Below are 54938 nucleotides of genomic sequence, written 5' to 3'. Positions count from 1 at the left end.
GCCGGGCGACCCGGGACATGCCGATGCCCTTCGCCGCGTCGACCAGCGTGGGGTCCACCCCGCGCAGGCCGACGACGGCGTTCCGGACGATCGGCAGCAGTCCGTAGAGGGTGAGGGCGACGACCGTGGGCGCGACGCCCAGGCCGACGATGGGGATGAGCAGGCCGATCATGGCGAGTGAGGGGATGGTCAGGATCGTGGCCGTCGTGGCGGTGGCGAGGTTGCCGACCCACTCGCTGCGATAGGTGAGCACGCCGACGAGCACCCCGATGAGGGTGGCGAGAACCATGCATTGGAACACCGCGCTGGCGTGCTGATACGTATCGATCAGCAGCTGGGTGTGCCGGCCTGCGACGTACTCCCAGAAGCTCACTCGGGGTCTCCTCGGTCAGTCCCCCGACGCCTGTTGCACCAGGGGGATGATGCGCAGGCGAACCGGATTCTCCATGACAATCGCAGTTGAAGCCCGCATAATGCCATCAAAGCCGACAACCCGGTCGATGACACGTTGCAGATCGGCGTTGGAACGTGCAACCAATCTGCAGAGCATGTCCCCATGTCCCGTCGTTGTATGCAGCTCAAGCACCTCAGGGACGGTTGCCAAATGATTACGAACGTCGGCGCCTTGACCCTGTTTGATCTCGAGCGTGGCAAAAGCGGTCACCGGGTAGCCCAGCGCCGCCGGATCCACATCGGGCCCGAATCCCCGGATCACTCCATTCGACTGAAGCCGGTCCAGCCGCGCCTGCACCGTGCCGCGCGCGACGCCCAGCCGGCGGGACGCCTCCAGCACGCCGATGCGCGGCTCCGCCGCGAGCAGTTCGATGAGCCGCCCGTCCAGCCGGTCGATCGCCATGTGCCGCCTTTCTTTGGGGGTGACGGTGGTCAGGATGTACAGATCGCCCGACGATACCGGTGAGTCGCCGGTCATGTTGTCCAGTCGAATCGCAAACTATTGCGCACCTTGTGGATCGGAGAGAGCCTGCCGCCATGACTGAGACCGTCGATCATTCACCCGGTACGGCAGCGCAGGCGGACCCCTTCCCGGTGAAGGGGATGGACGCCGTCGTCTTCGCCGTCGGCAACGCCAAGCAGGCCGCGCACTACTACGCCACCGCCTTCGGCATGAAGCGGGTCGCCTACTCGGGCCCGGAGAACGGCAGTCGCGAGACCGCCTCCTACGTCCTGGAGTCCGGCGGCGCCCGCTTCGTCTTCACCTCCGTCATCAAGCCGTCGACCGAGTGGGGCCGCTTCCTCGCCGACCACGTCGCGGCCCACGGTGACGGCGTGATCGACCTGGCCATCGAGGTCCCCGACGCCCGCGCGGCCTACGCGTACGCGGTCGAGCACGGTGCGCGGGGCATCGAGGAGCCGTACGAGGCCAAGGACGAGCACGGCACGGTCGTGCGCGCGGTCATCGCGACGTACGGCAAGACCCGGCACACCCTGGTCGAGCGGTCCGGTTACGACGGCCCGTACCTGCCGGGCTTCGTTGCGGCCGACCCGATCGTCGAGCCCCCGGCGAAACGGTTCTTCCAGGCCATCGACCACTGCGTCGGCAACGTCGAACTCGGCAAGATGAACGAGTGGGTGGCCTTCTACAACAAGGTCATGGGCTTCACCAACATGAAGGAGTTCGTCGGCGACGACATCGCCACCGAGTACTCCGCGCTGATGTCCAAGGTCGTCGCCGACGGCACCCGCAAGGTGAAGTTCCCGATCAACGAGCCCGCGATCGCGAAGAAGAAGTCGCAGATCGACGAGTACCTGGAGTTCTACGGCGGCGCCGGCGTCCAGCACATCGCGCTCGCCACCAACGACATCGTCGCCACGGTGCGCTCGATGCGCGCGGCCGGCGTGGAGTTCCTGGACACCCCCGACTCCTACTACGACACGCTCGGCGACTGGGCGGGCGAGACCCGGGTCCCGGTGGAGACGCTGCGCGAGCTGAAGATCCTCGTCGACCGGGACGAGGACGGCTACCTGCTGCAGATCTTCACCAAGCCGGTCCAGGACCGCCCGACCGTCTTCTTCGAGATGATCGAGCGGCACGGCTCGCTGGGCTTCGGCAAGGGCAACTTCAAGGCCCTCTTCGAGGCGATCGAGCGCGAGCAGGAGAAGCGCGGAAACCTGTGAGCGCGGCGCCGGGCCCGGGCGTCCTGCCCGGGCCCGGAACGGCCCCCCGGGTCGCAAGCGGAAACTCTCTTCCGCAATCTTCCGTGTAGGCCGCACGGATGCCAAGGTGTCGCCATGGACCTCATCGCACAGCTGCGCAGCGGACTCCCCGAAGAGGCGGTCCTCACGGATCCCGACGTCACCGGTTCCTACGCCAACGACATGGCCAGCTTCTGCGAAGCGGGCACCCCAGCGGCCGTCGTCCTGCCGCGCACCGTCGAGCAGGTCCAGCACGTCATGCGCACCGCCACCGCGCTGCGCGTCCCCGTCGTCCCCCAGGGCTCCCGCACCGGCCTCTCGGGCGCCGCCAACGCCTCCGACGGCTGCATCGTCCTGTCCCTCACCAAGATGGACCGGATCCTGGAGATCAACCCCGTCGACCGGATCGCGGTCGTCGAGCCCGGCGTCATCAACGCCACCCTCTCCCGGGCCGTGAACGAGCACGGCCTGTACTACCCGCCGGACCCCTCCAGCTGGGAGATGTGCTCCATCGGCGGCAACATCGGCACCGCGTCCGGCGGCCTGTGCTGCGTCAAGTACGGCGTCACCGCCGAGTACGTGCTCGGCCTGGACGTCGTGCTCGCCGACGGCCGGCTGCTGCAGACCGGCCGCCGTACCGCCAAGGGCGTCGCCGGCTACGACCTGACCCGCCTCTTCGTCGGCTCCGAGGGCAGCCTCGGCATCGTCGTGCGAGCCGTCCTCGCGCTCAAGCCCGAGCCGCCCCAGCAGCTCGCGCTGGCCGCGGAGTTCCCCTCCACCGACGCCGCGTGCGCCGCGGTCTGCGAGATCATGGCCCGCGGCCACGCGCCCTCGCTGCTGGAGCTGATGGACCGTACGAGCATCCGCGCGGTCAACGCGATGGCGAAGATGGGCCTCCCGGACTCCACCGAGGCGCTGCTCCTCGCCGCCTTCGACACCCCGGACCCGTCCGCCGACCTGGCCGCCGTCGGCGCGCTCTGCCAGGAGGCGGGCGCCACCGAGGTCGTCCCCGCCGAGACCGCCGCCGAGTCCGACATGCTGCTGCAGGCCCGGCGGCTCACCCTCACCGCACTCGAAGCGGTGAAGACGGCCACGATGATCGACGACGTGTGCGTACCCCGCTCCAAGCTCGCCGACCTGCTCAACGGCTGCGCCGCCATCGCCGAGAAGTACGACCTCACCATCGGCGTCTGCGCGCACGCGGGTGACGGCAACACCCACCCCACCGTCTGCTTCGACGCGGCCGACCCCGACGAGTCCCGGCGGGCCCGTGAGTCCTTCGACGAGATCATGGGGCTCGGCCTGGAGCTGGGCGGCACGATCACCGGCGAACACGGCGTCGGCATACTGAAGAAGGAGTGGCTGGCCCGCGAACTGGGCCCGGTCTCCCTGGAGATGCACCGCGGCATCAAGCAGGTCTTCGACCCGCACGGCCTGTTGAACCCGGGCAAGGTCTTCTGAGCCGTCGCCCCGGCCGCGGATCGGGCGTTGTCGGTGGCAGGCCGTACAGTCCTGCCATGGACAACGCATTGATGGGAGCGACGCTGGTCATCCTCGTGCTCCTGCTGCTCAACAGCTTCGCGGGCAGCCGCACCAGACGGCTGGAGCGCCGCCTGCGGGAGACCGAGCGCCGCCTGGACCTCCTCCTGGCGCACCACGGCATCGCCGACGACCGCCCCGAGCTGGCCGAGATCGACGACCTGATCCGCCGCGACCGCAAGATCGAGGCGATCAAGCGGTACCGGGAGCTGACGGGCGCCGGCCTGGCCGAGGCCAAGGAAGCGGTCGAGGCCCGCATACGCTGACCGGCCCGGCCCGGCCCGCCGGCCGGGCCAGGCCGGATCGTGTCGCCGCCCTGTGGCCCCCGCGGGCCCGCTGCCGGAGGATGGGCGCGAGACCGTCCACCGCCGGAACAGCCGGACGCAGGGAGCGAGAGCCCGATGGCACAGACCGCAGAACCCGCAGCGCAGAGCCGTGAGTACGACGTCGTGGTGCTGGGCGCGGGCCCGGTCGGCGAGAACGTCGCCGACCGCGCGCACGCCCTCGGCCTGAGCGCCGTCATCGTGGAGAGCGAACTGGTCGGCGGTGAGTGCTCGTACTGGGCGTGCATGCCGTCCAAGGCGCTGCTGCGCCCGGTCGCCGCGCGCGCCGACGCCCGCCGGGTCCCCGGGCTGCCCGAGGCCGCGGGCGGACCGCTCGACGCCCGTGCCGTGTTCGCCCGCCGCGACGCCTTCACCTCGCACTGGAAGGACGACGGCCAGGTCGACTGGCTGGACTCGGCCGGCATCGACTTCGTACGGGGCAAGGGCCGGCTGGCGGGCCCCAAGCGGGTGACCGTCGACGGCGGCCCCGAGCTGATCGCCCGGCACGCCGTCGCGGTCTGTACGGGCAGCAGCGCGGCGCTCCCGGACCTGCCGGGTCTGGCCACCGCGCGCCCGTGGACCAGCCGCGAGGCGACCAGCGCGCAGACGGTGCCGGGCCGGCTCGCGGTGGTCGGCGGCGGTGTGGTCGCCGTGGAGATGGCGACCGCCTTCCAGGCGCTCGGCTCCCGCGTCACGATGCTCGTACGGGGCTCCTCGCTGCTGGCCCGCATGGAGCCGTTCGCCGGCGAACTGGTCGCCGAGTCCCTGGCCGAGGGCGGCGCCGACCTCCGCTGGAACACCTCCGTCGAAGAGGTGCGCCGCGCCGACCCGGACGGCCCGGTCACCCTCACCCTGGGCGGCGGCGAGCGGATCGAGGCCGACGAGGTGCTCTTCGCCACCGGACGCGCGCCGCGCACGGACGACCTGGGCCTGGAGACCGTGGGCCTGGAGCCGGGCAGCTGGCTGGAGGTCGACGACAGCTGCCTGGTGACGGCGGTCGAGGGGGGCTGGCTGTACGCGGTCGGCGACGTCAACCACCGGGCCCTCCTCACCCACCAGGGCAAGTACCAGGCCCGGATCGCGGGCGCCGCCATCGCGGCCCGCGCCCGGGGCGCGTCGAAGCTCGACACCGGCCGCTGGGGCGCGCACGCCGCGACGGCCGACACCGCCGCCGTCCCGCAGGTCGTCTTCACCGACCCCGAGGCGGCCTCGGCCGGGCTGACCACCGAGGAGGCCGAGCGCGCGGGGTACCGCGTCCGCAGCGTCGACGTCGACCTGGGCGGCGTGGCGGGCGCGAGCCTGTACGCCGACGGCTACCGCGGCCGGGCGCGGATGGTCGTCGACCTGGACCGCGAGGTGGTGCTCGGCGCGACGTTCGTCGGCCCCGGCATCGGTGAGCTGCTGCATTCGGCGACCGTCGCGGTGGCCGCCGAGGTGCCGCTGTCCCGGCTGTGGCACGCGGTGCCCGCATACCCGACGATCAGCGAGGTGTGGCTGCGGCTGCTGGAGGCCTATCGAGGCTGAGGCCCTGCTCAGCAGGTTGTACGGCGCCCGTGGGCTGGGCCGCCTGAGCGACGACAACGAGGATCCCGGCGACTCCGGCGGCTACGGCCGGGGCGCGGCCGTAGGGGGGCCGGGTGGCCCCCACGGCTCAGATGGAATCCGCTTCGCCGGTCATGGCGGCGGCGATCCGCAGGTAGCGGGTGGCCTCCTCGGCGCGCCCCTGGCGCTGGAGGGTGCGGCCCAGCATCAGCTGGGCGTAGCTCTCGACCGGGTCCCGCTCCAGGACCGCGCGCAGCTCCGTCTCCGCGCGCCACAGCTGCGCGGAGTGGTAGTAGGCGCGGGCCAGCAGCAGCCGCGGCGCGACCTGCTCGGGGACCTCGTCGACGAGCCCTTCGAGGATGTGCGCCGCGGTGATGTAGTCCTTGGCGTCGAAGAAGAGTCCCGCACGGTCCCAGCGCTCGGCGGGGCTGCCGTGCGTGTAGTACGTCTCGGTCATGGTCGCGGCAACGCCCCGAGGCGGGTGAACATTCCATCGACATCGGGGTGCGGCCTGCGGGTCAATACACCTAGGCGCCGTTCTCCGGCGACTCGTCCGACGGCCACGCGTCACCCAGCCACAGCTCGTCCCGCGCGGCCGGCGCCAGCAGCTCCCTCAGCCCTTTGTCGATGCCGAGGTGCTCCTCCTCGGTGCCCGGCGGCACCAGCCGCAGGGTCCGCTCCAGCCAGGCCGACACCGCGGTGGCCGGCGCCTCCAGCAGCGCGTCCCCGTCCGGCGAACTGAGCGCCATGCAGACCAGGCTGCGGCCCTCGACCTTGGTCGGCCACACCCGCACGTCGCCGTGCCCGCACGGCCGGAACACCCCCTCCACCAGCAACTCGCGGGCGAACGTCCAGTTGACGGGGGAGTCGGATCCGATGTGGAAGGCGACGTGTACGGCGTAGGGGTCGTCGGTCCGGTAGGTGAGCCGGGCGGGCACCGCGACGCTGCGCTCCGGCGACAGCACCAGACCCAGTTCCAGCTCTCGTTCCACCACGGTGTGCATGAGTCACGCCTCTCTATGTTCCGGTGCGGGCACCCCGTGAGCAACTGCCCGCACAGGGATAGAGGCCGTAGCTCCCGGACCATTACGCGACTTCGTACAACTTTTTTCGGACCCCCCTTCCGAGGGGTGCGGAGCCGGGACATACCCGGCGACCACCCCCCGTCTGATAGATGTGGACGCTGCGTTGCGGCAGACTGCACTAGCCCCACCCGCCCCCAGCAGGCCGAGCACAGATACGGGATTTTGGACATGAGCGCGCCTTCGTCAGGATCCGCCGGCGGCAGCCCCACCCCCGGCTACTACCCGGATCCGTCCATCCCCGGCTACATCCGGTACTGGAACGGCGCCTCCTGGGTGCCCGGCACCAGCCGACCGGCACCCGCCGAGGGTGAGGCGATGCCGGCCCCGCCGCCGGGCGCCGCCTCCGCCCCGTCCACCGCGCAGCCCTCCGCCGCCGAGGAGACCGGCCCGGTCTTCTTCGACGAGGAGGAGAACTCCGGGCAGGTCGACGGAGAGGCCGAGAGCGACGCCCTCGCCGTGCGCGAGCGCGGCGAGGTGGACGTGGCGACCGCGGACCGGGACGGCCCGAGCCGGCTGCACGGCAACAGCCCCGGCTCGGCCGCCGCGTGGCAGGCCGACACCGCCCACCAGGAGGGCTTCGGCGGCGAGCAGGACCGCCGGGTCTCCTGGGGCTCGGTCCCCCCGCAGCGCGAGGGCGCGGCGCCGGGTTCTCCCGCCGAAGCCCAGCCCTGGGGCGACGGCGCGCCGGCCGGAGCGGAGCAGGAAGGTTCCGAGGCCACCCCCGCCGGGACCGAGCGGCCGGCCGCGCACACCGCGCAGCCCGCCGTCCCGGCCGACGGCACCATGGCCATCCGCGCGATGGGCACCGGCGGGACCGCGGGGGAGCAGTCGGGCACGGCGGCGCCCGACACGGGCCGGGCCGACGGCACGATGGCGATCCGCCTGGACCGCGGCGAGCCCCGCCCGGCGACCGGCTCCCCGGCCGCCCAGCCCCCCGCCACGCAGGGTCCCGCCGACCGGGCCCAGCCCTCGGCGCCCTCCTACGGCTATCCGCAGCAGGGCGCCCCCGGCGTCCCCGGCCAGGGCGGTTACGGCTATCCGCAGCAGGCCGGCCCCGCGACACCGGGTCCGCAGCAGAGTGGTTACGGCTATCCGCAGGCCGGCCCCGCCGCGCAGCAGGGTGGTTACGGCTACCCGCAGCCCGGCCCCGCCGCGCAGCAGAGCGGCTACGGCTACCCGCAGCAGTCCGGCCCGTCGGCCGCGCAGCAGGGTGCCGCAGCCGAAGGCGTCATCCCCTGGAAGCCGCCGGCCGACAACCCCTTCGCGCAGTCCGCACAGGAAGGGCGGCCCGCCTCGCTCGGCCGCCGGATCGCCGCCCGGCTGATCGACACGGTCGTGCTGTGCGCGCTGCTCGCCGGGGTCGCCGTACCGCTGTGGGGCATGGCGGCCGACCACATCGACGGCAAGGTCGAGGCCGCCAAGCAGTCCGGCGTGCAGACCACCGTCTACCTCCTCGACGGCACGACCGGCGGCTACCTCGCCATCGTGATCGCCGTGCTGCTGGTCGTCGGCCTGCTCTACGAGGCGCTGCCCACCGCCAAGTGGGGGCACACGCTGGGCAAGAAGCTCTGCGGCCTGCGGGTGCTGGACATCGAGGCGCACGACACCCCGGAGTTCGCCTCGGCGATCAAGCGCTGGCTGGTGTACGGCGTGCTCGGCGTGCTGGCCGTCGGCGTGGTCAACGTCCTGTGGTGCCTGGTCGACCGGCCGTGGCGGCAGTGCTGGCACGACAAGGCCGCCCGGACGTTCGTGGCCGAAGGCTGAGCTGCCCCGAGGACTGAGCCTTTCCCGAGGAGCTGAGCTTCCCCGAGGACGGCGCCCCTCCCGAGGGCTGAGCTCTCGGAACGGCGGCGCGTGGGCGTGCGCCCCGGAGCGTCGGAGCGCGCCCGCGCACTCCGTACGCACCTTCCGGGCGCGCCGCACTTCCCCCGAACGGCGCACGCCGGATGCGGCGCCCGGTGGTACGCGGTCGACTCGGGCCATGAGTACCGACCAGCCGAGGCCCGGATCCGGCGAGCCGCCGGAAGACGACCCGTTCCTCAAGAAGCCGCAGCACCCCCAGGAGCCGCCGGCGGACAGCGGCGACCCGTACGGCGGCGCACCCCGGGGCCCCGCCGCGGGCGGTCCTTACGGCGGCGGCCCGCCGCCCGGAGGCGGCCCCTACGGTCCGCCCGGTGGCGGACCGTACGGCGGTCCGCCCGGTGGTGGCCCGTACGGCGGTGGTCCGTACGGCGGCGCTCCGTACGGCGGTGGTGACCCCTACGGTGCCGCCGATCCGCTTGCCGGGATGCCGCCGCTCGCGGGCCGCGGCCGGCGGCTGGTGGCGCGGATCATCGACGCCGTCCTCATCGGTGTGCCGGTCGGCCTGATCATGTGGTTCATCGTGGGCGGGGTGGACTACACCGCGACGAACGAGAGCGGCAGGCAGAGCGTGGTCTCCGGCGTCACGATGCTGGCCTACCTGATCTACGAGGGAATCATGCTCACCACCCGCGGCCAGACCGTCGGGAAGATGGCCATGAAGATCAGGGTGGCGATGCTGGAGAACGGGGCGATCCCCACGGCCCAGGCGGGCTGGGTGCGGGCCGCCGTCTACACGCTGCCCGAGGTCATCCCCTGCTGCGGCACGATCTTCTGGCTGCTCAACGTCCTGTGGTGCACCTGGGACAAGCCGTACCAGCAGTGCCTGCACGACAAGGCGGCGCGCACGGTGGTGGTCTCGACCGCCTGACCGTCCCCGCGCGTCACCGGGAGTGTTCGCCGACCCGTGCCTCGGCAGGCCGGGTCGGCGACGTACGCCGTCCCACGAACCCTTCGGGCCGCAGCTGCGCGGCGGCGACGCGCGCCCGGCGGGCCCGTGCCGCGCGCGGCAGCGGCGCCGTGACCGCGACGAGGAGCCCGAGCCCCAGCCCGGCGATGGCGATGACCGCGGCCCCGATGCCCGTCCGGGTCTGCGAGAGCAGCAGCATGGCGAGGGTGGAGAGCACGACGGTGGCCGAACCGTAGGCGAGCTGTGCGGCAGTCGGTCGAGGCATGGCGGGTCCGTCCTCGGAAGCATCAGGGGTGTGAGTCGACTTGGCGCGCCGTCAAAAGACTCTACGGTCCTTACTGCCCGAGCGGAACGTCCGGTAAGCGTGAGTTGACGCACGGTTCCGATGCACGGGGGGCGCACCGAGTCATGATCTCCGTCAACTGTTCGGAATGGCGCGCCCGTTGAGGCGCCCCCCGATGGGTGTCGAGCGTCCGATACCCGTACGCGATGAGCCGAGTAACGTACTTTGCTGACGTGCTCAAATCAAGGTCTGTCTTTTCTCCCGGCGTTCCGGTCAAATGCCCTCAACGACCGTTCATTCATGGGGAGGACAGCGCACCGTGAGATCCCAGAGATTGCTGTTCAGATCGGCCGCCCTGGCCACGGCAACCGCCGCGATCGGGGCGGCCGTTTTCACGTCCGGGGCCGCACAGGCCGACGGCCGTACCGCGGGCGCGAGCGCGCCGAATGATCCGGCACCCGCCGAACGGACGGTGGACCACGACCTGAAGGGCCCGTTCAGCGAACGGCAGGAGGCCCAGCGCGAGGAGGCGCTCCGTCAGGTCATATCCGGCGACGCCAAGGCCACGAAGCGCGGCGGCTCGCAGGTCGTGAAGCTGGACAAGAACAAGTACGTCGAGCTGGCCCGGGAGAAGACCGACAAGATCTTCACCATCCTGGTGGAGTTCGGCGGCAAGGTCGACAACACCACGATGTACGACCCGGACGGCGACGGCCCCAAGCCGCCGGTGAAGAAGTACGGCGGCGAGGCCGGCCCCGCGCACAACGAGATAGCCGAGCCGGACCGTGCGACGGACAACAGCACGGACTGGCAGCCCGACTTCAACCAGCAGCACTACCAGGACCTTTACTTCTCGCACGAGAAGAAGAAGGAGTCCCTGGCGAAGTACTACGAGAAGCAGTCCTCGGGCCGCTACTCGGTCCAGGGCGAGGTCTCCGACTGGGTCAAGGTCGACTGGAACGAGGCCCGTTACGGGTCCAACTACTGCGGCCAGACCAACTGCTCCAACGCCTGGGACCTGATCCGCGACGGCGTGAACCAGTGGGCGAAGGACCAGAAGGCGGCCGGCCGCACCGACGCGCAGATCAAGGCGGACCTGGCGCAGTACGACCAGTGGGACCGCTACGACTACGACGGCGACGGCAACTTCAACGAGCCCGACGGCTACATCGACCACTTCCAGATCGTGCACGCCGGCGAGGACGAGTCCGCGGGCGGCGGCGTCCAGGGCACCAACGCCATCTGGGCGCACCGCTGGTACGCGTACGGCACGGACGCCGGCAAGACCGGGCCGGGCGAGAACCGCGCCGGCGGCACGCAGATCGGCTCCACCGGCATCTGGGTCGGCGACTACACCATGCAGCCGGAGAACGGCGGCCTCGGCGTCTTCGCCCACGAGTACGGCCACGACCTGGGCCTGCCGGACGAGTACGACACCGGCGGCACCGGCGAGTCCTCCGTCGACTTCTGGTCCCTGATGTCCGCCGGCTCCTGGCTCGGCAGGGGCAAGGACGCCATCGGCGACCTGCCCGGCGACATGAGCGCCTGGGACAAGCTGCAGCTGGGCTGGCTCAACTACGACACCGCGCGCGCCGCGACGGAGTCCTGGCACAAGCTGGGCGTCGCCGAGTACAACACCAGGCACAAGCAGGCGCTCGTCGTCGAGCTGCCGAAGAAGGCCGTCACCACCTCGATCGTGAAGCCCGCCGAGGGCTCCAAGCAGTGGTGGAGCGGCATGGGCGACGACCTGAAGAACACCCTCACCCGGTCCGTCGACCTCACCGGCAAGGCCAAGGCCTCCCTGAACCTCAAGGGCTGGTGGGACATCGAGGCGGAGTACGACTACCTGTACGCCGAGGTCTCCACGGACGGCGGCGCGAACTGGACCCCGCTGGACGGCACCGCCAACGGCCGGGCCATCCCGCGCGACGCCGGTGACAAGCCCGCGCTGACCGGCACCGTCGACGCCTACCAGGACCTCGTCTACCCGCTGGACGCGTACGCGGGCAAGAAGATCGACCTGCGGTTCCGCTACCAGACCGACGGCGGCGTGGCCCAGAAGGGCTTCGCGGCCGACGCCCTGAACATCGTGGCCGACGGCAAGCCGCTCTTCACCGACGGCGCCGAGGGCGACGACGCGGGCTGGTCCGCCAAGGGCTTCTCCCGCATCGGCGAGTCCTTCACCAGGGACTACCCGCAGTACTACCTCGCGGAGAACCGCCAGTACGTCTCGTACGACAAGACCCTGCAGACCGGCCCGTACAACTTCGGCTTCGCCTCCACCCGGCCGAACTGGGTCGAGCACTTCCCCTTCCAGAACGGCGTGCTGATCTGGCTGTGGGACACCTCGCAGGCGGACAACAACGTCGGTGAGCACCCGGGCGCCGGCCAGATCCTCCCGGTCGACGCGCACCCGAAGGCCCTCAAGTGGGCGGACGGCAAGCTCATGCGGAACCGCTTCCAGACCTACGACTCGACCTTCACCGCGGCCCGCACCGACGCGCTCACCCTGCACAAGGACGGCAAGCTGGTGCGGATCCCGTCCCAGAAGGGCGTCACGGTCTTCGACGACCGTTACGGGATCTACTACGACAAGCTGAACCCGACCGGTGGTGTGATCGTTCCTGACACCAACACCCGGATCAAGATCTCCAAGGAGGCCAAGGACGGCTCCACGGTGATCGTCGAGGTCGGGCGCTCGGCGAAGAAGTAAGTAAAACCGCAGGTCAAAAGCGTATCGGCCGCCGCCCCCTAGCGGGCGGCGGCCGATCGCGTTTAGATGCCTTCTGCGGCCTTCTTGCTGACACGCAGTCTCACGAGGGGATCCCGACGCATGCCCTGACCCGGCCCGCGCCGGCCGCACGACCATGCACCGACCGCTGCACCGACCATGCACGGGGGAGACATGACCCTGACCGGCTCCGGCTTCATCAGGCTTCCGGGTGGAAGCGTGGTGGTGGCCCTCTCGCTGCCCAGACCGGGCGGCAGCGGCCACCGCGTACGCGTCCTCGTCCACGCCGCGAACCGCCCGCGCGCCCTGACCAGGCTGCGCAACCTCGGCCTGCGCGCCGTCTACCTGCGCGGCAACACCGAGCCGCCCACGCCGGACGAGGTCACCGCCGTTCTGCACCACCCCGACGGCCTGGTCTGGCGGGGTGCCCCGGAGGACGACACGGAGTCCTGGCACCCGATACGGGCGCTGCTCCGCCCGTACGTCCCGGAGCCGCTCAGCCCCCGCTGACCACCGGCTTGCCGGTCAGCTCGGCGCCGGCCTCCCGCAGCTCCGCCACCGCCGCCTCCGTCGTGTGCGGGGCCACGCCCGCCGTCAGGTCCAGCAGGACCCGGGTGCGGAACCCCTCGCGCACGGCGTCCAGGGCCGTGGCCCGCACGCAGTGGTCCGTGGCGATGCCGACCACGTCCACCTCGGTCACGTCGTGCGCGCGCAGCCACTCCGCCGTCGAGGTGCCGTTCTCGTCCACCCCCTCGAAGCCGCTGTACGCCGCGGCGTACTCACCCTTGGAGAAGACCGCGTCGATCGCGCCGGAGACGATCGCGGGCGCGAAGTTCGGGTGGAAGCCGCTGCCCTCCGTGCCGGCGACGCAGTGCACCGGCCAGCTGTGCTCGTAGTCCGGCCGGGTGGAGAAGTGGTCCCCCGGGTCGATGTGGTGGTCACGGGTGGCCACCACGTACTGGTAGCCGCCGCCCGCGGTCTCGCCGACCAGATCGGTGATGGCGGCGGCGATGTCCGAACCGCCCGCCACCGCGAGGCTGCCGCCCTCACAGAAATCGTTCTGTACGTCCACGACGATCAATGCCCGGTGCATGGTGCGGCCTTCCGGATGGGAAATGGGGGACGGGTGGCGGCTGGGAATGCTGTGGCGGCTGTGGGAACTGTGGGGGCTACGACACGCGCCGATGTGACCGAGGGTAGCCACTCACCCGGCGTTCCGGGAGTGGGCGCTGCACGGCGGTTCGCGACACACCGGCAGGCCAGAGGCGCAGGGCGGGGCCACGATGCGCCCCGTCGCGCCCCGCCCACAGGTCGCCTCAGTGGGGTACCTACGTACCGAGGCGCCCCAGGGCGCCGCCTCAGACGTGCTCCGTCGGCAGCACGGCCTCACCGCGCGACAGCTGCATCGCCGACATCGGCAGGCCGGCGCGGGCCGCGATGTGCCGGTCGCGTGCGGCGTCCAGCGGCTCGCGGGCGACCACCTCGCCGCCGCGCACCAGCGGCACCTGCAGCTGCCGGTCGGCCAGCTCGGCGGGCACCGGCCCGGTGCCGACGACCTCGGCCTCGGCCACGCCGTGCTCGTCCCGGCGCCGCGCGGACCACTTCCGGCCCCCCTGGGACGCCTTGCCGCCCATGGACTTCTTCGCGACCGGCCGCAGCGGCGCGTCGGCGCCGTCGCTGTCGGCGCGCGCGACCAGCTTGTAGACCATCGAGCAGGTGGGGTGCCCGCTGCCGGTGACCAGCTGGGTGCCGACGCCGTACGCGTCCACGGGGGCCGCGGCCAGCGAGGCGATGGCGTACTCGTCCAGGTCGCTGGTGACCACGATCCTGGTCTCCGTCGCGCCCAGCTCGTCCAGCTGCTGGCGCACCCGGTGCGCGAGCAGCAGCAGGTCGCCGGAGTCGATGCGGACGGCGCCGAGGCCCGGCCCGGCCACCTCGACGGCGGTACGGACCGCCTCGGCGACGTCGTACGTGTCCACCAGCAGAGTCGTTCCTGCACCGAGGCTGTCGATCTGCGCGGTGAACGCGTCCCGCTCGTTGTCGTGCAGCAGGGTGAAGGCGTGGGCGCTGGTCCCGGCCGTCGGGATGTTGTACCGGAAGCCGGCCGCGAGGTCGGAGGTGGTGTGGAAGCCGCCCACGTACGCGGCGCGGGAGGCGGCCACCGCCGCCAGCTCGTGGGTGCGCCGGGCGCCCATCTCGATGAGCGGGCGGTCGCCGGCCGCCACCGACATCCGGGACGCGGCGGCGGCCACCGCCGAGTCGTGGTTGAGGATCGAGAGGATCACCGTCTCCAGCAGCACCGCCTCGGCGAAGGTGCCCTCGACGCGCAGGATCGGCGAGCCGGGGAAGTAGACCTCGCCCTCGGGGTAGCCCCAGATGTCGCCGCGGAAGCGGTAGTCGGCGAGCCACTGGCGGGTCTGCTCGTCGAGGATCCCCCGGTCGGCGAGGAAGTCCAGGATGGTGGCGTCGAAGCGGAAGTTCTCCACGGCGTCCAGCACCCGGCCGGTGCCGGCCACGACGCCGTACCGGCGGCCCTCGGGCAGCCGCCGGGTGAAGACCTCGAAGACCGAGCGGCGGTCGGCGGTCCCGGACCGCAGCGCGGCCTGCAGCATGGTGAGTTCGTACTGGTCGGTGAAGAGCGCAGTCGACGGCACGGCCACCGGCAGCCCCAGGTCTGCTGTGTTCATACGCTGATGCTACCTCCCTTACTCGTCAGATTGACGATTTCCCTGGGTCATTTGTGCGCGCGCCCTCCCCGGGTGGCAGCATGGGACCCGTGAGTGTCGCACCGACGGAGATCGAACGTCCCGAAACGACCGAAGCACCTTCCGAGGTGACGGAACCCGATGTGCCCTGGGTGACCGTCGTTCACAATGACCCCGTCAACCTCATGAGTTACGTGACCTACGTGTTCCAGGCGTACTTCGGGTACTCCAAGGAGAAGGCACGCAAACTCATGCTCGACGTCCACCGGAAGGGCCGCGCGATCGTGTCCAGCGGCACCCGCGAAGAAATGGAGCGCGACGTGCAGGCGATGCACGGCTACGGCCTCTGGGCGACCCTCACGCAGGACCGCTGATGGCCGGCCACTTCGAAGCCCTGCCCGGCGGGGGAGCGGCGGCCGCCTTCGACGAGGTCGAGATCTCCATCCTGCGCAGCCTGGCCGTCCAGCTGATGGAGCTGGTGGGCCCCGGCGACGAGCCCGCCGAGGGCGCGGACCCGCTGGACGCGCTGTTCGCCGAGGGGCCCAGCGAGCCGCCGTCCGACCCGGCGCTGGCCCGGCTCTTCCCCGACGCGTACGGCGGCCCCGACCAGGTGCCGGACGACGACGCGCGGGCCGCCTCGGCGGAGTTCCGCCGCTTCACCGAGAACGACCTGCGGGCCCGCAAGCGCGAGGACGCCCTGGCGCTCGTCCGCTCCTTGGACGCGCTGTCCGCCGAGGGAGACAAGAAGACCGAGGGCGCCGTGCTGCGGCTGAAGCCCGACGAGTCGCAGCAGTGGCTGGGTGCGCTGAACGATCTCCGGCTGGCGATCGGCACCCGCCTGGAGGTCAGCGACGAGGACGACGGCAGCGAGCTGATCGGCCTGCCGGACGACGATCCGCGCAAGCCGATGGCGATGGCGTACCTCTGGCTGGGCGGGCTGCAGGAGACCTTGATCGAGACGCTGATGCCCTGACCGGCCCTTTCGTCACCGGTACGGCACGTCCGACTACGCACCGGAGGCCGTTCGCTCAGCGGATGCTCAAATCCGGATAACGATCGCATTACTGCGGAGCACGACCATCCTGCACCTTTTGAATTTTGTCCTACTTTCCCTGTTGTGCCCCGCGGTGTCCCGGTAGTACATCCTCGGTGGTCGTGGTAAAAATCCTCGACCTGCCGCCGGTGACGCCACCCCTGTTGCCGCGGGAGCGCTTCGCCGGCCGACCGTCGGCGTGCAGGACTCCATCCGGGGGGATCGGGACCCGATCCGGACAGACCGGGTCGGAATGGAGAAAGGCGCACCACACATGACCTCAGCGCAGGTCGACAATCAGCACGGCGTCACCGACGCCGAAGGGTCTGCCCCCGAAGAGGGCTATCAGCGCGGACTGGGAAACCGGCAGATCCAGATGATCGCCATTGGTGGCGCCATCGGAACGGGCCTGTTCCTCGGGGCGGGCAAGGCGATCTCGAAGGCCGGGCCGAGCATCATCCTCGCCTACGCCATCGTCGGACTCGTCATCTTCTTCATCATGCGGGCCCTGGGCGAGCTCCTCATGTACCGCCCCGTCTCGGGCTCCTTCTCCGAGTACGCGCGCGAGTTCCTCGGGCCCTTCATGGGCTTCGTGACCGGCTGGACGTACTGGCTCTTCTGGGTCGTCACGGGCATCACCGAGGTCACCGCGGCAGCCACCTACGTGCAGTACTGGACGGACGGCATCCCGCAATGGGTGGCCGCCCTGGTCTTCACCGTCGCGCTCTTCGGCATCAACCTGATCTCCGTCAAGCTCTTCGGTGAGCTGGAGTTCTGGTTCTCCATGGTCAAGGTCACCGCCATCATCGGCATGATCCTGATCGGCCTCGGCGTGATCACCCTCGGCTTCTCCGACGCCGGCGACACCGCGTCCTTCAGCCTCCTGTGGTCCGACGGCGGCTTCTTCCCCAAGGGCATCGGCGGCACGCTGATGACCCTGCAGATCGTGATGTTCGCCTTCCTCGCCGTCGAGCTCGTCGGCGTCACCGCGGGCGAGGCCACCAACCCGAAGAAGGTCCTGCCCAAGGCCATCAACACCGTGCCGTGGCGGATCGGCCTCTTCTACATCGGCTCGCTGATCATCATCCTGTCGGTCGTCAGCTGGACCGCGTTCACGCCGAACGTGAGCCCCTTCGTCGCGGCCTTCGCCAAGATCGGCCTGCCGGCCGGCGCCGGCATCGTGAACTTCGTCGTGCTCACCGCGGCGCTGTCCTCGGCCAACTCCGGCATGTACTCCACCGGCCGCATGCTGCGTGACCTGGCCCGCAACGGCCAGGGACCGAAGATCTTCACGTACCTCAGCAAGAACGGCCTGCCCACCCGCGGCACCGCGGTCTCCGTCGCGATGATGCTGGTCGGCGTCTGGATCAACTACCAGTGGCCGGGCGAGGCCTTCAACTACGTCGTGTCCTTCGCCACCATCTCCGGCATGTGGGCCTGGATCGTCATCCTGCTCTCGCAGCTGCGCTACCGGGCCAAGGCCAACCGCGGCGAGCTGCCGCAGTCGGAGTTCAAGGCCCCCGGCGCCCCGTACACCTCGGTCTTCGCGCTGGCCTTCATCTTCATGGTCATCGTGATGATGGGCATCGACCCGGACACCCGGATCTCGCTCTACGCGGCGCCGGTCTGGGCCGCGATCATGGGCATCGGCTACCTGGCCATCAAGCGCCGGGACCCGAACGTGTTCGCGAACAACGGCCCCGCCGACACCACGAAGAAGGGCTGACCCGACCGGGTTCACCTGCCCGCTGTCCAGCATCCGGGCCCGTACGTATCACCAGATGGTACGTACGGGCCCGCCCGCCCGTCGCCCACCACCACCCTTCGTAGGAGCGCTGCGCGCGCCCCTTCTTATGCTGGTCACCATGCTGACCATCACCCGGGCCCTCTACGACCAGATCGTCGAGCACGCCCGCAAGGACCACCCCGACGAGGCGTGCGGGGTCCTGGCCGGCCCGACGCCGGCGCCCGCCGACGGCCGTCCCGAGCGGTTCATCCCGATGCTGAACGCGGCGCGGTCGCCCACGTTCTACGAGTTCGACTCCACCGACCTGCTCAAGCTCTACCGCGAGCTGGACGACCGGGACGAGGAGCCCGTCGTCATCTACCACTCGCACACCGCGACCGAGGCCTACCCGTCCCGCACGGACGTCTCGTACGCGAACGAGCCGAACGCGCACTATGTCCTGGTCTCCACCGCGGACACCGACGACGCCGGCCCGTTCCAGTTCCGCTCCTACCGGATCGTGGCCGGCGAGATCACCGAGGAGGAGGTCGAGGTCGTCGACGCGTACAAGTGACGCGTGACGCCCGTCACCTCCCGCACGGGATCGGCCCCGGCGGCGCACGGCCCGCCGGGGCGTCCCGAATGGGCGCATCCCACATGGTGTCACCGTCCGTCCGCATCCCGAGACCGGGTTCCAAAAGCCGGACCGGGAATCGATACGATGACCGCATGGTTGACCACGACGTGAGCGAAAAGACGCCGAGCTTGCTGCTCGTGGCGCGGCTGCACGTCGACCTGTGCCGCCTCGCCAGCGCGATCTGTCCGCGCCGCGCAGCCGGCTGACCGGTTCCGCCTGCCCGGAGGCAGGCGCCCGGCCGAGACGGCCGGCGGGCCCTGAACGTACGCCCCGCCCGCGTCCCAGGACGCTTTCGCCCGACGCGCCGCAGCGGCGCACTCCAGACTCGCTCTCCGGCCCCTCCGGGAAGCGCCCCAGCCAGCCGACACCAGGAGCATCCTCATGGCCATCGAGGTCCGAATCCCGACCATCCTGCGCACCTACACCGACGGCCAGAAGGCCGTGGAGGGCAGCGGCGACACCCTCGGCGCGCTCTTCGACGACCTGGAGAGCCGGCACGCCGGCATCAAGGAGCGCCTGGTCGAGGGCGAGCAGCTGCGCCGCTTCGTCAACGTCTACCTCAACGACGAGGACGTCCGCTTCCTCGACGGCATCACCACCAAGGTCGCCGACGGCGACAGCGTGACAATCCTTCCGGCGGTCGCCGGCGGCGCTCGCTGATGCGGTACGACAGCCCGCTCGCCGCGGTAGGCAACACCCCCCTGGTGCGCCTGCCGCGGCTGTCGCCCTCCGACGACGTACGGATCTGGGCCAAGCTGGAGGACCGCAACCCCACCGGCTCCGTCAAGGACCGCCCCGCGCTGCACATGATCGAGCAGGCGGAGAAGGACGGCCGGCTCACCCCCGGCTGCACCATCCTGGAGCCCACCAGCGGCAACACCGGCATCTCGCTCGCCATGGCGGCCAAGCTCAAGGGCTACCGCATCGTGTGCGTCATGCCGGAGAACACCTCCAGCGAGCGCCGCGAGCTGCTCGCCATGTGGGGCGCGGAGATCATCTCCAGCCCCGCCGCCGGCGGCTCCAACACCGCCGTCCGGGTCGCCAAGGAACTCTCGGCCGAGCACCCCGACTGGGTGATGCTCTACCAGTACGGCAACCCCGACAACGCGGGCGCGCACTACGCCACCACCGGCCCCGAGATCCTCGCCGACCTGCCCTCCGTCACCCACTTCGTGGCGGGCCTGGGCACCACCGGCACCCTCATGGGCGTCGGCCGCTACCTGCGCGAGCACGTACCCGGCGTCAACATCGTGGCCGCCGAGCCGCGCTACGACGACGTGGTCTACGGCCTGCGCAACCTCGACGAGGGCTTCATCCCGGAGCTCTACGACGAGTCCGTGCTGACCACCCGTTACTCGGTCGGCTCGGCGGACGCGGTACGCCGCACCCGCGAACTCCTCGCCGAGGAAGGCATCTTCGCGGGCGTCTCCACCGGCGCGGCCCTGCACGCCGCCATCGGCGTCGCGAAGAAGGCCGTCAAGGCGGGGGACAACGCCGACGTGGTGTTCGTCGTCGCCGACGGCGGCTGGAAGTACCTCTCCACCGGCGTCTACACCGCCGAGAGCACCGAAGCGGCCATCGAGACGCTGCACGGCCAGCTCTGGGCGTGACAGCGGCACCCTGAAGCCTGCTCTTCCCGAAGGCGCCCGGCCTCGCGGCCGGGCGCCTTCGCGCGCTCCGGGCAGCTAACGGGCCAGGTGCCTGACCCGCCTCCACAGCTGCGGATCGGCGGCGCCCGCGCGGCGCCGGAAGTCGGCCACCGCCACCTCGCGCAACTCGTCCGTCTCCAGGAAGCTCGGCCGGTTCCGCGCGTCGCCCACCGTGCCGGGTGGCAGCGCGATCACGCCGGGCCGCTCGGCGTGGTACCGCGTGGTGATCTTGGCGACCAGCGCGGAGCCGTCCCGCACGGCCAGCACCAGACACGGCCGGTCCTTCGCGGCGGCCGAGTCCTCGAACGGCACCATCGCCCACCAGATCTCACCCGGCTCCGGCAGCACGCGCAGGTCCTTGCCGGGGCGCGTACGGACCGGCCGGTCACCCGGGCGCCGCGAACCGGGCCGGACAGTGGGGCGGCCGTCCCGCGCCGGGCCGCGGCCCGGCCGCCGCCGCTTCGGGCCCCGGTCCGACCGCGCCCGCCCGTCCACGATCGCCGCCACCAGCGCCAGTACGACCACGGCCAGCACCGCCGGCCACCACCATGAGGTGCCCACGCCCGCCTCCTCACTCGCCGCCGCGTACCGCCGTGTGCCGTCGCCCGCAACCGCGGTGGCTCTCTTCGTCAGGTGACCGTACCGACCGGCCCCCGCCCCTCCCGGCACAAAGGCCCACCCGGACTGGTGATTCCGCCCACAGCTCGCCCCGCTGGAGGAGCCACCGGCCCTTTCGCGACTTACCCTCGTGGGCACTGCAACGACTGGTACGGACCGGCCGAGCACGGCCCAAGCCCCGCATGGACCCGCCGCACCGCCCCCCGCCCACGGAGGTTCACGCCCCTATGAAGCTCACTGTCGTCGGATGCTCGGGGTCGTTCCCTTCGACGGAATCGGCCTGTTCGAGCTACCTCCTGGAGGCCGACGGCTTCAGGCTGCTCATCGACATGGGCAACGGTGCCCTCGGCGAGCTGCAGCGCCACTGCGGTCTCTACGACCTCGACGCGGTACTCCTCTCCCACCTGCACGCCGACCACTGCATCGACCTCTGCGGGTACTTCGTGGTGCGCTACTACCGCCCCGACGGCGGCCGCTGCGCCCCGATGCCGGTCTACGGGCCGGCCGGCACCGAACGCCGCCTCACCGCGGCGCACGCCGACCTGCCCACGGACCACGCCATGAGCGAGGTCTTCGACTTCCGCACCCTGACGCCCGGCACCTTCACCGTCGGCCCGTTCACCATCCGTACGGAAGCGGTCAGCCACCCGGTGGAGGCGTACGGCTTCCGCATCGAGCACGGCGGCCGGTCGCTCACGTACTCCGGGGACACCGGCGTCTGCGAGTCGCTGCACTCGCTCGCCGAGGACACCGACTTCTTCCTCTGCGAAGCGTCCTTCACGCACGGCAAGGAGGACATCCCCGACCTGCACCTCAACGGCCGCGAGGCCGGCGAACACGCCGCCCGCGCCCGCGCCGGCCGCCTGGTCCTCACCCACATCCCGCCGTGGACCGACCCCGGCATCAACCTCCGCGACGCCCAGGACGTCTTCAACGGCCCGGTCGAGGTCGCCAAGGCGGGCGCGGTGTACGAGATCTGACCCCGCATACGCCGAAGGCCCCCGAAACCGTGCGGTTCCGGGGGCCTACTGCCGTACGGGCGGGAGCTACTTGGTGAGCTCGGCCTCGGCGGCCGCCGATTCCTCCTCGTCCTCGCGCCCCGGAGTCTTGATGTTGAACTTCGAGATCGCGAAGCGGAAGACGAAGTAGTACACCGCTCCGAAGGCCAGGCCGATGGGGATGATCATCCATGGCTTGGTCGCGAGGTTCCAGTTGAGGATGTAGTCGAAGAGACCGGCGGAGAAGCCGAACCCGTCGTGCACACCCAAGCTCCACGTGGCGAACATCGCCACACCGGTGAGGACCGCGTGGATGATGTACAGCAGCGGCGCGATGAACATGAAGGTGAACTCGATCGGCTCCGTGACACCGGTGACGATGCTGGTGAGCGCGATGGAGAGCATCATGCCGCCGACGACCTTGCGCCGCTCGGGGCGGGCGCTGTGCACGATCGCCAGGGCGGCGGCCGGCAGGCCGAACATCATGATCGGGAAGAAGCCGGAGGTGAACTGGCCGGCGGAGCCGTCGCCCGCGAGGAAGCGCGGGATGTCGCCGTGCACGACCTGGCCGGCGGAGTTGGTGAAGTCACCGACCTGGAACCAGAAGAACGTGTTCAGGAACTGGTGCATGCCGACCGGGATCAGCGCACGGTTGAAGAGACCGAAGAGACCCGACCCGACGGAGCCAAGGCCGATCAGCCAGTCACTGAAGGCGTTGAGCGCGTCGCCCACGGGGCCCCAGACGAGCCCGAGCAGCACACCGACGATCACGCCGATGAAGGCCATGAGGATCGGCACCAGCCGGCGGCCGTTGAAGAAGCCCAGCCAGTCCACCAGCTTGGTGCGGTGGAAGCGCTGCCAGACGACGGCGGCCAGCAGACCCATCACGATGCCGCCGAGCACGCTCGGGTTGGGCGGCGTGCCGGCCGGGGCGGCCTTGGTGACGGTGCCCTCCATCGGGAAAGCCGTCAGCACGTTGTGGTAGACGAGGAAACCGGCCACGGCGGCCAGTGCGGTGGAGCCGTCGGCCTTCTTGGCGAAGCCGATGGCGATGCCTATGCAGAACAGCAACGGCAGCCCGAGGGAGGCGTCCAGCAGCGCCCCGCCGGCGCTGTTGAAGACGGCCGCCACCTTGTCCCAGCCGAGGCCCTTCTTGCCAAAGATGTCGTCCTGCCCGAGGCGCAGCAGAATGGCTGCCGCGGGCAGCACGGCGATCGGCAACTGCAGGCTGCGTCCGATCTTCTGCAAGCCCTGCAGCAGGCCGGCACCCCGCTTCTTTGCGGGAGTCGCCTTAGCGGTGGCCGTACTCATCGGATTCCTCCTGGTGAGGCGGGCTCGGGGGAAAGGGGCAGCCCGCACGTCTGGTCTACACCACTCAGTGGTTTAGACCATTACTAGCATGCCGGTGCGCCTCTTAGGAATCCTTTGTGGCGAGCGAAAGCGGGGCTTGCGGGAGGATCTCCGGGGCTTTCCGGGCGCTCGCTCCGAAAGCGAAGTGTTCCGATCGTAAGGCGTGGCGGTGAGCGGGCCGCCCGCGGCGAGGTGGAGCGTATGTCCGTAATGCACCCTCCGCAGCGCACTGACTGCTCAGTGTGACGCAATGAACAATCTTGACGCCCGTCCCCTTGTCGCCGGCTGTCGCCTCCGGCGGTTGCGGCCGGCGCGTCCGGCGCGCCTGTCAACTCTGCGCCCTGGCGCGGTAATTGAGGGCGCGGAGAATTTCACCTATTTGAAATGCGGACCAATTGCTTGCTCGGCGAGCGGGCAGCGGCTTCTTGGGCAAATGAAGCCGCTTGACCCGGGGGCAAAGAAATACGCAAGATCATCTTGACCGAGGACGGCCGACCGGGCCGTCCTGATGTGAATCGAAAGGGGGCCTCCATGAGTCTTGAAGATCTCCGGGGGTTGGGGCTGACCGCCCTTGGCGACGATGCGGCTGCGACGGTGGCGGCCGGTATGAACAAGGCGCAGTGCGCCTGGCTCTACAGCAACATCGTCAGCGGTAACAACTACATGTACGGCAGCGCCAGCCCGGCCGGCTACGTGAACCTCTACAAGAGCCAGTGCAAGGGCAAGGGGCCGAAGCTCGCCTCCTGAGGCGGCGCACGGCTGACTCTTCCGGCTCCCCGCGACCCGGTCTCATCGGACATGGGTCGCGGGGAGCTCTGCGTACCGTATGTAAAAGGAGTTCCGGTGGGGTGGCAGCGCTTCCACACGCATCAACAGGGCGAGACCGACTGCGGCCCCGCGGCAGCGCGCATGATTCTCAAACGGCACGGCATTCTCGTCGACACGGCCGTTCTCCGGGAATCGGTCGGTCTGGGCCACGGTGGCGCCAGTCTCCTGCGACTGCATGAGGTACTCAAAAGCTACGGAGTCGACTCGCTCCTGCTGCGACTGAGTACGCCGGAACTCCGCACCGCCGTCCGTACGGCAGGGCCCGCCATTGCCGTCGTTGATGAGGAAGGCATTTACCACTTCGTCGTGGTCCACGCCGTCGACGACGACGGATTCGTCGTCAGCGACCCGGAAATGTACCGGCCCCGGCACATCGCCACGGCGGACTTCGACGCCTGGTTCAGCGGGGAGGTCCTGGTCAGCGAGGTCCCGGACGCAGGAATCAGCCGACGAGCGATCTTGCGCCAGGCCGCGGCCGCCGGCACCGTCTGGCAGATCGTGCGTGAACACAAGAAGATGCTGGCCCTGACCGCACTTCTCACCGGGCTGACATCCGCTCTGGTCATGTTCAGTTCGACCATGTTCCTGCAAGTGGCCATCGACAGGTATGTGCCGGATGGCGCCACACAGGCCATCGCCGTCGCCGCGCTGGGCGCTGTCGCGGTCTGCGTCGCGGCAGCCGTGCTGCAGTACATCCGCGGCCGCTTGCTCGTCGCCCTCGGGCAGCGCCTCCAGCGCGAGCTCGCGCAGCGGTACGTGCGCAAGCTGATGCGTCTGCCCGCCTCCTTCTTCCTCGCCCGGCGGACCGGCGATCTCGTGAGCCGGTTCAATGATGTGCAGGCAGTGCAGGGAATGGTGGTCACGGTGACCGTGGGTGCCGCCATCGACATGTGCACGGTCCTCTTCTCGGGCGCGTTCCTGCTGGCCTCCACGCCCCTCCTGTTCGCGGTGCTGCTGCTGCCCACCGCGGTCGACGTCGTGACGTCCTGGTACATCTACGCGTCGGTCCGCGAGCAGTCCGAGGAAGTGCTGCAGCGCGACGCTTCGATGAAGGCGGAGGCCTCGGCAGTCCTCGCCGGGCAGCTCGATGTCATCGCACTCGGAAAGCGAGAGTTCGCGCGGACACGCATAGAGAAGCAGCTGACGCGGCGCATCGGAGCCGAGATCCGGCTGGGGCGGCTGGAGAACGTGAACTCCGCGGTCAAACTGCTCAACCGCGGAGTGTTCACGGTGGTCGTGGCATGGATCGGCTTGCTGCAGGTGCACAGCGGTCAGATCATGCTCGGCCAGCTGATGAGCTTCTTCACCCTCGCCGGATACTTCCTCACCTCCACAGAAGAGCTGGCCGCCCTGCAGGTGGCGCTGCAGCGGGACGCCGCGGCTCTCGGCCGGTACCGGGATGTGCTCTGCCAAGCCGAAGCGCCAGGACCGGGCACGGGGGAAGACGCACAGACTCCCCTGCCGGCCACTGCCCGGCTCGAAGTGAAGAACGTGTCACTGCGCTATCCGGGTAGCGCCGCCGAAGCGGTGGCCGGCGTGACTTTCGATGTTCCGGAGAATGCCACCGTGCTGGTGCGGGGTGGCAACGGATCGGGCAAAAGCACCGCACTCAAGGCCGCGGCCGGGATATTCGGCGATTATCGAGGAAAGATAACGCTGGACGGGACGGATATAAGGGAAATCCCGGAGAAAGTCCTCAGGAGTCGGGTTCTCTATGTTTCGGAGAATCCGATCGTTTTCTCGGCCTCGGTGCGGGAGAATCTGACGCTCGGCACGGAGCGTAGCGACCAGGAAATCAGCGAAGCCTGCCGCATCGCGCGCTTCGACGAAGTCATCGCACGCTTCACCAACGGGCTCGACGACTACCTGAACGAAGCAGGAGTGCAGCTGTCCAGAGGAGAGACGCAACGTCTCTCGGTCGCGCGGGCGGTCCTGCAGAGTCCGCAGATATACATCTTCGACGAAACGTTCTCCGGAGTGGACGAGTCGACCTTCGCCCGGATATGGCAGGACCTCGGCGCTGTCCCCGGCGCAAAGGTGCTCGTCTCCCACAGGGCCGTACCGGAAATCACTTTCGACTCGATCGTCTCCCTGGATTCCGGAAAGACTGAGGTGGCTGCCCGATGACCGCTGACAACGCCGTGCTGCTCGTGCGGGACATCGTCTCCCGTGCGCGCACGCTCAGGCAGCGAGGAAGCGCTGACCCCCTCGCACGTGATCTGGCCGCCATCAGTGATCTTCCCGATGTCCTGGGGAACGCGCCGGTTGCCGCACCGGCCTACGAACAGGTCGCCGCTGCGTACGGGCAGCGGCCGCCCCTTCCCGTCGTCGCCGTGCTGCTGACCCGCAACGAAGAGGAACGCATAGCGCGCACCGTCGCCTGCATGGCCGGAGACGTGGACCGGATCATGGTCATCGATGCGGAGTCGACCGACGGCACGGTCGAGGCCGCTGCCGGGGCCTGCGGAGACGACACCCCCCTGGTCTCCGTCGTCCGCGAGTGGCAGGACGACTTCGCGGCGCAACGCAATCACGCCTTCGAACTCTTGGAGAGTGGGTGGCTGCTCTTCATCGATGCGGACGAACAGCTCGCTCCCCACCACTCCGGAATGCTCCGGCCCGCCCTGCGTGCGCTGGACCACCTCCTGCCCGACGGCAGCTTCTCCGTATCGCCCCGGATCGTGGACGTGGACAGCGGAATGTCCTACACGCACACCGGCAGGGGAGTGCGGGCCGAGTCGGCGCTGCGGTTCCGGGGACGCATCCACGAACGACTGTTCGCAGCGGGTGGCGAAGCGCCGCCCACCGTCCGGCTGGACATCGATTTCCTGCACCACGGGTACACCGCCCACGACATCGCAGCGAACGGGAAGCGCGAGCGGGACGGTCGGCTCATTGGTCTGTGTCGCGCGGAGGAGCCGGAGAATCCCAAGTGGGCCTTCTACGCCGCTCGCGAGACGATCGCCGCCGGAGTGACGGACAGCGCCACGGTGAACGCGGCGTACGACGCCTTCCGCGACTCCCTGCAGCTGTACCGGAACCCCGAGCTCACCGACTATGAGACCGAACGGTTCGAGGAAGCCTGGAGTCTCCTCTGCGACCTGGCCATCAGGGGCGGCGACGAACGGCGGATCGCGGAGTGCCTCGACATCGTCCGTTCCGCCGGGCGGACGGCCGAAGCGGCGTACTACGCGTCACTCCTGGAAGGCAGCCGCCACATCGCAGGACTCTCCCTCCTCGTCGACCGCCTGTCCGCCGCGGCCGGGAGCGGGGGCGGCGCCCCGGACCTTCTCCAGAGCAAGATGCTCGACCTGCAGGCGACGCTGGCGCTCGCCTGCGGCCGCTACGACTGCGCGGAGCGCTCGTACGCCGCGGCACTGCAAGGAGGCGGCGGAGACAGTGCCCGCCGGACTCTCGACGCACTCCGTCGGCTCGTCGACCGCCTGCCCTGAGGAGTTCCGCCCGGACCGGGGCCGGCTACCGTTTCGTCACGTCTTCCGCGTCTTCCTCCGGTTCACGGCCCGGGGTCGCCAGATCGAACTTCGTGATCACGAAGCGGAAGACCACGTAATAGACCACCGCGAAACACAGGCCGATCGGAATGATCAGCCACGGCTTGGTCGCCAGACCCCAATTGATGACGTAGTCGATCAGGCCCGCCGAGAAACTGAACCCGTCGTGCACCCCCAGCGCCCACGTCACCGCCATCGACACACCCGTCAGCACCGCGTGCAGCGCGTACAGCACCGGCGCCACGAACAGGAACGAGTACTCGATCGGCTCCGTGATCCCCGTGACGAACGACGTCAGGCCGACCGACAGCATCATGCCCGCGATCTCCTTGCGCCGGTGCTTCTTCGCGCAGTGCGTGATCGCCAGCGCCGCCGCCGGCAGCGCGAACATCATGATCGGGAAGAAGCCGGAGGTGAACTGGCCCGCACTCGGATCACCCGCCAGGAACCGGTTGATGTCACCGTGCACCACCGTCCCGTCCGGCTTCGTGAAGTCGCCGAACTGGAACCACATGAACGTATTCAGGAACTGGTGCATGCCGATGACCAGCAGCGCACGGTTCGCCACACCGAAGATCCCGGACCCCGTCGCGCCCAGGTCCACCATCCACCTGCTGAAGCTGGTCAGCGCGTCACCGATCGGCGGCCACACGAACAGGCAGATCACCGCGAAGGCCAGCGCCACGAACGACATGATGATCGGTACGAGCCGACGGCCGTTGAAGAAGCCCAGCCAGTCCACCAGCCTCGTACGGTGGTACCGCTGCCAGAACCACGCCGACAGCAGCCCGATCACGATGCCGCCGAACACACCCGGATTCTGGTACGTCGCGGGCGCCCCCGTACCGTCCTTCGCCACGCACGCGCCGCCCAGCGGCCCACCGCTCACGAACGTCGCCCCGCCCGTGCAGTCCTCCGGGAACTGATGCAGCACGAAGTAGTAGACGAGGAATCCCGCCACCGCCGCCAGCGCCGTCGAGCCGTCCGCCTTCTTCGCCATGCCGATCGCGACGCCGACACAGAACAGCATCGGCAGCCCGAGCGAGGAGTCCAGCAGCGCGCTGCCCGCGCCCATGAACACCTTCGCCACGTCCTCCCAGCCCAGCCCGTCCGTGCCGAAGACGTCCGGCTGCCCGAGCCGGTTCAGGATGCCCGCGGCCGGCAGCACCGCGATCGGCAGCTGCAGGCTGCGCCCCATCTTCTGCAGGCCCTGGAACAGCCCGCCGCCCCACTTCTTCTTCGGCGCCGCCGCCGCGTCCGAACTCATCCGCAACCTCCCGGCCGCCGGCCCCGCGACGGCCGACTCGTGCTTGCCGCATACTGGTGGTGTAGACCATTCGTAGTGGCGCTACGGGATCTCCCGAACGCACCACCGGGTGGTCGCCATCATTCGCCAGGCAGCGGACAAACGCCCGTCCAACAGGGCTGAACGTGCGTTACCGTGTGGAATCCTTCGGCACCATCGCCGACGGCCGAGACAAGCAGGAGTGGACATGGCCAGCAAGGCTGAGAAGATCGTCGCCGGGCTCGGTGGCCTCGACAACATCGAAGAGGTCGAAGGCTGCATCACCCGCCTTCGCACCGAGGTCGTCGACCCCTCCCTCGTCGACGAAGCCGCCCTGAAGGCCGCCGGCGCCCACGGCGTCGTGAAGATGGGCACCGCCATCCAGGTCGTGATCGGCACCGACGCCGACCCCATCGCCGCCGACATCGAAGACATGATGTGAGCGTCGAAGACTTGATCTGAGTATCGCGCCGCGAAGCCGCGAAGCCGCGTTAGCCGCGATGTGCGCTGAGCCGCCGCGCTCCGGCCGAAGGCCCCGCCCCGGTTCGTACGTGCGTACGCATCCGGAACGGGGCCTTCGGCATTCCCGATAGGCTCGACCCCATGTCTCGCATCGACGGCCGCACCCCCGAACAGCTCCGCCCCGTCACCATCGAACGCGGATGGAGCAAGCACGCCGAGGGCTCCGTCCTCATCTCCTTCGGCGACACCAAGGTCTTCTGCACCGCCTCCGTCACCGAAGGCGTCCCCCGCTGGCGCAAGGGCAGCGGCGAGGGCTGGGTCACCGCCGAATACTCCATGCTCCCGCGCTCCACCAACACCCGCGGCGACCGCGAATCCGTCCGCGGCAAGATCGGCGGGCGTACGCACGAGATCTCCCGCCTCATCGGCCGCTCGCTGCGCGCCGTCATCGACTACAAGGCCCTCGGCGAGAACACCATCGTCCTGGACTGCGACGTCCTCCAGGCCGACGGCGGCACCCGCACCGCCGCCATCACCGGCGCCTACGTCGCCCTCGCCGACGCCGTCGCCTGGGCCCAGGGCAAGAAGCTCATCAAGGCCGGCCGCAAGCCGCTGACCGGTACTGTCTCCGCCGTCTCCGTCGGCATCGTCGACGGCGCCCCGCTCCTCGACCTCTGCTACGAGGAAGACGTACGCGCCGAGACCGACATGAACGTCGTCTGCACCGGCGACGGCCGCTTCGTCGAGGTCCAGGGCACCGCCGAGGCCGAGCCCTTCGCCCGCGACGAGCTCAACGCCCTCCTCGACCTCGCCGTCGCCGGCTGCGCGGACCTGGACAAGGCCCAGCGGGAAGCGCTGGACCGGACCCTCTGAGAGGCACCGCGCCTGCGCCTGTCGAGGGCGGGGCGCCGGGGCCGCGGCCTGCCGGTGGTTCCGGTGGGCCGCCCGGCCCGCCCGGTGATCTGTGACGTTCCCCTCGTGGGATCTGCATCTCTAGGAATGACCGCAGCGCAGGCGCAAGGTGGGACATGCACCCCCGTATCTCCCCGTACCCCTACGGAGTGCGCGTCCCCAGCTCCCCACGACGAGGAACACCACCGTCATGCCTGCTGAAGCCGCTGCCGCCGCCCTCGACGCGCCCGCCGCCCGCACCGGCGGCCCCAAGGACGACAAGCCCTGGATGGAACACCTCGTCGGCTGGACCCTCGTGGTCGTCCTGGCCATGTTCCTGACCCAGACCGGCCTGATCACCGGACTCGGCTGAGCCCCGGCCGGCCGCACGGCACGAAGACGTCACGACAACGCCGCGAATTCGGCGGGTTCGGCAACCAAAACCGCGCGCCAGGCGTTCCTCCCTTTACCTGTTCATTGCCAAGGGAGGGCCCCGCTCATGTCCGCGTACCGCTTTGCCCGCCGTCGCCGTTCCTTCGGATCGGGCGCCGCGCCGCGGCCTGCCCGCCGCCGTACGGCCATGACGGCCGCCTCCGCCGCGGCGGCCCTCGCTCTCGCCGTCCCCGCGCTCTCCGCCTGCAGCGCGGTCGAGACGGCCCTGGACTGCGCCCAGACCGCCACCGCCATCGGTCAGAACGTCGACAACCTCCAGCAGGCCATCTCCAACGGCGCCGACAACCCGGCGGAGGCCCAACAGGCCCTCGACAAGATCGACAAGAACCTCGACGCCCTCGGCGACAAGAGCGACAACGCCGACATCGGCAAGGCCGTCGACGACCTCTCCCGCGGCGTCAAGAACGCCCAGCAGGACCTGGACCAGGGCAGGACCCCCGACACCACCGCCATCCGGTCCGCCACCTCGGAACTCACCAAGATCTGCACCCCGGGCTGAGCGGTCCGCGGGCCCGCGGACGGATGTGTGCCGCGGATGGAGGTGTGACGAGAACGCGTACGGGGCGACCGCCCGCCCCGTACGCGCGACCGCCGCGGCGGGGTGTCGTTCGCCCCACCGGGCATTCCCACCGCACATGGCCGGGATAATCGCTCACCATGAAGCACCAGCGTTTGATCCTCGCCACCCGCAACGCCGGCAAGATCACCGAACTCCGCGCCATCCTCACCGAGGCCGACCTCGACATCGAGCTGGTCGGCGCCGACGCGTACCCGGACGTCCCCGACGTCAAGGAAACCGGCGTCACCTTCGCCGAGAACGCCCTCCTCAAGGCCCACGCCCTCGCCCAGGCCACCGGCCACCCCGCCGTCGCCGACGACTCCGGCCTCTGCGTCGACGTCCTGAACGGCGCCCCCGGCATCTTCTCCGCCCGCTGGGCCGGCCGCCACGGCGACGACCAGGCCAACCTCGACCTGCTCCTCGCCCAGCTCTCCGACATCGCCGACGAACACCGCGCGGCCCACTTCGCCTGCGCCGCGGCCCTCGCCCTCCCGGACGGCACCGAGCGCGTCGTCGAAGGCAAGCTGGAGGGCACCCTCCGCCACGCCCCCGCCGGCTCCGGCGGTTTCGGCTACGACCCGATCCTCCAAGTCGAAGGCGACACCCGCACCTGCGCCGAACTGACGGCCGACGAAAAAAACGCCATCAGTCACCGAGGCAAGGCGTTCCGCGCCCTGGCCCCGGTGGTCCGCGAGCTGTTGGGCTGATCGGCAGCCGTGCAGCAACGCCGAAAGCCCGGTCTCGCTCATGCGAGATCGGGCCTTCGAAAAACCAAGGTCACTGCTGGTGCGGCCGGTGGGATTCGAACCCACACGGGCTATCGCCCACGAGCTTCTAAGGCTCGCATGTCTCGCCTATTCCATCACGGCCGCTAGCCGCCAGCCATGGTACCGGCTGGCGGCTTCAGTGGGGCCCCGGTGGGGTCAGCGGGCACCGCGGCGCCAATCACCTCCCCTGCACCAGGTGCTGGTGACCGCATGGCAGTTGGGGCAGAGCAGGCGCAGGTTCTCGGCCCGGTCGTCGCTCCAGTCGCCGTTGATGTGGTCGACCTCCAGCGTCATCGGCCTCCCGCCCCAGGTCGCCCCCGTTCCGCACTCGATACAGCGCTCGGGCACTCCGATCTGCTCGAGAGCGCGCCGGAGCAGCCCCGATTGTGTGCGGTGCCTTCCGTCGTGTTTCACCAAGATGCGCTCAGGCGGTTTCCTGGGCGTGGGGCCCGGTCTTCCGCGCTGGTGCGCCTGCCCCAGGAAGTGGCTCGTACTGGTGCCCTCTTCCGCGACCCATTGATGGAACAGAGCCCGGGCGGCGCGATTGTTCACCGGTTTGCCGAGGTGCCGAAGGGCCGCTGCTATGGAGACCGACGCGTTGACGGCTTCTTGCAGTGCCTCTTTGGTAGGGCGCGAGTGGGTCGTACGTCGTGGCGTGTGATCAAAGTGCGAGATATCGATTCCGAAGCGATCGAAGCGCTTCACCAGATGCCGTCGCACGCCGCGGTAGACATGGCCGCCGCAATAGGCGATGACTTCCTCGATGCTGCTGCAACAGCGTGCCGCTTCCGTCAGGAGCTCGCGTGTGTATTGGACGCTGACGCTCATCGCGGCACCCCGGCCCATGAGCTCTGGCCCCTTTTGTTGCGCCCACGGTAGGAGTCGGTCGTGGAATGGCAGTTCGGGCAGAGCAGGCGCAGGTTCTCCAGGCGGTTGTTTCGCCAGTTGCCATCGATGTGGTCCACCTCCAGCGGAAGCGGGCAGCCGCGCCAGAGCATGCCCGTTCCGCAGAGGGAGCAGCGCTCGGACACACCGCGGTTCAGCATGGCCAGCTTCAGCCGATCGGGGTCCGCGCGGCGGGCGTTCGCTGGATCCTGCTCAACGAGAAGTTCTTCGATGGTGCGCCGTCGGTGCGAGGTCCGCTTCGTACGTCCTCCTGCGCCAAAGTGCGACGTGTCGATCCCCAACGCACGTAACCGACGGCTGATGTGGGCGTGGTTGCCGCCGACGGGATCGAGGCCGAGATGGTGGAGGACCTCGTACACGCTGGTCGAGGCGGTCACGGCCGCTTCGAGAACTTCCTTGGTCCAGCGGGTGCCCTCCCGTTCGAAGTGTGACGTGTCGATGCCCAAGGCCTTCATCCGCGTGCGGAGGTAGCGGCGGGACGGGCCCTTGGGGTCCACGCCGAGGTGGCGTAAGGCTTCCGAGAGGGTGCGGGAGGCGGCTGCGGCCTGGGAGAGGCGGGCGTGGGTGTACGGACTGCTGGGCACGATCTTTCCCCCGTTCGGTGACCGGTCGCCTTGGTGTCGATGTCGGTGTCGGCGGCCGGTTGTTCCTTTCTCGAATGGGCTAACGAGGGAAGTGGGGGGCGGTTACGCAGAGTTGTCGCGAAGAGTAGAAAAAATGCCCCGGCCGATCCCGGCCGGGGCATTTCGTGGAGCTGCGAGGTGTCAGAACCGCGGGTCCGGGCTCTGGGCCGTGACCATTTCGACGGCTTCCTCGTGGGTGGCTACCGAGGGCGGGGAGCCTTCCAGGGGCTGCTGGGCGGTTTCCTTCATGCAGAGCACGGCGATGACGCCGATCAGGGCCGCGCCCATGGCGTAGTACGCCGGGATCATCTGGTTGCCGTGGAAGCCGGCCATCAGGGCCTCGATGACCAGGGGGGTCGTGCCACCGAAGAGGGAGGTGGAGAGGTTGTAGCCGATGGAGAGGGAGCCGTACCGGACGTTGGTCGGGAAGAGGGCCGGGAGGGCCGCCGACATCGTGCCGAGGAGGCAGACCAGGGAGAAGCCCATCAGGAGCATGCCGACGCAGATGAGCAGCAGGTTGCCGGTCCCCACCAGGAGGAAGGAGGGGATGGAGAGGACGAAGAAGCCGAGCATGCCGGCCATGAGCAGCGGCTTGCGGCCGAAGCGGTCGTTGAGGCGGCCGACGAAGTTGATGACCAGCATCAGGACGACCATGGTGCCGAGCAGTACCAGCAGGCCGTGCGACTCCGAGTAGTGGAGCGTGGAGGAGAGGTACGTCGGCATGTACGACAGCAGCATGTAGTCGGTGATGTTGTACGCGCCGACCAGGCAGATGCAGAGGATCAGGGCGGGCCACTGCTGGGAGAAGATCTCGCCGATCTTCTTCTTGGGCTGGTTCTCGGAGAGGTGGGAGAACTCCGCCTCTTCCTCGCCGGCCGAGCCGGACGGGGAGTGCGTCTGGCTGGCTTCCAGCTTCTGGAAGGCGGGGGTCTCGTCGAGCTTCATCCGCAGGTAGAGACCGACGAGGCCGAGGGGGCCCGCGACCAGGAAGGGCAGGCGCCAGCCCCAGCTCTCCATGGTGTCGGAGCCCAGGAAGGTGTTGAGGAGCAGGACCAGGCCGGCGGCGCCGGTGTAGCCGGCGAGGGTGCCCATCTCCAGGAAGCTGCCGAAGAAGCCGCGCTTCTTGTCGGGGGCGTACTCGGCGATGAAGGTGGAGGCGCCGCCGTACTCGCCGCCGGTGGAGAAGCCCTGGACCAGGCGGAAGAGGATGAGCAGGACCGGTGCCCAGAAGCCGATGGTGGCGTACGAGGGGATCAGGCCGATGCAGAAGGTGCCCACGGCCATCATGATCATGGTGAGGGCGAGGACCTTCTTGCGGCCGATGCGGTCGCCGAGGGGGCCGAAGTACGCGCCGCCGATGGGGCGTACGAGGAAGGCCACCGCGAAGGTCGCGAACGAGGACAGCAGGCTCGCGGTGTCGCTGCCGCTGGGGAAGAAGACGTGGCCGATCGTGACGGCGAGGTAGCTGTAGATACCGAAGTCGAACCACTCCATCGCATTACCGACGGCGGCGGCCTTCACGGCGCGCTTCACGGTCCGTTCGTCGGTGATCGTGATGTCGGTGCGGCGGAGCTTGGGGTTCCTGCGGCGGTTGATGGCGCGGAAGAGCGCGCGGTGGCGCCGGACCGCCTCAGGGTCCAGGTCGGCCCCGGACGTGGCATCGGTACTGCCGGTCGTCACGAGTGCGGGTCCTCTCGCTCGGTCGGTCCGCGCACTGCGCGGTGGGCTCGTTTCGAAAGGGGCGTCTGCGCGGTTACGGAGCCGGTCAAACCACTTTGGCGGCAGAACGTGGTTTTCGTCACTCGGTGTAGGCCGTTTAGGGCGGGTGTGACGTGGTTGTGCCGGTGGTGTGGACGGGGGCGTGGAGGCGGTCGGAGGGGGAACCGCGCGGCCTCCCACCGGGACCTGTGCCCGGTGGGAGGCCGCGCGAAGCTGATCCGGACGCTTGGGGTCCGGCGGTGGGTGCTGCAGCGAGTGGCTCCGGACGCTTCGGATCCGGCGGTGGGTGCTGCAGCGAGTGGCTACAGCCCGAGGTCCTTGATGATCTTGGCGACGTGGCCGGTGGCCTTGACGTTGTAGAGGGCGCGCTCGACCTTGCCCTCCTCGTCGACGATGACGGTGGAGCGGATGACGCCGGTGACGACCTTGCCGTAGAGCTTCTTCTCGCCGTAGGCGCCGTAGGCCTCCAGGACGGACTTGTCGGGGTCGCCGAGGAGGGTGACCTTCAGCTCCTCCTTCTCGCGGAACTTGGCGAGCTTCTCGGGCTTGTCGGGGGAGATGCCGATGACGTCGTAGCCGTGGCCGGCCAGGAAGTCGAGGTTGTCGGTGAAGTCGCAGGCCTGCTTGGTGCAGCCGGGGGTCAGGGCCGCGGGGTAGAAGTAGACGATGGTCTTGCGGCCCTTGTGGTCGGCGAGCGAGACCTGCTTGCCGTCCGCGTCGGGGAGGGTGAAGGCGGGGGCGGTGTCGCCGGGCTGCAGTCGCTCGCTCATGGCTCTCCTCAAGGTGGGTCGGTGACCGTGCCGACCTCGGTGGTCACGTGTGCTGCCCCGAGGTTACTGAGGTCCGCCGACAGGCCTTCATGCCCTCGGCCGGTTCGTCTCTTTGTACGCCGCGTGGGCGCGCTGATCGGGGGTGCCGTGGCGCGGTTCGGCGGGTGAGCTGACAGACTGTCCATCAGGAACCATCAAGACGTGTACTCACCGGCCGAAACGACGGAGGCAGCGCGGTGTCGGATGCCAGGACCCCTGCGCAGATCGAGGCGGACATCGTCCGCCGGCGGCAGGAGCTCGCCGTGACGCTCGACGAGATCGGCGTGCGGCTGCACCCCAAAACGATCGTCGGCGACGCGAAGGCGAAGGCGGCGGCGGCCGTGGACCGTACGGCCGGGCGGGCGTACGTGGTCGCCAACCGCGCGGTCTCCGACGTCCGCTCGCAGCTGGTGTCGGAGGACGGCGCGCCGCGGATGGAGCGGATCGTTCCGGTGGCGCTGGTGGCGGTCGGCCTGGTGGGGCTGCTGGCGATGGGCGCGCGGAAGCGCCGTTCGTAGCGGAAGCGCCGTTCGAGGGGGCGTCGTCGGGGGCGTTGAGGCCGGGCCGGGGTCCGCTGCGGGGGCGGGTACAGGTACGGTCTTGCCGTGAGCCCGAACAACACTCAGGACACCCACGACAAGCTGCCGATCCGGATGCTGCACGACCGGGTGCTCGTCCGTACCGATATCGCCGAGGGCGAGCGCCGCTCGACCGGCGGCATCGTCATTCCGGCGACGGCCGCGGTCGGCCGCCGGCTGGCGTGGGCCGAGGTCGTGGCGGTGGGGCAGAACGTCCGTACCGTCGAGCCGGGGGACCGGGTGCTGTACGACCCGGAGGACCGTGCCGAGGTGGAGGTGCGGGGCGTCGCGTACGTGCTGATGCGGGAGCGCGATCTGCACGCGGTGGCGGCCGAGCGCCTGGAGGGCGCGGAGGATGCCACCGGGCTGTACCTCTGAGGCGGGCCGGCCGGCCCCTCTTCGTCCCTTTGTGAGCCCTGTGACGGGCGGTGACCGGGGTCACCGCCCGTTTTGTTGTGCGTTGCTATGGTGGGGACATCCCGACGAGACGCGCCGTACCGGGTCATGACAAGACGACGCACCCCTGTAGATGCCTGCACGCATGCGTGTGTGCGCTTGTCACGGAGGTGCCGTCATGGCATGGATTCTGCTGCTCGTCGCCGGTCTGCTGGAGGTCGGCTGGTCGATCGGGATGAAGTTCACCGACGGGTTCACGCGGCTGTGGCCCAGCCTGTTCACGGGCGCGGGCATCGTCGCGAGCATGGCCCTGCTGTCGTACGCGGCGAAGACGCTGCCGATCGGTACGGCGTACGGCGTGTGGGTGGGCATCGGCGCCGCCGGTGCGGCGGTCGTGGGCATGGTGGTGCTGGGTGAGCCGGCGACCGCGGCCCGGATCTTCTTCATCTGTCTGCTGCTGGTGGCCGTCGTGGGGCTGAAGGCGACGTCGGGCCACTGAGAGGTCCGCGCACGGCGAGGGGCCCGGGGCACGTCGACCGACGTGCCCCGGGCCCCTTGTGCGTAGTGGCCGCTAGTAGTCCCAGTCCCCCTCGGTGCCCGGTGCGCCGCCGGGGCCGCCGCCCGGACCGCCGCCGCCTCCGGGCCCGCCGCCGGGCTCCACCGTGGGGAAGTCCTCGGTGGGCGCTGTGGTGGGCGGCGGCTCGGACGGGAAGGTGGGCTCCGGCGGTTCGACGGTGGGCGGCGTCGTGGTGGTCGGGGGCGTGACGGGCGTCGTGGGCTCGGAGGGCGCGCTGGGGGTACCGGTGTCGTCGCCCGGCGCCGTGGGCGTCCCCGTGGCGGTGGGCGCCGGTTCCTGGGCGCCGCTCTCCAGCTCCAGGTCGAAGTCCTTGGCGATCTTGCCGTCCAGCGCGGCCGCGGTGTAGTCGGCCCAGATCTGGGCGGGCCAGCCGCCGCCGTTGATGCGGGCGAGGCCGCCGGCGCCGTACAGGGGTTCCTGGGTCGCGGTCTTGGGGTCCTGGCCGAACACGGCGATGACGGTGGCCAGGTCGGGGGTGTACCCGGCGAACCAGGCGGCCTTGTCCTCCTCGGCGGTGCCGGTCTTGCCGGCGGCGGGCCGGCCGGCGGCCTGGGCGGCGGCGCCGGTGCCGCCGGGGCTCTCGACGACGCTGCGCAGGATGGAGGTGGTGGTGTCGGCGGCCTCGCGGGGGATGGCGCTCTGTTCGGCCCGGTCGGGCAGCGAGAGGTTCTCGCCGTTCTTGGTGATCTTCGAGAGGAAGGTGTACGGGACGCGCTTGCCGTGGTTGGCGAGGGTGCCGTAGGCGCTGGTCATCTCCACGACGCTGGGGGTGGCGGTGCCGAGCGAGATGGATCCCTGGGACTCGGCGAGGCCGGGGGTCTTGCGCGGGATGCCGAGGTCGACGGCGGTCTCGCGGACCTTGTCGGGGCCGACGTCGATGCCCATCTGCGCGTAGACGGCGTTGACGGACTTGTCGGTGGCCTCGGAGACGGTGATCTGGCCGTAGGAGCGGTCGTCCTCGTTGGCGGGGGCGAAGCCGGTGGGCTGTCCGTCGCTGATCGTCATCCGCTTGTTGGTGCCGTCGTAGACGGTCTGCGGGGTGATCGTCCGGCCGTCCTGGGTGGTGGCGTGGTTGGCGACGGCGGAGGCGAAGACGAAGGGCTTGAAGGTGGAGCCGACCTGGTAGTCGGCGCGGGTGGCGCCGTTGACGAACTGCTTGGCGTAGTCGATGCCGCCGTACATGGCGACGACCTTGCCGGTGGCGGGGTCGATGGAGGCGCCGCCGGCCCGGACGTTCTTGTCGGCGTCGCGGTTCTTCTTGTCGAGCTGGTCCATCATCTGGTGGTCGACGGCCTTTTCGAGGGCCAGCTGCTTCTTCTTGTCGATGGTGGTGGTGATGCGGTAGCCGCCGCCCTTGAGGTCGTCCTCGTCGAGGATGTCGTTGTTGCGGAGGTAGTCCTTGATGGCGTTGACGAAGTAGCCGCGACGGCCGGAGAGGCCGCTGGGGGTCTTGGCCGCGCCGGGCGGGTCGAACTTGGTGGCGGCGCGCTTCGAGCCGCTGAGCCAGCCCTTCTTGACCATGCCGTCCATGACGTAGTTCCAGCGGGCCTCGGCGCGCTGCCGGTTCTCGGGGTGGACGACGATGTCGTACTGGCTGGGGGCGTTCAGGAGGGTGGCGAGGTAGGCGCCCTGGGCGGCGTCGAGGTCCTGGACGTCCTTGTTGTAGTACGCCTGGGCCGCGGCCTGGATGCCGTAGGCGTTGCGGCCGTAGTAGCTGGTGTTGAGGTAGCCCTCCAGGATCTCGTCCTTGCTCACCTCGCGGTCCAGCTTGATGGCGATGAAGAACTCCTTGGCCTTGCGGGTGACGGTCTGTTCCTGGCCGAGGTAGTAGTTCTTGACGTACTGCTGGGTGATGGTGGAGCCGGACTGCTTGCCTCTGCCGATGACGGTGTTCCAGGCGGCGCGGACCATGGCGATCGGGTTGACCGCGGACTCGTTGTAGAAGTTGCGGTCCTCGGCGGCGAGCACGGCGTGCTGGACGCTCTTGGGTACCTGGCTGAGCTTGACGTTCTCGCGGTTCACCTCGCCGTCGCGGGCGAGCTGGGTGCCGTCGGAGAAGAGGAAGACGTTGCTCTGGGCCTTGGCGGCCTGGTTGGCGGGCGGGATGCCGACGAGGAGGTAGCCGGCGATGAAGCCGCCGACGATGATCAGCAGGATCGCCAGGATGCCGCCGAGGGTCATGCGCCAGGTGGGTAGGAACCGGCGCCAGCCGGTGCGGCGGGGGCGGCCCTTCTTCCCGGTGGGCGGGGCGGCGCCCGGTGCGTCGTCGGGGGAACCGATACTTCCCCGGTCGTCCTGCTGCGGATCGTCGTTCATGTCTGTAGTGACTCCTCGGCCGCCGCCGATGGTTGTGCCGCGGCGGATCGGTGTCGTAGCGGGCGATTCGCGCCCTACGCCGGAAAGTGGTCGTGTCTTCCGAAATGCAAGTGTCGCCCGTGGAGAAACTCTCGCATCCTGCGAGCCGACCCAAGAGGGTGGCACGCACATGTGACCGGTCTGTGACCGGCCGAACGGGTTCTCTCCCTCACTGGATCGGGTGATAAACCCGTGGTGCCCCCGCCGACGGCGGAGCTAGGCTCCGTTGTTTTGGGTTGGTTCGGCGTCAGACCTCGGGGGACGGCAGCGTGGGCGGGGCAATTCTTCAGCGCGGTGGCGGCCTCGCCCTGTACGCGGCCGTGGCCAGGGGCGGCTTCCGGCGGTACGTCACCTACCGCACCGCCACCGCCGCCGGGGTGTTCACCAACACCGTCTTCGGCTTCATCATCGCCTTCACCTACCAGGCCCTGTGGGACGAGCGGCCGCAGTTGGGCGGCTACGACCAGGCGCAGGCGCTGACCTTCGTGTGGGTCGGCCAGGCGCTGCTGGCGACGGTCTCGCTGGTCGTCGGCGGCGGTCTGGACGAGTTGCAGGAGCGCATCCGCAACGGCGACATCGCGGTGGACCTGTACCGCCCCGCCGACCTCCAATTGTGGTGGCTCGCCGCCGATCTGGGCCGGGCCGCCTGCCAGCTGCTGGGCCGCGGGGTGCTGCCGATGGCCGTCGGCGCGCTCGCCTTCGACCTCGCGCTGCCCGCCGCGCCCGGCCTCTGGGCCGCCTTCCTGGTGTCCGTCGTGCTCGCGGTGACGGTCAGCTTCGGCTTGCGCTACCTCGTCGCGCTCACCGCGTTCTGGCTGCTGGACAGTGCCGGGGTGGCGGTGCTCAGCGGGCTGGCCGCGATGTTCTTCTCCGGAATGCTGCTGCCGCTGCGGGCCTTCCCCGACGGCTTCGGCGAGGTCGTGCGGATGCTGCCGTGGGCGTCGGTGCTGCAGGTGCCGGCCGACGTCCTGCTGGGGCGGTACCAAGGGGCCGCCGTGCTGGGGGCGCTGGGTTTCCAGGCGGGCTGGGCGGCGGTGCTGCTGGCGGTGGGCCGGCTGGTGCAGTCGGCGGCCACCCGGAAGGTGGTGGTGCAGGGTGGCTGAGTCCTTCGGGCGGGCCGCGCCGGTGCGGCACGGCATACGGGCATACCTGCTGATCGTAGCGATGTGGGTCCGGTCCACACTCACCTACCGGGCGTCGTTTGCGATCATGGCCGTCGGCAATGCCGCGGGCAGCGGCCTGGAGTTCGTGACGATCCTTCTGATGTTCTCGCACATCGACGAGCTCGGCGGATTCGGGCTGCCCGAAGTCGCCCTCCTCTACGGCTCGTCGGCCACCGCCCTGGGCCTGGCGGACCTGCTGCTGGGCAACGTGGAGCGGCTCGGCGCGCGGGTGCGCGACGGCACCCTGGACGTCCTGCTGGTCCGCCCGGCGCCGGTGTACGTACAGGTCGCCGCCGACCGGTTCGCGCTGCGCCGGATCGGGCGGCTCCTGCAGGCCGTGGTGGTGCTGGGCTGGGCGCTGGCCCGGGTCCCGGTGGACTGGACGCCGGGCCGGGTGGTGCTGGCCGCGGCGATGGTGGTGAGCGGGGCCGCGATCTACGGTGCGCTCTTCACGCTCGGCGCGGCCTTCCAGTTCTGGGCCCAGGACGCCGCCCAGGTGCAGAACTCCTTCACATATGGCGGAAACGCGATGCTGCAGTACCCGCCCACCGTCTTCGCCAAGGACCTGGTGCGCGGGGTCACGTACATCATTCCGCTGGCCTTCGTGAACTGGTTGCCGGCGCTCCGCCTCCTCGGTCGGGAGGACCCGTTGGGGCTCCCGAGCTGGGTGGACTTCCTGGGGCCGGTGGTGGCCGCGGTGGTGTGCGGGGGTGCGGCGCTGGCGTGGCGGGCGGGGCTGCGGGGTTACCGGAGCACGGGGAGCTGAGACATGACTGCGGACCAGGTGGACGGACAGGTGGACGGGAACGGGCCGGAATTCATCGCACTGGAGGGGGTGGAAAAGGTCTTCCGGGTGCGCCGCAAGGCCGGGCGGCTGCGCCGGGTGAAGCAGGAGGTGCGGGCGGTGGACGGCATCGGCTTCCGCATCGGGCGTGGCGAGATGGTGGGGTACATCGGGCCGAACGGCGCGGGCAAGTCGACGACGATCAAGATGCTGACCGGCATCCTCGTGCCCAGCGGGGGCCGTATCCGGGTCGCGGGCATCGACCCTTCGAAGGAGCGCACCCGGCTGGCCCGCCGGATGGGCGTGGTCTTCGGGCAGCGCACGACCCTGTGGTGGGACCTGCCGCTGAAGGACTCCTACGAGCTGGTGCGGCGGATGTACCGGGTGCCGCACGACACGTACCGCAAGAACCTCGACCGGTGCGTGGAACTGCTCGACCTGGGTCCGCTGTTGGACGCGCCGGTGCGGCAGCTGTCGCTGGGGCAGCGGATGCGCGGGGACATCGCGGCCGCGCTGCTGCACGACCCGGAGGTGCTGTACCTGGACGAACCGACGATCGGGCTGGACGTGATCAGCAAGGCGCGGGTGCGGGAGTTCCTGCGCGAGGTGAACGCCACGCTGGGCACGACCGTCCTGCTGACCACGCACGACCTGACCGACATCGAGCAGCTCTGCCGCCGGGTGATGGTGATCGACCACGGGCGGCTGATGTACGACGGCGCCCTGGACGGACTGCACGGAATCGGCGGGAGCGAGCGGACGCTGGTGGTGGACCTGGAGCGGGAGCTGCCGCCGATCGAGGGGGTACCGGGGGCGCGGACGGTGAAGGTGGAGGGGCCGCGGCAGTGGCTGGCGTTCCCCGCGACGCAGAGCGCGGCGCCCGTCGTGGCGGCGGTCGCCGAGCGGTGGCCGCTGGTGGACCTCTCGGTGCGCGAGCCGGACATCGAGGACGTGATCGCGCGGATGTACACCCGGAGCGCCCCGAAGCCACGCACCCCCGAAGCGCGGTGAAGCCGGGCCGGGCGGCTCGTTCCCGGCCTACTCGTCGGCCATGGATGAGGAACTCCCCGAATTGCGGGCCTCCGACGTCGACCGGGACCGGGTGGCCGACATCGGCGGCGCAAGGAGCTGGGCTGGCCGCCGCCCGCCGTCCTACAGTGACGCCGGGGTCGAGCCCTTGAGGGCCTTGAGGTTCACCGCGCGGGCCATCGCCTTGTAGCCCTCGTCGCTGGGGTGCAGGTGGTCGCCGGAGTCGTACTGCGGGAGCAGCCGGTTCGGCTGCGCCGGGTCGCGCAGCGCCTTGTCGAAGTCGACCACGTTGTCGTACACCCGCCCGGCCCGGATCTGCGCGTTGACCTGCTGGCGGACCTGGTCCATGCGGACGTTGTAGCCGCGGTGGCCGTAGAACGGGGTGAGCGTGGAGCCGGTGACCCGCAGGCCGCGCGCGTGCGCCTGCTCGACGACCTTGCGCATTCCGGCGACCAGCTTCTTCGGGTCCCACTGGCGCGGGGTCTTGAACAGGTCGTTCAGGCCGATCTCGACGATCACGGCCTTCACCCCGGTACGGGAGAGCGCGTCGCGGTCCAGCCGGGTGAGCACGCTGGGGCCGTTGTTGGGGGAGTAGCGGCTGCCGTCGATCAGCAGGCGGTTGCCGCTGATGCCCTGGTTGAGGACGCCCAGGCGGGGCGCGTCGGGCTCCTCGCGGAGCCGCTTCGCCAGGAAGTCGGTCCAGCGGTGGTTGGCGCCCATCGTGGAGGTGATGCCGTCGGTGATGGAGTCGCCGATGACGACGACCGAGCCCTTGGCCTCGCGGCTCCAGACGTCGACGCCGGTGAGGTAGCGCCAGTACGGGCTCTGCTCGGTGTAGGCCGTGCCCGCGTCGTCCGCGGCGCGGTCGCCGCGCGCCAGGTAGGAGGTCTGGCGGGCGTACGGGTGGTAGGTGACGGGGCCGGAGGGCGCCGGGGAGTACGTGGTGACCAGCAGGTCCGCGTCGTGCGGCACGTCCAGTCGCACGGGGTCGCTGGTTATGGCGCCGCCGGCCGGGATGACCACGGAGGGGCGCTCGCCGAAGGAGAGGCGGCGCATCGTGCCGGCCGCCGCTGTCGGGTTGTTCGGGGCCGCGGCCACGGCGACGGTGGCGTGGGTGATGGCCAGCGGGCGGGTGCCGTAGAGGTTGGAGAGCTGGATGCGGGCGCTGCTGCCGCCGACGCTGGTGTGGATCACGTTCCGGATCGACATGCCGGCGTAGCCGTCGAGGGTGCCCGGCTCGGCGGCCGCTGCCGACGCCGCCCAGGTGCCGACCCACTGGCCGGAGACGGCGGGCGCTGCGGAGTTGCGCGGGCTGTGCGGGTCGCCGCCGGTGCCGCCGCCGTGACCGCCGAAGCCGACGAAGATCGCGGTCGATACGAGGACCACCACTGCCGCCAGGCCGGCGAGCAGGGCGTAGCCCACACTTTTGGTCATGCGGGGGCGTTCTCCTGGGGCAGGCGGAGCCGCTGGCTCCGGATGGGCAAGGGCAGCGTCTGATCAGCGGCGCCGTCGCAGTCCGATCGATCCTCCATGATCCCATGGTGGACGCCACGGCTGCCGGGCGGCTCCCTCGCCGCCGGGGCGGCGGCAGGGCGATGCGCTCGACCTGTGGGACGACGGGAACTCGTGGTTCGTTCCAGGAAGGGAACCAGGTCTAGGTCACAGTTGGACATACACCCGGGGCGGTCGAACGGATGGAGCGGATGGAACGCACGAAGACGGACCTGGCCACCGGCGCGAAGGGCGGCCCGGCGGCCGGAACCGCGGCGAGCGCTGTGGTCGGTTTCACATTCAACGAGGCCGACGAGGAGAAGCGGCGCGGGGTCCGCCGCATGAAGACCCTCGCCACCTGTCTGCTCCTGGCGGTCGCCCTGATCTACGCGCTGGCGAAGTGGGCGGGCGCGGCCGGCGCCGGCGCCTGGGCCGGCTATGTGGCGGCCGCCGCCGAGGCGGGCATGGTCGGCGCCCTCGCGGACTGGTTCGCGGTGACCGCGCTGTTCCGGCGCCCGCTCGGCCTGCCCATCCCGCACACCGCGATCATCCCTACGAAGAAGGACCAGCTCGGGCAGAGCCTCGGCGACTTCGTGGGCGAGAACTTCCTCTCCGGCGAGGTGGTCCGGCAGCGGCTGCGCAAGGTCGGCATCGGCAGCCGGCTCGGCCGCTGGCTCGCCGAGCCCGAGCACGCCGACCGGGTCACCGCAGAGCTGTCCACGGCGCTGCGCGGCGCGCTGACGGTGCTCCGCGACTCCGATGTGCAGGCGGTGGTGGGCGAGGCGATCACCCGCCGCGCCGACGCGCAGGAGATCGCGCCGGGGCTCGGCACGATGCTGGAGAAGATCGTCGCCGACGGCGGCCACACCCGGCTGGTGGACCTGGTCTGCGCCCGGGCGCACGACTGGCTGGTGCTGCACTCCGACTCCGTGATGTCGGCGGTGGCCGGCGGCGCGCCCGGCTGGACCCCGCGCTTCGTGGACCGCAAGGTCGGCGACCGGGTCTACAAGGAACTGCTGCGGTTCGTGACGGAGATGCGGGACATGCCCGAGCATCCGGCGCGCGGCGCGCTGGACCGCTTCCTCACCGACTTCGCCGGCGACCTGCAGTCCGACACGGACACCCGGGCGCGGGTGGAGCGGCTGAAGTCGGAGGTGCTCGGCCGGGGCGAGGTGCAGGACCTGATCGCCTCGGCGTGGGGCTCGGTCCGCGCGATGATGGTGGCCGCCGCCGAGGACGAGCACAGCGAGCTGCGGCAGCGGGCGCGCGGCGCGCTGCTGTCCCTGGGCAAGCGGCTGGCCGCCGACGACCGGCTCCAGGGCAAGGTCGACGGCTGGCTGGAGGGCGCCGCGGTGCACGTCGTGACGACGTACCGCGACGAGATCACCCTGCTGATCACGGACACCGTCGCGAGCTGGGACGCCGAGCACACCTCGAGGAAGATCGAGGCGCACATCGGCCGCGACCTGCAGTTCATCCGCATCAACGGCACGGTCGTGGGTGCGCTGGCGGGCCTGTGCATCTATGCGGTGTCCCGCGCGCTGGGCGGCTGAAACCGGGCCGTTGCTCTGGTGATTGCCGGCCGCGCGCCGTACGGTGCCCCGCGTGCGGAAGCGGATACCGGTGATGGCGCGGCTCGTGTGGACGGCGGCGGAGCTGGCGGTGACGCTCGGCGCCGTCCTGGTCCTGCTGGTGGTCCATCAGCTGTGGTGGACCAACCGGGAGGCGCAGGCGAGCGCCCGGCGGCAGGTGACGGAGCTGGAGCGGGAGTGGCGCGGCACGCCGCCGGCCTTCGAACCGCCGCCGTCGCAGGGCATCCGCACTCACCGCCAGTGGGCGAACGAGGAGTCGCCGTCCGCTGCGCCGGTGCCGGGCCCGCGCCGGGACCTGGCCTACGCCGTGCTGCGCATCCCCCGCCTCGGCGTCACCGTGCCTGTCGCGGAGGGCGTCGGCAAGGCCGGCGTGCTGGACAAGGGGTACGTGGGGCACTACCCGCGGACGGCTCAGCCCGGCCGGGCCGGGAACGTCGCCCTGGCCGGGCACCGCAACACCCACGGTGAGCCGTTCCGCCGCCTGGACCTGCTGCGGCCCGGCGACACCGTACGCATCGACACCGACGACGCGCGTTACACCTACGTCGTGGACCGGACGCTGCCGCAGACCACGCCCGGCGACGGCACGGTGCTCGCCGAGATCCCGCACAGCTCCGTGCATCCCGGCTACCGCTACACCGCGCCCGGTTACTACCTGACGCTCACGACATGCACGCCGGAGTACACCTCGACGTACCGGCTGGTGGTCTGGGCGCGGCTGACCGCGGCGGAGCCGCGTCAGTAGGAGCCGGACGAGCCGTAGGAGCCGGACGAGCCGTAGGAGCTCGATGAGTCGGACGAGTCGGAGGAGCCGGTCGCCGCGGCCGACTTGGTGATCTTCTTGCCGTCCGGGCCGACCGCGAACCAGGTGCCCTTCACGCCCTGGCCGTTGACGTCCCCGGGCTTCTTGTCGCCGGTGAACCAGTACATCGGCCAGCAGTCGACGGCCAGCTGTTTACTGCCGTCGGGGCGCTTGACGGTGGTGATCAGCTTCGCCGGCACCCCCTCGATCTTGCTCTTGTCGGCGGGCTTCGCGGGTTTCCAGGTGTCCAGGCAGGCGCCGGTGCACGCGAACTTCATGGGCCAGGGGTTGTCCTTGGTGAAGCGGTAGAGCGTGCGGCCCTTGCTGTCCACGATGACCTTCCCCAGTTGGGGGTTCTCCGCGACCGAGACGTCGGCCTTTGGCTCGGCGGCCGCCGGCGGCTTCTTCGCCTCCGCCGAGGCCTTGCCGCCGTCCGCGGCCAGCGCGTGCCAGACGCCGCCGACGTCCTGGCCCTTGGTGTCACCGGGCGCGGTGTCCTTGGCGTACCGGTAGACCGGCCAGCCGCCGAGGGTGAGCTGCTTGCTGCCGTCGGACCGGGCCACCGAGCCGAGGTCGGCGGCGTTGATGCCGGTGGTCGCCTTGGCGTCGTCGGCGGGGACCGGGGGCCAGGTCGAGGCGCAGTCGCCGGCGCAGGTGGACTTCGGCGGCTTCGCGGTGTCCTTGTCGAAGCGGTACAGGGTCAGCCCCCCGCTGTCGGTGACGACCTTGCCCAGCCCCGGCGCCTCCTTCAGCGCGAGGGTCTTGGCGGCGGCGCCCATCCCACCGGCCGCGGCGCCGCCGGCCGAGTCGGCGCCGTACCCGCCGTCCTTGCCGGCGCCGGACCCGTAGCCGTTGTCGGAGGTGCCCTGGCCGGCGGGCAGGACCCGGTCACCGCCGGACGCGTAGTCCTTGCCGCCGCAGGCGGTGGTCAGGGCGAGGACGGCGAGCGCGGTGACCGCGAGGCCCACCTGTCGCCGGTTGGCCGAGGCGGCTCGGTTGCTCATGGGAATCTCCTTCGGTGGGGGCGGCGGAGGTGCCGTCGGGACGGGGATACGGACCGGGATACGGGAGGCGGTGGGGCCGCCGTTCAACGCCCGCGAAAGTTGTCACTTCACGACAAAAGGCGTTGCGCTACGGGCAGTACGGAGACGCAGCCGGATCGGCGCACGCCCGTTCGGGGTCACTCGGCGGCGGGCCGGACGCGCAGGGCCAGGGCCGGGCAGCGGCGGACCGCGAGCTGGGCGCGGCGCCGCATCCGGGCGGGCAGCGCCATGGCGGCCTGCTGCGGATAGCCGTCCGGGCCGAGGCGGACGACGCCGGGCGCGAGATCGGCGCAGAGCCCGTGGCCCCGGCAGAGCGTCCAGTCCACGACCAGCTGCGCGGCGGGCGCGGCCGCGCGCACGGGGGACGCGGCGGCGGGCGGCGCCGCGCCCACGGGCAGCGGCAGCGCGCCCAGGACCGGACGACCGCAGCCGCCGCCGTGCGCGTGCGCGGCGAACTCCTCGGGGAAGGCGGCCAGCGCGGAGGCGACGAACCGGGCGGTGCCGTCGGGATGGCCGCACGCGCCGCGCCGCTCCACCGCCCGGGCCCTGGTCCGTACGGCGGCCAGGGCCCGCGCGCCGCCGCCCCGCACCACCGCCGCCAGCGCGTCGGCGAGCGCGGGCAGGCCGAGCACGCACGGGCCGCACTGGCCGGCCGACTCCCCGGCCAGCCAGCGCGCCACCGCCGCGCACTCCCCGGCCGGGCAGGTGCCGGCGGGCAGCGGGAGGAGGGCGCCCGCGCCCAGGACGGCACCGTGCGCGGCGAGCGCGGCGCGGTCCAGGGTGACGGTGCGCGCCGCGGCCGGGGCGAGGAACGTGCCGTGGTAGCCGCCGATCAGGACGCCCTGGCCCGGACCGGTGCCGCAGTGCGCCAGCACCTGGGCGAGGGGCGCGCCGGTGGGGGCTTCCAGGACGTGGCGGCCGGCGACGGTCAGCAGGAGGGTGCCGGGCTCGTCGGGGACGCCGGTGGCGCGGTGGCCGAGCGCGCCCAGCCGGGCGGCGACCGCGAGCTGCGCGTACGTCTCGGTGTTGGACAGCAGGGTGGGCAGCCCGCCGAGGCCGCGCTCGCTGGAGCGGACCTTGCGCCCGGAGGGCAGCCCCGGGCCGCCGTCGAGGCCGTCGACGAGCGCCGAGCCCTCGCCGCCGACGAACCGCTCCGGCAACCGGGCCACGCGTGACCGGAGCGACATGGGGCCGCGTTCGGCGAGCGCCCGGCCGACAGAGTCCGCCACGTCGGCGCGGGTCACCCCGACGGCGACCTCCTGCGCGCCGAGCGCGTGCGCGGCCAGCAGCGCGCCGTCCAGCACCAGGTGGGGCGCGTGGAGCAGCAGCGCGGTGTCCTTCAGGCAGCCCGGCTCGCCCTCGGTGCCGTTGACGACCACGGCGGCCGGGCCGCCCGAGCGGCGCAGCGCTTCCCGTACGGCGGTGACCTTGCGGGCGAAGGGGAAGCCGGCGCCGCCGCGGCCGCGCAGCCCGATGTTCTCGGCGAGCGCCACCAGTTCGCCGGCGGAGAGCACGGGCGCGGTGCCGTGCACGGTCAGGTGCGCCACGCGGTCGAGCCGGGCGGCGCCGTGCGGGGTGGTCACCCCCGCGAGCAGCCGGGGCGGCCACGGGGGCGGGGCCGCGGCGCCGATGACGGGTGCACCACCGTCGTGGCTGGTCGCGCCTCCCTGGCGGAGCCGCACGTCGGCACTCCCGGTGCCCCTTGTCGGCGCCCTCATGGGCGCCCCTCAGGGGCGCGGGGAACCGCGCGACCAGCCGTCGCGGCGCCGCGGTCGGCCAGGGCGCCGGACCGCCCTCCGCCGGGGCCGGCGGGGCGCAGCCGGTACGCGAGGACCAGGGCCGCGGCCGCCACGCACGCGGCGTATCCGGCGGTGACCCAGCCGGCGGCCGGGCGGCCCGCGCGCAGGCCGTGCACGAGCGCCGTGCCCCAGGCGAGGTACGCAGCCATGTGCAGCGCGCGCCACCAGCGGGCCGCGGCCCGGCCGGTGAAGGCGGTGCGTGCCGCGCCGGTCACCGCCACCGCGAGGAACCCGTAGGCGGCCAGCGTGCCCAGGCCGATGAGCGCCGGCCGGACCCCGTCGGCGAAGGGCAGCGCGGCGGCCCGGCCCGTGGTCTGGCCGCGGGCCACCTTCACCCCGATGTGCAGCGCCAGGAAGCCGAGGCCCGCCACGCCGGTGCCGCGGTGCACGGCCTGCGCCAACAGCCGGTGCCCGGAGGACAGCACCCGCCGGTCGGTGGCGGCCAGCCCCCACACCACCGTGCCGGTCAGCGCGACCAGGGCGAGCACCCCGGCGCCGAAGTCCAGGAAGTCGGCGGCCCGTCCCGCGGCGCCGGAGCGGGCGAGGACGGCGAGGAAGAGCAGCAGCGCGGCGGGCAGCGCGGGGCGCAGCGGAAGCCGTCTCCCGGTGCCGGGAGCGGAAGGCGAGCGGCGGCGGGTGCGCGGTGCTGGCGCGGACATCGGGCCTCCACGGAAATCGAGCGGAAGGATGCACAACGCCCCGGAAAGGGCGGTGAATTGCCGTACGTTCCCTCGGCGATGTGTCCGGCAGCATCGCCGACGTGTCCGGGGACTTCCGGGCCTTTAGCGCGCTGTGACAAATTCCTGCACCGGCATCGCCGTCGTACGCGCCGGTGCGGATGATGCCGACTCAGGCACTGCCCCTCAGGCACGACGGCCGTATCCCAGCCGCCCCCAACGGCAGGAACGAGGTAGCGATGTGTGAACTCCTGAACCGCATCTGGTCACGCCCCCGAGGCGAGTGGACCCGGGTTCTGCGAAAGGAACTCCCGTCGCTCGCCGAGAAGATGGTGGAAGAGCTGCGCATCGCTTTTCCCGCCTTTTCCGCCCTTCTCGCGGAAGCACCGAAGGAAGGGGAAGCACAATGGGCCATGGAACAGGCCCTGTTGACCTCGCTCGGTTATCAGGAAAGGACGGAGCGCGAACACCGCCCGGCCGGACTCGTCGTCACGCCGATGCCGGTCTCCCGCGCCCGGCAGGTCCTCTTCGGCGCGCTCGCCGGGCCGCACCCGCTGCCGGCCGCCGCGCTGGCCGAACCCGCCCGGTGCGCCGGCTGGCCCGTACCGGCCTCCCTGCGGGCCGTCGTCCTGGGCTCCGCCGCCGAGGCGCCGCAGCTGGCCGCGGCGCTGGGGGACGCGCTCGTCGGCACCGTCGACGGCGCCACCTGCCTCCTGGTGCCGGACCCGGACCGGCAGACCCGGGCCCGGCTGGAGGCCGCGCTCAAGGGCCGCGCGGCGGCGGTCGGCCATGCCGTACCCGCCGACGACGCGGCGTCCTCGCTGCGCTGGGCGCGTGCGCTGCTGTCCCTCGGGCCGGGGCGCGGCGGCCCCGACATCCGCCCGGCCTTCGTCGACGACCATCTCTCGACGCTGCTGCTCCTGCAGGACGAGTCCCTGATCAGGGCGCTGACCGCACGCTGGCTCGGTCCGCTGGAGGAGCTGACGCCCCGGCAGAGCGAGCGCCTCGAAGAGACGTTGCTGGCCTGGCTGGAGGGCGGTGGCGCGCCGGAGGCGGCCAAGGTGCTCCAGGTGCATCCGCAGACGGTGCGGTACCGCCTGCGGCAGATAGAGAAGCTCTTCGGTCCCGCGCTGCGCGACCCGCGTACCCGCTTCGAGCTGGAGATGGCACTGCGCAGCCGCCGGCTGCTGGCCTGGGTGCGGCGGTTTCGCTCCCGGCCGGGGCGCCGGTCCGGTGCGGTGACCGGCGTCCGGGCCCTGGGGATCGCGAGGGAGGCGCGGGTGAACGGGCTCTGAGTCCGCCGCCCGCCGGGGCGTTCCCGGCGGGCGGCGTCCGTACGGTGGCCCCGGACCGCGCGGGCCCGGGACCACTGCGGGGGCTCAGCGGCAGTCGCGACCGCTGTTGATGCACCGGACGGCCTTGGCCATCAGCCGGTCCGGCATGACGTTGATGAAGTCGCCGTGGTCGGTGACCGGCTTGTGCAGCTGTTCGGGGAAGCTGTCCACCGCGAACTGCTGCCCGTTCGGCACGTCGTAGGTGATCTTCTCCTGCAGCTGCGGAATGGCGCGGAAGCCGGCCGGGCAGGAGCCGTCCTGCTGCGCGAACGCCACGTGCGTACGGTGGTTGGCGCTGTCGGTGTTCTGCCCGTCCCAGCAGCTCTGGAAGTTGAAGGTGCGCACCACGTCGGACCCGTTCGGGCAGATCGGGTACTTGTCCTTCAGCTGCCGGTCCTCGAAGCCCGTGCAGCTCCAGGAGGCGTTGGCGTTGGCCGGGCCGTTGGTGAACGCCTTGGCGTCGCCGGTGATGATGCGCAGGAAGCGCGGCATCGCGGTCACGTCGCCGTCCTGGCTGCCGCTGTAGGTGAGCTTCACCGAGGACGGGGTGAGGACGGAGCCCACGTTGCCGTCGTGGCCCGCGCCCGGCTTGTGCTCGGAGGTGCCGTCCAGGGCGCGCAGCACCGGCCAGTAGTACGTGGACAGGTCGCCGTTGCCGCAGGTGGTGCCGGCGGCGGCCAGGCTCTGGTCGGTGGAGAAGGCGTCGGTGGAGTCGTTGCCGACGTAGTCGTGGGTGTGGTGCGCGCCGTTGCTGACGCCGGGTGTGACGATGACGTTGTCGGAGTTGAAGTGGCCCTCCTTGTTGGTGCCGCACTCCGAGACGAAGGTGCCGGTGGACGCCCCGTCGCCTTGCGGCGGCTGCTGGGCGTTGGGCTGCTGGGAGCGGATGTCGGCGAAGTCGTCGGGCGAGGGACCGCCGACCGGCGGCAGCTGCCCGCCGCCCTGCTGCTGCCCGCCGCCGTCCTGACCGTTGGCACCCTGGCCTCGACCGCCGTTGCCGCCCTGGCCGCCGTCGTTCGCCTGCCCCCCGTCCTGACCCTGGCCTTGGCTCTGTTCCTGCCCCTGGCCCTGTTCCTGCCCCTGGCCCTGTTCCTGCCCCTGGCCCTGGTCCGGCGCCTGGCTCTGGTCCTGGCCCGGTCCGCCGACCGATATCGGCCGGCCGGTGGGCTTCATCCGGCAGCCGCTCATGTTCAGCAGCGCGTCGGGGCGGGGCGCCGACCTGCCGATCGCGTCGGCCATCGCCCCGATCGTCTTCTCCCGCTGCTGCCGCAGCTGCCGCAGCACGGTGTCCGTGCCGCTGCCGCCCGTCGTCATCTTCTCGTACGCCGTCGCCACCTGGCGGTCCAGCGCCGCGAGCCCGCGCGACACCGGGAGCCGCGCACCCCGCGGCACCTGCCGCAGCCGGTCGCCGACGTCCGGGCAGGACACGGTGGCGGCCGCGGCCACCGGGCCGCCGCGCTGCCCCGGGCCGTCCTGGCCCGCCCCGTCCGCCGAGGCGCCGGCGGCGATCAGCGCGGTTCCGCCGCCGCCCAGCAGCAGCGCGGCGGCCGCGACCACCAGCCGGGTGGTCAGGCGCGAGCGTTTATGGGCCTGTGGAGTCATGCGATCACTTCACTTCGTGGGGAGTGGTGGGAAGTGCTGAGCAGAGTGAGGTGGGGGTGCGGCCGCGTGTTCGGGGAAACGTACGGCTGCCGGGGCCGGGCCGCCGCCAGGTTGCCGAAGTCGACCAGGCCGGTACCTTCCAGGACCGTGATGTGGTCCAGGACGACCGCATTCGTACGAGTGGCCAGCCGTCGCACCACCGTGTTGCGGCTCTGCGCCCGGACGAGCGCCACGAGCCCGAAGACCTTGCCGTGCGCGCGGCGCAGCAGCTGGGCGAAGCGCCGGTCGAACTCCTGGCCGTGGGCCGCGTCCAACTGGCCGAGCCAGCCCTGCTGCTGCGCCGTGGGCTCGTCCGGCAGCGCCATGCCCAGGTCACGGGCGGCCTGTACGGAGCGCCGGTCCAGCTCGGTGTGGCCGGCCACGAGGTGGTCGCCCGCGGTCCGTACGGCCTTGCGCGTGCCGCGTTCCCGCGCCTGGCGCCCCGCGGGCAGCTCCCACAGCCCGGCGAGCCGTACCTTGCGCACGAAGTCCCGGTCCAGAGGCGTCAACGGGCCGTACGGGGTGCGGACGGTGCCGCCGCCGTCGTCCTCCCAGCCGGCCGCGGCGGCGGCCACCGAGGTGTTCTGGCCGAAGAGCTGGACGGGCAGCAGCAGGGCGACGAACGTGGCCGCGAGGGCGGCGACGATCAGCCCGGTGGCGAGCGCCCGCGCGTCGGCGGGGCGTTCGGGGGACGACAGGCCTGCGAGGGAACGCACACGACACCTCCCGGTCGGTCCGGCGGGGACGACTGGGACGCTAGGCCGGCAGCGGGCGGCGGAACGCGGGGTCCTCACGCCCGGACAAGAAACGGCCGGAGCGGCGCGGGCGCTGCTACGGTGCGGCGGGGCCCGTGCGCCCCGTCCGGCCCCGCACACCGGCCCGGATCCGCGCACCGGCCCTGCCCCGCACATCGGTCCCGACCCGCACGCGGGCGCCGCTCAGCGGGTGTACAGCGCGTCGATCTCCGCCGCGTACGCCGTCTCGATCGCCTTCCGGCGCAGCTTCAGCGACGGCGTCAGCAGCCCGTCGGCGACGCTGAACTCGCCGGGCAGGATGCGGAACGCGCGGATCGACTCGGCGCGCGAGACCGAGGCGTTGGCGACCGCCACCGCCCGCTGCACCGCCGCCCGCACCCCCTCCTCCGGCGGGTCGCCGGGCCGCGCGTGCTGGTACCCGCCGCGGTAGCGCCGCCAGTGCTCCAGCGCATCGGGGTCCAGGGTGATCAGCGCCGCGACGTAGGGCCGGTTGTCGCCGACCACCAGGCACTGCGAGACCAGCGGATGGGACCGGATCCGCTCCTCCAGCCGCTGCGGCGCGACGCTCTTGCCGCCGCTGGTGATGATGATGTCCTTCTTGCGGCCGGTGATCACGAGGTGGCCGTCCTCGTCCAGCAGCCCGAGGTCGCCGGTGGCCAGCCAGCCGTCGTGCGGCGCGCTGCCCCGCTCGTCGACGTACCCGGTGCACACCACGTCCCCGCGCACCCACACCTCGCCGTCCTCGGCGATCCGTACCGCACAGCCCGGCAGCGGCCGCCCGACCGTGCCGAACCGCACCCGGCCCGGCGGGTGTGCCGTCACCGCGCCGCTGGTCTCGGTGAGCCCGTACCCGTCGTAGATGGTCAGCCCGGCGCCGGCGAAGATTCGTCCGAGGTCCGCGCGGAGCGGCGAGCCGCCCGAGACGGCGGTGCGCACCCGGCCACCCAGCACACCGCGGATCCGCC

Annotated in this window: 55 protein-coding genes, 1 tRNA gene and 1 riboswitch (2 of these 57 only partly in view); of the genes, 33 read left to right on the top strand and 23 right to left on the bottom strand. The window is 71.0% G+C overall.

The features are described from left to right. Positions 1-373 carry the 5' portion of an ABC transporter permease gene (locus IF20_RS22745; protein ID WP_052867090.1) on the bottom strand. Its footprint begins 275 nt before the window's first position, so 373 of the gene's 648 nt are visible here — the first part of the coding sequence; the start codon lies at positions 371-373; the stop codon falls past the left edge of the window. A gap of 15 nt (positions 374-388) precedes the next feature. After that, entirely contained in the window at positions 389-856 is a 468-nt protein-coding gene (locus IF20_RS22740; RefSeq protein ID WP_030614406.1) for an Lrp/AsnC family transcriptional regulator, read from the bottom strand. A gap of 134 nt (positions 857-990) precedes the next feature. Between IF20_RS22740 and hppD the strand changes: the two genes are divergently transcribed. The 4 genes from hppD to IF20_RS22720 all read left to right on the top strand — a co-directional run bounded on the left by hppD (position 991) and on the right by IF20_RS22720 (position 5540). Next, positions 991-2136, top strand: coding sequence for a 4-hydroxyphenylpyruvate dioxygenase (gene hppD / locus IF20_RS22735; RefSeq protein WP_052867089.1), 1146 nt, complete (start codon positions 991-993; stop codon positions 2134-2136). A 114-nt stretch (positions 2137-2250) separates the two neighbouring features. Continuing rightward, positions 2251-3615 (top strand): FAD-binding oxidoreductase, encoded by a 1365-nt coding sequence (locus IF20_RS22730; protein WP_052867088.1) that lies wholly within the window; start codon positions 2251-2253, stop codon positions 3613-3615. Positions 3616-3671: 56 nt separating this feature from the next. Next, complete coding sequence (locus IF20_RS22725; protein ID WP_052867087.1) at positions 3672-3959, top strand: ribosomal protein L7/L12; 288 nt, start codon at positions 3672-3674, stop codon at positions 3957-3959. Positions 3960-4094: 135 nt separating this feature from the next. Continuing rightward, complete coding sequence (locus IF20_RS22720; RefSeq protein WP_052867086.1) at positions 4095-5540, top strand: dihydrolipoyl dehydrogenase family protein; 1446 nt, start codon at positions 4095-4097, stop codon at positions 5538-5540. Positions 5541-5667: 127 nt separating this feature from the next. Here IF20_RS22720 and IF20_RS22715 read toward each other — a convergent pair whose 3' ends face one another. Both IF20_RS22715 and IF20_RS22710 read right to left on the bottom strand, forming a co-directional pair. Next, the gene (locus tag IF20_RS22715; RefSeq protein WP_052867085.1) at positions 5668-6015 is read right to left on the bottom strand and encodes a tetratricopeptide repeat protein; all 348 of its coding nucleotides are present in this window, start codon (positions 6013-6015) and stop codon (positions 5668-5670) included. 70 nt (positions 6016-6085) lie between these two features. Then, complete coding sequence (locus tag IF20_RS22710; protein ID WP_052867084.1) at positions 6086-6562, bottom strand: SsgA family sporulation/cell division regulator; 477 nt, start codon at positions 6560-6562, stop codon at positions 6086-6088. 249 nt (positions 6563-6811) lie between these two features. Here IF20_RS22710 and IF20_RS22705 point away from each other — a divergent pair, with 249 nt between their 5' ends. After that, positions 6812-8407, top strand: a complete 1596-nt coding sequence (locus tag IF20_RS22705; protein WP_052867083.1) for an RDD family protein — start codon at positions 6812-6814, stop codon at positions 8405-8407. Positions 8408-8624: 217 nt separating this feature from the next. Further along, positions 8625-9374 (top strand): RDD family protein, encoded by a 750-nt coding sequence (locus tag IF20_RS22700; protein WP_052867082.1) that lies wholly within the window; start codon positions 8625-8627, stop codon positions 9372-9374. A gap of 13 nt (positions 9375-9387) precedes the next feature. Here IF20_RS22700 and IF20_RS22695 read toward each other — a convergent pair whose 3' ends face one another. After that, the gene (locus tag IF20_RS22695; RefSeq protein WP_052867081.1) at positions 9388-9678 is read right to left on the bottom strand and encodes a hypothetical protein; all 291 of its coding nucleotides are present in this window, start codon (positions 9676-9678) and stop codon (positions 9388-9390) included. Between the two features lie 295 nt (positions 9679-9973). Here IF20_RS22695 and IF20_RS22690 point away from each other — a divergent pair, with 295 nt between their 5' ends. Continuing rightward, positions 9974-12409 carry an immune inhibitor A domain-containing protein gene (locus IF20_RS22690; RefSeq protein WP_110944432.1) on the top strand — a complete coding sequence of 812 codons (2436 nt, stop codon included), beginning with the start codon at positions 9974-9976 and terminating at the stop codon, positions 12407-12409. 192 nt (positions 12410-12601) lie between these two features. Continuing rightward, positions 12602-12937, top strand: coding sequence for a hypothetical protein (locus IF20_RS22685; protein ID WP_052867079.1), 336 nt, complete (start codon positions 12602-12604; stop codon positions 12935-12937). On the opposite strand, the gene IF20_RS22680 is transcribed toward IF20_RS22685, so the two are convergent. Both IF20_RS22680 and IF20_RS22675 read right to left on the bottom strand, forming a co-directional pair. Next, a complete protein-coding gene (locus IF20_RS22680) occupies positions 12924-13520 on the bottom strand; it encodes an isochorismatase family protein (protein ID WP_052867078.1) in 597 nt (198 codons plus the stop codon). The genes IF20_RS22685 and IF20_RS22680 overlap by 14 nt on opposite strands. Positions 13521-13785: 265 nt before the next feature. Further along, positions 13786-15114 (bottom strand): nicotinate phosphoribosyltransferase, encoded by a 1329-nt coding sequence (locus IF20_RS22675; RefSeq protein ID WP_052867077.1) that lies wholly within the window; start codon positions 15112-15114, stop codon positions 13786-13788. A gap of 80 nt (positions 15115-15194) precedes the next feature. Between IF20_RS22675 and clpS the strand changes: the two genes are divergently transcribed. The 7 genes from clpS (at position 15195) to IF20_RS22645 (ending at position 20138) form a co-directional block, all read left to right on the top strand. After that, a complete protein-coding gene (gene clpS, locus IF20_RS22670) occupies positions 15195-15506 on the top strand; it encodes an ATP-dependent Clp protease adapter ClpS (protein WP_052867076.1) in 312 nt (103 codons plus the stop codon). Then, positions 15506-16105 carry a DUF2017 domain-containing protein gene (locus tag IF20_RS22665; protein ID WP_052867075.1) on the top strand — a complete coding sequence of 200 codons (600 nt, stop codon included), beginning with the start codon at positions 15506-15508 and terminating at the stop codon, positions 16103-16105. The genes clpS and IF20_RS22665 overlap by 1 nt, the downstream gene beginning before the upstream one ends. Before the next feature lie 334 nt (positions 16106-16439). Then, a complete protein-coding gene (locus tag IF20_RS22660) occupies positions 16440-17891 on the top strand; it encodes an amino acid permease (protein ID WP_052867074.1) in 1452 nt (483 codons plus the stop codon). A gap of 139 nt (positions 17892-18030) precedes the next feature. Next, entirely contained in the window at positions 18031-18465 is a 435-nt protein-coding gene (locus tag IF20_RS22655) for a Mov34/MPN/PAD-1 family protein (RefSeq protein WP_052867179.1), read from the top strand. Positions 18466-18620: 155 nt separating this feature from the next. Continuing rightward, positions 18621-18734, top strand: a complete 114-nt coding sequence (locus tag IF20_RS40730) for a putative leader peptide (RefSeq protein ID WP_324605588.1) — start codon at positions 18621-18623, stop codon at positions 18732-18734. A gap of 175 nt (positions 18735-18909) precedes the next feature. After that, complete coding sequence (locus IF20_RS22650) at positions 18910-19188, top strand: MoaD/ThiS family protein (protein ID WP_052867073.1); 279 nt, start codon at positions 18910-18912, stop codon at positions 19186-19188. Then, positions 19188-20138, top strand: coding sequence for a PLP-dependent cysteine synthase family protein (locus IF20_RS22645; RefSeq protein ID WP_052867072.1), 951 nt, complete (start codon positions 19188-19190; stop codon positions 20136-20138). The genes IF20_RS22650 and IF20_RS22645 overlap by 1 nt, the downstream gene beginning before the upstream one ends. A 75-nt stretch (positions 20139-20213) precedes the next feature. Here IF20_RS22645 and IF20_RS22640 read toward each other — a convergent pair whose 3' ends face one another. Further along, on the bottom strand, positions 20214-20738 hold the full coding sequence (locus tag IF20_RS22640) for a type II toxin-antitoxin system PemK/MazF family toxin (protein WP_052867071.1): 525 nt from the start codon (positions 20736-20738) through the stop codon (positions 20214-20216). A gap of 284 nt (positions 20739-21022) precedes the next feature. On the opposite strand from IF20_RS22640, the gene IF20_RS22635 reads away from it, so the two are divergent. Next, entirely contained in the window at positions 21023-21775 is a 753-nt protein-coding gene (locus IF20_RS22635) for an MBL fold metallo-hydrolase (protein ID WP_052867070.1), read from the top strand. 66 nt (positions 21776-21841) lie between these two features. Here IF20_RS22635 and IF20_RS22630 read toward each other — a convergent pair whose 3' ends face one another. Continuing rightward, positions 21842-23104 (bottom strand): PTS transporter subunit EIIC, encoded by a 1263-nt coding sequence (locus IF20_RS22630; RefSeq protein WP_052867069.1) that lies wholly within the window; start codon positions 23102-23104, stop codon positions 21842-21844. A gap of 570 nt (positions 23105-23674) precedes the next feature. On the opposite strand from IF20_RS22630, the gene IF20_RS39300 reads away from it, so the two are divergent. The 3 genes from IF20_RS39300 (at position 23675) to IF20_RS22620 (ending at position 27423) form a co-directional block, all read left to right on the top strand. Further along, positions 23675-23890 carry a hypothetical protein gene (locus IF20_RS39300; RefSeq protein WP_199896706.1) on the top strand — a complete coding sequence of 72 codons (216 nt, stop codon included), beginning with the start codon at positions 23675-23677 and terminating at the stop codon, positions 23888-23890. 96 nt (positions 23891-23986) lie between these two features. Further along, positions 23987-26098, top strand: a complete 2112-nt coding sequence (locus tag IF20_RS22625) for a peptidase domain-containing ABC transporter (RefSeq protein WP_052867068.1) — start codon at positions 23987-23989, stop codon at positions 26096-26098. Continuing rightward, a complete protein-coding gene (locus tag IF20_RS22620) occupies positions 26095-27423 on the top strand; it encodes a glycosyltransferase (RefSeq protein ID WP_052867067.1) in 1329 nt (442 codons plus the stop codon). Before IF20_RS22625 ends, IF20_RS22620 begins: the two co-directional genes overlap by 4 nt. 25 nt (positions 27424-27448) lie before the next feature. On the opposite strand, the gene IF20_RS22615 is transcribed toward IF20_RS22620, so the two are convergent. Further along, the gene (locus IF20_RS22615) at positions 27449-28750 is read right to left on the bottom strand and encodes a PTS transporter subunit EIIC (RefSeq protein WP_052867066.1); all 1302 of its coding nucleotides are present in this window, start codon (positions 28748-28750) and stop codon (positions 27449-27451) included. A 226-nt stretch (positions 28751-28976) separates the two neighbouring features. Here IF20_RS22615 and IF20_RS22610 point away from each other — a divergent pair, with 226 nt between their 5' ends. The 5 genes from IF20_RS22610 (at position 28977) to IF20_RS22595 (ending at position 31840) form a co-directional block, all read left to right on the top strand. Further along, positions 28977-29210, top strand: a complete 234-nt coding sequence (locus IF20_RS22610; protein ID WP_030250235.1) for a glucose PTS transporter subunit EIIB — start codon at positions 28977-28979, stop codon at positions 29208-29210. Between the two features lie 161 nt (positions 29211-29371). Then, positions 29372-30103, top strand: coding sequence for a ribonuclease PH (gene rph / locus IF20_RS22605; protein ID WP_052867065.1), 732 nt, complete (start codon positions 29372-29374; stop codon positions 30101-30103). A 229-nt stretch (positions 30104-30332) separates the two neighbouring features. Then, positions 30333-30494, top strand: coding sequence for an SCO1431 family membrane protein (locus IF20_RS38050; protein WP_110944430.1), 162 nt, complete (start codon positions 30333-30335; stop codon positions 30492-30494). 126 nt (positions 30495-30620) lie between these two features. Then, positions 30621-31073 (top strand): hypothetical protein, encoded by a 453-nt coding sequence (locus IF20_RS22600; RefSeq protein ID WP_234426774.1) that lies wholly within the window; start codon positions 30621-30623, stop codon positions 31071-31073. 158 nt (positions 31074-31231) lie between these two features. After that, entirely contained in the window at positions 31232-31840 is a 609-nt protein-coding gene (locus tag IF20_RS22595) for an XTP/dITP diphosphatase (protein ID WP_052867063.1), read from the top strand. 77 nt (positions 31841-31917) lie between these two features. On the opposite strand, the gene IF20_RS22590 is transcribed toward IF20_RS22595, so the two are convergent. The 5 genes from IF20_RS22590 to bcp all read right to left on the bottom strand — a co-directional run bounded on the left by IF20_RS22590 (position 31918) and on the right by bcp (position 35918). Then, a tRNA-Leu gene (locus tag IF20_RS22590) sits at positions 31918-32005 on the bottom strand. A 51-nt stretch (positions 32006-32056) separates the two neighbouring features. Continuing rightward, on the bottom strand, positions 32057-32728 hold the full coding sequence (locus IF20_RS22585) for an HNH endonuclease signature motif containing protein (RefSeq protein ID WP_052867178.1): 672 nt from the start codon (positions 32726-32728) through the stop codon (positions 32057-32059). Next, positions 32725-33390: an HNH endonuclease signature motif containing protein gene (locus tag IF20_RS22580; protein WP_052867062.1), complete on the bottom strand. Its 666-nt coding sequence runs from the start codon at positions 33388-33390 to the stop codon at positions 32725-32727. Before IF20_RS22580 ends, IF20_RS22585 begins: the two co-directional genes overlap by 4 nt. A 180-nt stretch (positions 33391-33570) precedes the next feature. Beyond that, entirely contained in the window at positions 33571-35109 is a 1539-nt protein-coding gene (proP, locus tag IF20_RS22575) for a glycine betaine/L-proline transporter ProP (RefSeq protein ID WP_052867061.1), read from the bottom strand. 341 nt (positions 35110-35450) lie between these two features. Beyond that, the gene (gene bcp, locus IF20_RS22570) at positions 35451-35918 is read right to left on the bottom strand and encodes a thioredoxin-dependent thiol peroxidase (protein ID WP_052867060.1); all 468 of its coding nucleotides are present in this window, start codon (positions 35916-35918) and stop codon (positions 35451-35453) included. A 236-nt stretch (positions 35919-36154) separates the two neighbouring features. On the opposite strand from bcp, the gene IF20_RS22565 reads away from it, so the two are divergent. The 3 genes from IF20_RS22565 (at position 36155) to IF20_RS22555 (ending at position 37430) form a co-directional block, all read left to right on the top strand. After that, complete coding sequence (locus IF20_RS22565; protein ID WP_052867059.1) at positions 36155-36475, top strand: DUF3618 domain-containing protein; 321 nt, start codon at positions 36155-36157, stop codon at positions 36473-36475. Positions 36476-36610: 135 nt separating this feature from the next. Further along, positions 36611-36913: a GroES family chaperonin gene (locus IF20_RS22560; protein WP_174856576.1), complete on the top strand. Its 303-nt coding sequence runs from the start codon at positions 36611-36613 to the stop codon at positions 36911-36913. Positions 36914-36989: 76 nt separating this feature from the next. Further along, positions 36990-37057, top strand: a riboswitch (guanidine-III (ykkC-III) riboswitch). 52 nt (positions 37058-37109) lie between these two features. Further along, positions 37110-37430 carry a DMT family transporter gene (locus tag IF20_RS22555; protein ID WP_052867057.1) on the top strand — a complete coding sequence of 107 codons (321 nt, stop codon included), beginning with the start codon at positions 37110-37112 and terminating at the stop codon, positions 37428-37430. 72 nt (positions 37431-37502) lie between these two features. Here the strand turns inward: IF20_RS22555 and IF20_RS22550 are convergent, their stop codons facing one another. Further along, a complete protein-coding gene (locus IF20_RS22550; RefSeq protein ID WP_052867056.1) occupies positions 37503-39824 on the bottom strand; it encodes a transglycosylase domain-containing protein in 2322 nt (773 codons plus the stop codon). Positions 39825-40132: 308 nt separating this feature from the next. On the opposite strand from IF20_RS22550, the gene IF20_RS22545 reads away from it, so the two are divergent. The 3 genes from IF20_RS22545 to IF20_RS22535 all read left to right on the top strand — a co-directional run bounded on the left by IF20_RS22545 (position 40133) and on the right by IF20_RS22535 (position 42821). Beyond that, positions 40133-40966 carry an ABC transporter permease gene (locus tag IF20_RS22545; protein ID WP_234426773.1) on the top strand — a complete coding sequence of 278 codons (834 nt, stop codon included), beginning with the start codon at positions 40133-40135 and terminating at the stop codon, positions 40964-40966. A gap of 61 nt (positions 40967-41027) precedes the next feature. Next, entirely contained in the window at positions 41028-41792 is a 765-nt protein-coding gene (locus tag IF20_RS22540) for an ABC transporter permease (RefSeq protein ID WP_110944459.1), read from the top strand. Between the two features lie 3 nt (positions 41793-41795). Further along, on the top strand, positions 41796-42821 hold the full coding sequence (locus IF20_RS22535; protein ID WP_052867054.1) for an ABC transporter ATP-binding protein: 1026 nt from the start codon (positions 41796-41798) through the stop codon (positions 42819-42821). 141 nt (positions 42822-42962) lie between these two features. On the opposite strand, the gene IF20_RS22530 is transcribed toward IF20_RS22535, so the two are convergent. Next, a complete protein-coding gene (locus IF20_RS22530) occupies positions 42963-44273 on the bottom strand; it encodes an SGNH/GDSL hydrolase family protein (RefSeq protein ID WP_052867053.1) in 1311 nt (436 codons plus the stop codon). 260 nt (positions 44274-44533) lie between these two features. Here IF20_RS22530 and IF20_RS22525 point away from each other — a divergent pair, with 260 nt between their 5' ends. Then, the gene (locus IF20_RS22525) at positions 44534-45883 is read left to right on the top strand and encodes a DUF445 domain-containing protein (protein WP_052867052.1); all 1350 of its coding nucleotides are present in this window, start codon (positions 44534-44536) and stop codon (positions 45881-45883) included. Positions 45884-45956: 73 nt separating this feature from the next. Continuing rightward, on the top strand, positions 45957-46667 hold the full coding sequence (locus IF20_RS22520; RefSeq protein WP_052867051.1) for a class E sortase: 711 nt from the start codon (positions 45957-45959) through the stop codon (positions 46665-46667). On the opposite strand, the gene IF20_RS22515 is transcribed toward IF20_RS22520, so the two are convergent. The 3 genes from IF20_RS22515 to IF20_RS22505 all read right to left on the bottom strand — a co-directional run bounded on the left by IF20_RS22515 (position 46661) and on the right by IF20_RS22505 (position 50225). Next, entirely contained in the window at positions 46661-47728 is a 1068-nt protein-coding gene (locus tag IF20_RS22515) for an SCO0930 family lipoprotein (RefSeq protein WP_110944429.1), read from the bottom strand. The two genes, IF20_RS22520 and IF20_RS22515, sit on opposite strands and share 7 nt — an antisense overlap. Before the next feature lie 176 nt (positions 47729-47904). Next, a complete protein-coding gene (locus IF20_RS22510; protein WP_324605587.1) occupies positions 47905-49449 on the bottom strand; it encodes an NADH-ubiquinone oxidoreductase-F iron-sulfur binding region domain-containing protein in 1545 nt (514 codons plus the stop codon). Between the two features lie 32 nt (positions 49450-49481). Continuing rightward, on the bottom strand, positions 49482-50225 hold the full coding sequence (locus IF20_RS22505) for a hypothetical protein (protein WP_234426772.1): 744 nt from the start codon (positions 50223-50225) through the stop codon (positions 49482-49484). 257 nt (positions 50226-50482) lie between these two features. On the opposite strand from IF20_RS22505, the gene IF20_RS22500 reads away from it, so the two are divergent. Continuing rightward, on the top strand, positions 50483-51538 hold the full coding sequence (locus IF20_RS22500) for a PucR family transcriptional regulator (protein WP_052867050.1): 1056 nt from the start codon (positions 50483-50485) through the stop codon (positions 51536-51538). 84 nt (positions 51539-51622) lie between these two features. Here IF20_RS22500 and IF20_RS22495 read toward each other — a convergent pair whose 3' ends face one another. The 3 genes from IF20_RS22495 to IF20_RS22485 form a co-directional block, all read right to left on the bottom strand. Next, the gene (locus IF20_RS22495) at positions 51623-53179 is read right to left on the bottom strand and encodes a DUF1996 domain-containing protein (protein ID WP_052867049.1); all 1557 of its coding nucleotides are present in this window, start codon (positions 53177-53179) and stop codon (positions 51623-51625) included. Further along, positions 53176-53934, bottom strand: coding sequence for a DUF4142 domain-containing protein (locus IF20_RS22490; protein WP_234426771.1), 759 nt, complete (start codon positions 53932-53934; stop codon positions 53176-53178). The genes IF20_RS22495 and IF20_RS22490 overlap by 4 nt, the downstream gene beginning before the upstream one ends. A gap of 222 nt (positions 53935-54156) precedes the next feature. Next, on the bottom strand, positions 54157-54938 hold the 3' portion of the coding sequence (locus tag IF20_RS22485) for an AMP-dependent synthetase/ligase (RefSeq protein WP_052867175.1). 1039 nt of this gene lie beyond the right edge of the window; only the last 782 of its 1821 coding nucleotides appear in the window; its start codon lies beyond the right edge, outside the window; it ends in the stop codon at positions 54157-54159.

The organism is Streptomyces niger, assembly GCF_000718305.1.
Taxonomy (GTDB): Bacteria; Actinomycetota; Actinomycetes; order Streptomycetales; family Streptomycetaceae; genus Streptomyces; species Streptomyces niger.
The sequence above is the reverse complement of the archived record's forward strand: the minus strand, read 5'-3'. Positions and strand labels throughout refer to the sequence as shown.

What these genes read in the sequence shown, in the direction of transcription:
- IF20_RS22740 (WP_030614406.1), bottom strand. Translation starts at nt 856, where the DNA reads ATGGCGATCGACCGGCTGGACGGGCGGCTCATCGAACTGCTCGCGGCG.
- hppD (WP_052867089.1), top strand. Translation starts at nt 991, where the DNA reads ATGACTGAGACCGTCGATCATTCACCCGGTACGGCAGCGCAGGCGGAC.
- IF20_RS22730 (WP_052867088.1), top strand. Translation starts at nt 2,251, where the DNA reads ATGGACCTCATCGCACAGCTGCGCAGCGGACTCCCCGAAGAGGCGGTC.
- IF20_RS22725 (WP_052867087.1), top strand. Translation starts at nt 3,672, where the DNA reads ATGGACAACGCATTGATGGGAGCGACGCTGGTCATCCTCGTGCTCCTG.
- IF20_RS22720 (WP_052867086.1), top strand. Translation starts at nt 4,095, where the DNA reads ATGGCACAGACCGCAGAACCCGCAGCGCAGAGCCGTGAGTACGACGTC.
- IF20_RS22715 (WP_052867085.1), bottom strand. Translation starts at nt 6,015, where the DNA reads ATGACCGAGACGTACTACACGCACGGCAGCCCCGCCGAGCGCTGGGAC.
- IF20_RS22710 (WP_052867084.1), bottom strand. Translation starts at nt 6,562, where the DNA reads ATGCACACCGTGGTGGAACGAGAGCTGGAACTGGGTCTGGTGCTGTCG.
- IF20_RS22705 (WP_052867083.1), top strand. Translation starts at nt 6,812, where the DNA reads ATGAGCGCGCCTTCGTCAGGATCCGCCGGCGGCAGCCCCACCCCCGGC.
- IF20_RS22700 (WP_052867082.1), top strand. Translation starts at nt 8,625, where the DNA reads ATGAGTACCGACCAGCCGAGGCCCGGATCCGGCGAGCCGCCGGAAGAC.
- IF20_RS22695 (WP_052867081.1), bottom strand. Translation starts at nt 9,678, where the DNA reads ATGCCTCGACCGACTGCCGCACAGCTCGCCTACGGTTCGGCCACCGTC.
- IF20_RS22690 (WP_110944432.1), top strand. Translation starts at nt 9,974, where the DNA reads ATGCCCTCAACGACCGTTCATTCATGGGGAGGACAGCGCACCGTGAGA.
- IF20_RS22685 (WP_052867079.1), top strand. Translation starts at nt 12,602, where the DNA reads ATGACCCTGACCGGCTCCGGCTTCATCAGGCTTCCGGGTGGAAGCGTG.
- IF20_RS22680 (WP_052867078.1), bottom strand. Translation starts at nt 13,520, where the DNA reads ATGCACCGGGCATTGATCGTCGTGGACGTACAGAACGATTTCTGTGAG.
- IF20_RS22675 (WP_052867077.1), bottom strand. Translation starts at nt 15,114, where the DNA reads ATGAACACAGCAGACCTGGGGCTGCCGGTGGCCGTGCCGTCGACTGCG.
- clpS (WP_052867076.1), top strand. Translation starts at nt 15,195, where the DNA reads ATGGGACCCGTGAGTGTCGCACCGACGGAGATCGAACGTCCCGAAACG.
- IF20_RS22665 (WP_052867075.1), top strand. Translation starts at nt 15,506, where the DNA reads ATGGCCGGCCACTTCGAAGCCCTGCCCGGCGGGGGAGCGGCGGCCGCC.
- IF20_RS22660 (WP_052867074.1), top strand. Translation starts at nt 16,440, where the DNA reads ATGACCTCAGCGCAGGTCGACAATCAGCACGGCGTCACCGACGCCGAA.
- IF20_RS22655 (WP_052867179.1), top strand. Translation starts at nt 18,031, where the DNA reads ATGCTGACCATCACCCGGGCCCTCTACGACCAGATCGTCGAGCACGCC.
- IF20_RS40730 (WP_324605588.1), top strand. Translation starts at nt 18,621, where the DNA reads ATGGTTGACCACGACGTGAGCGAAAAGACGCCGAGCTTGCTGCTCGTG.
- IF20_RS22650 (WP_052867073.1), top strand. Translation starts at nt 18,910, where the DNA reads ATGGCCATCGAGGTCCGAATCCCGACCATCCTGCGCACCTACACCGAC.
- IF20_RS22645 (WP_052867072.1), top strand. Translation starts at nt 19,188, where the DNA reads ATGCGGTACGACAGCCCGCTCGCCGCGGTAGGCAACACCCCCCTGGTG.
- IF20_RS22635 (WP_052867070.1), top strand. Translation starts at nt 21,023, where the DNA reads ATGAAGCTCACTGTCGTCGGATGCTCGGGGTCGTTCCCTTCGACGGAA.
- IF20_RS22630 (WP_052867069.1), bottom strand. Translation starts at nt 23,104, where the DNA reads ATGAGTACGGCCACCGCTAAGGCGACTCCCGCAAAGAAGCGGGGTGCC.
- IF20_RS39300 (WP_199896706.1), top strand. Translation starts at nt 23,675, where the DNA reads ATGAGTCTTGAAGATCTCCGGGGGTTGGGGCTGACCGCCCTTGGCGAC.
- IF20_RS22620 (WP_052867067.1), top strand. Translation starts at nt 26,095, where the DNA reads ATGACCGCTGACAACGCCGTGCTGCTCGTGCGGGACATCGTCTCCCGT.
- IF20_RS22615 (WP_052867066.1), bottom strand. Translation starts at nt 28,750, where the DNA reads ATGAGTTCGGACGCGGCGGCGGCGCCGAAGAAGAAGTGGGGCGGCGGG.
- IF20_RS22610 (WP_030250235.1), top strand. Translation starts at nt 28,977, where the DNA reads ATGGCCAGCAAGGCTGAGAAGATCGTCGCCGGGCTCGGTGGCCTCGAC.
- rph (WP_052867065.1), top strand. Translation starts at nt 29,372, where the DNA reads ATGTCTCGCATCGACGGCCGCACCCCCGAACAGCTCCGCCCCGTCACC.
- IF20_RS38050 (WP_110944430.1), top strand. Translation starts at nt 30,333, where the DNA reads ATGCCTGCTGAAGCCGCTGCCGCCGCCCTCGACGCGCCCGCCGCCCGC.
- IF20_RS22600 (WP_234426774.1), top strand. Translation starts at nt 30,621, where the DNA reads ATGTCCGCGTACCGCTTTGCCCGCCGTCGCCGTTCCTTCGGATCGGGC.
- IF20_RS22595 (WP_052867063.1), top strand. Translation starts at nt 31,232, where the DNA reads ATGAAGCACCAGCGTTTGATCCTCGCCACCCGCAACGCCGGCAAGATC.
- IF20_RS22585 (WP_052867178.1), bottom strand. Translation starts at nt 32,728, where the DNA reads ATGAGCGTCAGCGTCCAATACACACGCGAGCTCCTGACGGAAGCGGCA.
- bcp (WP_052867060.1), bottom strand. Translation starts at nt 35,918, where the DNA reads ATGAGCGAGCGACTGCAGCCCGGCGACACCGCCCCCGCCTTCACCCTC.
- IF20_RS22560 (WP_174856576.1), top strand. Translation starts at nt 36,611, where the DNA reads ATGCTGCACGACCGGGTGCTCGTCCGTACCGATATCGCCGAGGGCGAG.
- IF20_RS22555 (WP_052867057.1), top strand. Translation starts at nt 37,110, where the DNA reads ATGGCATGGATTCTGCTGCTCGTCGCCGGTCTGCTGGAGGTCGGCTGG.
- IF20_RS22550 (WP_052867056.1), bottom strand. Translation starts at nt 39,824, where the DNA reads ATGAACGACGATCCGCAGCAGGACGACCGGGGAAGTATCGGTTCCCCC.
- IF20_RS22540 (WP_110944459.1), top strand. Translation starts at nt 41,028, where the DNA reads ATGTGGGTCCGGTCCACACTCACCTACCGGGCGTCGTTTGCGATCATG.
- IF20_RS22535 (WP_052867054.1), top strand. Translation starts at nt 41,796, where the DNA reads ATGACTGCGGACCAGGTGGACGGACAGGTGGACGGGAACGGGCCGGAA.
- IF20_RS22530 (WP_052867053.1), bottom strand. Translation starts at nt 44,273, where the DNA reads ATGACCAAAAGTGTGGGCTACGCCCTGCTCGCCGGCCTGGCGGCAGTG.
- IF20_RS22525 (WP_052867052.1), top strand. Translation starts at nt 44,534, where the DNA reads ATGGAGCGGATGGAACGCACGAAGACGGACCTGGCCACCGGCGCGAAG.
- IF20_RS22520 (WP_052867051.1), top strand. Translation starts at nt 45,957, where the DNA reads ATGGCGCGGCTCGTGTGGACGGCGGCGGAGCTGGCGGTGACGCTCGGC.
- IF20_RS22515 (WP_110944429.1), bottom strand. Translation starts at nt 47,728, where the DNA reads ATGAGCAACCGAGCCGCCTCGGCCAACCGGCGACAGGTGGGCCTCGCG.
- IF20_RS22505 (WP_234426772.1), bottom strand. Translation starts at nt 50,225, where the DNA reads ATGTCCGCGCCAGCACCGCGCACCCGCCGCCGCTCGCCTTCCGCTCCC.
- IF20_RS22500 (WP_052867050.1), top strand. Translation starts at nt 50,483, where the DNA reads ATGTGTGAACTCCTGAACCGCATCTGGTCACGCCCCCGAGGCGAGTGG.
- IF20_RS22495 (WP_052867049.1), bottom strand. Translation starts at nt 53,179, where the DNA reads ATGACTCCACAGGCCCATAAACGCTCGCGCCTGACCACCCGGCTGGTG.